The sequence below is a fragment of the Pseudoselenomonas ruminis genome (assembly GCF_008271295.1).
Lineage (GTDB): Bacteria > Bacillota > Negativicutes > Selenomonadales > Selenomonadaceae > Selenomonas_A > Selenomonas_A ruminis.
Genome location: NZ_VTOY01000001.1, coordinates 576,225 through 633,895 on the forward strand (window position 1 = coordinate 576,225; position 57,671 = coordinate 633,895).

54 protein-coding genes (2 of these 54 cut by a window edge) are annotated in these 57,671 nt (G+C 49.6%); 6 read left to right on the forward strand and 48 right to left on the reverse strand.

Annotated elements, in window-relative coordinates; translation table 11 throughout:
* From FZ040_RS02550 to FZ040_RS02700, 33 genes are all read right to left on the reverse strand, one after another.
* A protein-coding gene (locus FZ040_RS02550; RefSeq protein ID WP_149170554.1) for a DUF6273 domain-containing protein crosses the window boundary here: on the reverse strand, positions 1–372 show its beginning. It extends 723 nt beyond the left edge of the window; only the first 372 of its 1,095 coding nucleotides appear in the window; its start codon is at positions 370–372; its stop codon lies off the left edge, out of view.
* 2 nt (positions 373–374) lie between these two features.
* Positions 375–626 carry a crAss001_48 related protein gene (locus tag FZ040_RS02555; protein ID WP_222930931.1) on the reverse strand — a complete coding sequence of 84 codons (252 nt, stop codon included), beginning with the start codon at positions 624–626 and terminating at the stop codon, positions 375–377.
* Between the two features lie 14 nt (positions 627–640).
* The gene (locus tag FZ040_RS02560) at positions 641–1,786 is read right to left on the reverse strand and encodes a hypothetical protein (protein ID WP_149170556.1); all 1,146 of its coding nucleotides are present in this window, start codon (positions 1,784–1,786) and stop codon (positions 641–643) included.
* Positions 1,787–2,192: 406 nt separating this feature from the next.
* Positions 2,193–12,029, reverse strand: coding sequence for an LPD23 domain-containing protein (locus tag FZ040_RS02565; protein WP_149170557.1), 9,837 nt, complete (start codon positions 12,027–12,029; stop codon positions 2,193–2,195).
* A gap of 12 nt (positions 12,030–12,041) precedes the next feature.
* A complete protein-coding gene (locus FZ040_RS14185) occupies positions 12,042–14,231 on the reverse strand; it encodes a lytic transglycosylase domain-containing protein (RefSeq protein ID WP_255448703.1) in 2,190 nt (729 codons plus the stop codon).
* A 12-nt stretch (positions 14,232–14,243) separates the two neighbouring features.
* Positions 14,244–14,906, reverse strand: a complete 663-nt coding sequence (locus FZ040_RS02575) for a virion core protein, T7 gp14 family (protein ID WP_149170558.1) — start codon at positions 14,904–14,906, stop codon at positions 14,244–14,246.
* On the reverse strand, positions 14,899–15,390 hold the full coding sequence (locus tag FZ040_RS02580) for a hypothetical protein (protein ID WP_149170559.1): 492 nt from the start codon (positions 15,388–15,390) through the stop codon (positions 14,899–14,901). Before FZ040_RS02580 ends, FZ040_RS02575 begins: the two co-directional genes overlap by 8 nt.
* Positions 15,380–17,644: a phage tail protein gene (locus tag FZ040_RS02585; protein WP_149170560.1), complete on the reverse strand. Its 2,265-nt coding sequence runs from the start codon at positions 17,642–17,644 to the stop codon at positions 15,380–15,382. Before FZ040_RS02585 ends, FZ040_RS02580 begins: the two co-directional genes overlap by 11 nt.
* Before the next feature lie 10 nt (positions 17,645–17,654).
* Positions 17,655–18,260 (reverse strand): phage connector family protein, encoded by a 606-nt coding sequence (locus tag FZ040_RS02590; protein WP_149170561.1) that lies wholly within the window; start codon positions 18,258–18,260, stop codon positions 17,655–17,657.
* Between the two features lie 120 nt (positions 18,261–18,380).
* Positions 18,381–18,731, reverse strand: coding sequence for a hypothetical protein (locus FZ040_RS02595; protein WP_149170562.1), 351 nt, complete (start codon positions 18,729–18,731; stop codon positions 18,381–18,383).
* A gap of 17 nt (positions 18,732–18,748) precedes the next feature.
* Positions 18,749–19,771, reverse strand: coding sequence for a major capsid protein (locus FZ040_RS02600; protein ID WP_149170563.1), 1,023 nt, complete (start codon positions 19,769–19,771; stop codon positions 18,749–18,751).
* A 13-nt stretch (positions 19,772–19,784) separates the two neighbouring features.
* Positions 19,785–20,489 (reverse strand): hypothetical protein, encoded by a 705-nt coding sequence (locus tag FZ040_RS02605; RefSeq protein ID WP_149170564.1) that lies wholly within the window; start codon positions 20,487–20,489, stop codon positions 19,785–19,787.
* 2 nt (positions 20,490–20,491) lie between these two features.
* Positions 20,492–20,836, reverse strand: a complete 345-nt coding sequence (locus FZ040_RS02610) for a Bbp19 family protein (protein WP_149170565.1) — start codon at positions 20,834–20,836, stop codon at positions 20,492–20,494.
* Between the two features lie 6 nt (positions 20,837–20,842).
* Complete coding sequence (locus FZ040_RS02615; RefSeq protein ID WP_149170566.1) at positions 20,843–22,618, reverse strand: portal protein; 1,776 nt, start codon at positions 22,616–22,618, stop codon at positions 20,843–20,845.
* A gap of 13 nt (positions 22,619–22,631) precedes the next feature.
* A complete protein-coding gene (locus FZ040_RS02620; protein WP_149170567.1) occupies positions 22,632–22,832 on the reverse strand; it encodes a hypothetical protein in 201 nt (66 codons plus the stop codon).
* Between the two features lie 14 nt (positions 22,833–22,846).
* Positions 22,847–24,292, reverse strand: a complete 1,446-nt coding sequence (locus FZ040_RS02625; protein WP_149170568.1) for a terminase — start codon at positions 24,290–24,292, stop codon at positions 22,847–22,849.
* Positions 24,261–24,854, reverse strand: coding sequence for a hypothetical protein (locus tag FZ040_RS02630; protein WP_149170569.1), 594 nt, complete (start codon positions 24,852–24,854; stop codon positions 24,261–24,263). The genes FZ040_RS02625 and FZ040_RS02630 overlap by 32 nt, the downstream gene beginning before the upstream one ends.
* A 78-nt stretch (positions 24,855–24,932) precedes the next feature.
* Positions 24,933–25,433 (reverse strand): hypothetical protein, encoded by a 501-nt coding sequence (locus FZ040_RS02635; RefSeq protein ID WP_149170570.1) that lies wholly within the window; start codon positions 25,431–25,433, stop codon positions 24,933–24,935.
* 144 nt (positions 25,434–25,577) lie between these two features.
* Positions 25,578–25,880, reverse strand: coding sequence for a hypothetical protein (locus FZ040_RS02640; RefSeq protein ID WP_149170571.1), 303 nt, complete (start codon positions 25,878–25,880; stop codon positions 25,578–25,580).
* A 269-nt stretch (positions 25,881–26,149) separates the two neighbouring features.
* On the reverse strand, positions 26,150–26,626 hold the full coding sequence (locus FZ040_RS02645; protein WP_149170572.1) for a coiled-coil domain-containing protein: 477 nt from the start codon (positions 26,624–26,626) through the stop codon (positions 26,150–26,152).
* On the reverse strand, positions 26,619–26,975 hold the full coding sequence (locus FZ040_RS02650; RefSeq protein ID WP_149170573.1) for a hypothetical protein: 357 nt from the start codon (positions 26,973–26,975) through the stop codon (positions 26,619–26,621). Before FZ040_RS02650 ends, FZ040_RS02645 begins: the two co-directional genes overlap by 8 nt.
* A complete protein-coding gene (locus FZ040_RS02655) occupies positions 26,972–27,580 on the reverse strand; it encodes a hypothetical protein (RefSeq protein WP_149170574.1) in 609 nt (202 codons plus the stop codon). Before FZ040_RS02655 ends, FZ040_RS02650 begins: the two co-directional genes overlap by 4 nt.
* The gene (locus tag FZ040_RS02660; RefSeq protein WP_149170575.1) at positions 27,573–28,151 is read right to left on the reverse strand and encodes a Holliday junction resolvase RecU; all 579 of its coding nucleotides are present in this window, start codon (positions 28,149–28,151) and stop codon (positions 27,573–27,575) included. The genes FZ040_RS02655 and FZ040_RS02660 overlap by 8 nt, the downstream gene beginning before the upstream one ends.
* Positions 28,135–28,425: a hypothetical protein gene (locus tag FZ040_RS02665; protein ID WP_149170576.1), complete on the reverse strand. Its 291-nt coding sequence runs from the start codon at positions 28,423–28,425 to the stop codon at positions 28,135–28,137. The genes FZ040_RS02660 and FZ040_RS02665 overlap by 17 nt, the downstream gene beginning before the upstream one ends.
* Positions 28,409–28,900, reverse strand: coding sequence for a hypothetical protein (locus FZ040_RS02670; RefSeq protein ID WP_149170577.1), 492 nt, complete (start codon positions 28,898–28,900; stop codon positions 28,409–28,411). The genes FZ040_RS02665 and FZ040_RS02670 overlap by 17 nt, the downstream gene beginning before the upstream one ends.
* Complete coding sequence (locus FZ040_RS02675) at positions 28,900–29,634, reverse strand: rolling circle replication-associated protein (RefSeq protein ID WP_149170578.1); 735 nt, start codon at positions 29,632–29,634, stop codon at positions 28,900–28,902. Before FZ040_RS02675 ends, FZ040_RS02670 begins: the two co-directional genes overlap by 1 nt.
* Positions 29,635–29,890: 256 nt before the next feature.
* Positions 29,891–30,022: a hypothetical protein gene (locus tag FZ040_RS14190; RefSeq protein WP_255448704.1), complete on the reverse strand. Its 132-nt coding sequence runs from the start codon at positions 30,020–30,022 to the stop codon at positions 29,891–29,893.
* 17 nt (positions 30,023–30,039) lie between these two features.
* Complete coding sequence (locus FZ040_RS13935; protein WP_187620210.1) at positions 30,040–30,201, reverse strand: hypothetical protein; 162 nt, start codon at positions 30,199–30,201, stop codon at positions 30,040–30,042.
* A gap of 192 nt (positions 30,202–30,393) precedes the next feature.
* On the reverse strand, positions 30,394–30,588 hold the full coding sequence (locus tag FZ040_RS02680) for a hypothetical protein (protein WP_149170579.1): 195 nt from the start codon (positions 30,586–30,588) through the stop codon (positions 30,394–30,396).
* Positions 30,585–30,776 carry a hypothetical protein gene (locus tag FZ040_RS02685; RefSeq protein WP_149170580.1) on the reverse strand — a complete coding sequence of 64 codons (192 nt, stop codon included), beginning with the start codon at positions 30,774–30,776 and terminating at the stop codon, positions 30,585–30,587. Before FZ040_RS02685 ends, FZ040_RS02680 begins: the two co-directional genes overlap by 4 nt.
* A 13-nt stretch (positions 30,777–30,789) precedes the next feature.
* Positions 30,790–31,029 (reverse strand): helix-turn-helix transcriptional regulator, encoded by a 240-nt coding sequence (locus FZ040_RS14315; protein ID WP_149170581.1) that lies wholly within the window; start codon positions 31,027–31,029, stop codon positions 30,790–30,792.
* A gap of 37 nt (positions 31,030–31,066) precedes the next feature.
* Positions 31,067–31,252, reverse strand: a complete 186-nt coding sequence (locus FZ040_RS02695) for a transcriptional regulator (RefSeq protein WP_149170582.1) — start codon at positions 31,250–31,252, stop codon at positions 31,067–31,069.
* Positions 31,253–31,304: 52 nt separating this feature from the next.
* Positions 31,305–31,514 (reverse strand): helix-turn-helix domain-containing protein, encoded by a 210-nt coding sequence (locus FZ040_RS02700; RefSeq protein ID WP_187620211.1) that lies wholly within the window; start codon positions 31,512–31,514, stop codon positions 31,305–31,307.
* A 152-nt stretch (positions 31,515–31,666) separates the two neighbouring features.
* On the opposite strand from FZ040_RS02700, the gene FZ040_RS02705 reads away from it, so the two are divergent.
* The gene (locus FZ040_RS02705; protein WP_149170584.1) at positions 31,667–32,098 is read left to right on the forward strand and encodes a helix-turn-helix domain-containing protein; all 432 of its coding nucleotides are present in this window, start codon (positions 31,667–31,669) and stop codon (positions 32,096–32,098) included.
* 4 nt (positions 32,099–32,102) lie between these two features.
* The gene (locus FZ040_RS02710; RefSeq protein ID WP_149170585.1) at positions 32,103–32,531 is read left to right on the forward strand and encodes an ImmA/IrrE family metallo-endopeptidase; all 429 of its coding nucleotides are present in this window, start codon (positions 32,103–32,105) and stop codon (positions 32,529–32,531) included.
* Positions 32,532–32,663: 132 nt separating this feature from the next.
* Here FZ040_RS02710 and FZ040_RS13940 read toward each other — a convergent pair whose 3' ends face one another.
* Entirely contained in the window at positions 32,664–32,825 is a 162-nt protein-coding gene (locus FZ040_RS13940; protein WP_187620212.1) for a hypothetical protein, read from the reverse strand.
* A 19-nt stretch (positions 32,826–32,844) separates the two neighbouring features.
* On the opposite strand from FZ040_RS13940, the gene FZ040_RS02715 reads away from it, so the two are divergent.
* Together FZ040_RS02715 and FZ040_RS02720 are read left to right on the forward strand one after the other, a co-directional pair.
* Positions 32,845–33,369 carry a hypothetical protein gene (locus FZ040_RS02715; protein WP_149170586.1) on the forward strand — a complete coding sequence of 175 codons (525 nt, stop codon included), beginning with the start codon at positions 32,845–32,847 and terminating at the stop codon, positions 33,367–33,369.
* 384 nt (positions 33,370–33,753) lie between these two features.
* On the forward strand, positions 33,754–34,824 hold the full coding sequence (locus tag FZ040_RS02720; protein ID WP_149170587.1) for a site-specific integrase: 1,071 nt from the start codon (positions 33,754–33,756) through the stop codon (positions 34,822–34,824).
* Positions 34,825–34,945: 121 nt separating this feature from the next.
* Here FZ040_RS02720 and FZ040_RS02725 read toward each other — a convergent pair whose 3' ends face one another.
* The 10 genes from FZ040_RS02725 to FZ040_RS02770 form a co-directional block, all read right to left on the reverse strand.
* Positions 34,946–35,542 carry a lysophospholipid acyltransferase family protein gene (locus FZ040_RS02725; protein ID WP_149170588.1) on the reverse strand — a complete coding sequence of 199 codons (597 nt, stop codon included), beginning with the start codon at positions 35,540–35,542 and terminating at the stop codon, positions 34,946–34,948.
* Positions 35,543–35,551: 9 nt separating this feature from the next.
* Positions 35,552–36,208 (reverse strand): (d)CMP kinase, encoded by a 657-nt coding sequence (gene cmk / locus FZ040_RS02730; protein ID WP_149170589.1) that lies wholly within the window; start codon positions 36,206–36,208, stop codon positions 35,552–35,554.
* A gap of 32 nt (positions 36,209–36,240) precedes the next feature.
* Entirely contained in the window at positions 36,241–37,539 is a 1,299-nt protein-coding gene (gene aroA / locus FZ040_RS02735) for a 3-phosphoshikimate 1-carboxyvinyltransferase (protein WP_149170590.1), read from the reverse strand.
* A gap of 26 nt (positions 37,540–37,565) precedes the next feature.
* Positions 37,566–38,810 (reverse strand): BaiN/RdsA family NAD(P)/FAD-dependent oxidoreductase, encoded by a 1,245-nt coding sequence (locus FZ040_RS02740; protein ID WP_149170591.1) that lies wholly within the window; start codon positions 38,808–38,810, stop codon positions 37,566–37,568.
* The gene (locus FZ040_RS02745) at positions 38,807–39,535 is read right to left on the reverse strand and encodes a pseudouridine synthase (RefSeq protein WP_149170768.1); all 729 of its coding nucleotides are present in this window, start codon (positions 39,533–39,535) and stop codon (positions 38,807–38,809) included. Before FZ040_RS02745 ends, FZ040_RS02740 begins: the two co-directional genes overlap by 4 nt.
* Positions 39,535–40,764 carry a D-alanyl-D-alanine carboxypeptidase family protein gene (locus FZ040_RS02750; protein ID WP_255448705.1) on the reverse strand — a complete coding sequence of 410 codons (1,230 nt, stop codon included), beginning with the start codon at positions 40,762–40,764 and terminating at the stop codon, positions 39,535–39,537. Before FZ040_RS02750 ends, FZ040_RS02745 begins: the two co-directional genes overlap by 1 nt.
* Positions 40,765–40,856: 92 nt before the next feature.
* Positions 40,857–44,240 (reverse strand): DNA polymerase III subunit alpha, encoded by a 3,384-nt coding sequence (locus FZ040_RS02755; RefSeq protein WP_149170770.1) that lies wholly within the window; start codon positions 44,238–44,240, stop codon positions 40,857–40,859.
* Positions 44,241–44,388: 148 nt separating this feature from the next.
* The gene (gene nudC, locus FZ040_RS02760; protein WP_149170592.1) at positions 44,389–45,222 is read right to left on the reverse strand and encodes an NAD(+) diphosphatase; all 834 of its coding nucleotides are present in this window, start codon (positions 45,220–45,222) and stop codon (positions 44,389–44,391) included.
* A 123-nt stretch (positions 45,223–45,345) separates the two neighbouring features.
* Positions 45,346–46,854, reverse strand: a complete 1,509-nt coding sequence (locus tag FZ040_RS02765; RefSeq protein ID WP_255448706.1) for a methyl-accepting chemotaxis protein — start codon at positions 46,852–46,854, stop codon at positions 45,346–45,348.
* A gap of 162 nt (positions 46,855–47,016) precedes the next feature.
* Positions 47,017–48,615: a ribonuclease J gene (locus FZ040_RS02770; protein ID WP_296785398.1), complete on the reverse strand. Its 1,599-nt coding sequence runs from the start codon at positions 48,613–48,615 to the stop codon at positions 47,017–47,019.
* A gap of 373 nt (positions 48,616–48,988) precedes the next feature.
* Between FZ040_RS02770 and dcuC the strand changes: the two genes are divergently transcribed.
* Positions 48,989–50,263, forward strand: a complete 1,275-nt coding sequence (gene dcuC, locus FZ040_RS02775) for a C4-dicarboxylate transporter DcuC (protein ID WP_149170593.1) — start codon at positions 48,989–48,991, stop codon at positions 50,261–50,263.
* A 37-nt stretch (positions 50,264–50,300) separates the two neighbouring features.
* Complete coding sequence (locus FZ040_RS02780; RefSeq protein ID WP_149170772.1) at positions 50,301–51,434, forward strand: M20/M25/M40 family metallo-hydrolase; 1,134 nt, start codon at positions 50,301–50,303, stop codon at positions 51,432–51,434.
* Positions 51,435–51,485: 51 nt separating this feature from the next.
* Here FZ040_RS02780 and FZ040_RS02785 read toward each other — a convergent pair whose 3' ends face one another.
* The 4 genes from FZ040_RS02785 to mutS all read right to left on the reverse strand — a co-directional run.
* Positions 51,486–52,868, reverse strand: a complete 1,383-nt coding sequence (locus FZ040_RS02785; RefSeq protein WP_149170594.1) for a cache domain-containing protein — start codon at positions 52,866–52,868, stop codon at positions 51,486–51,488.
* A gap of 224 nt (positions 52,869–53,092) precedes the next feature.
* The gene (locus FZ040_RS02790) at positions 53,093–53,896 is read right to left on the reverse strand and encodes a class I SAM-dependent methyltransferase (RefSeq protein WP_149170595.1); all 804 of its coding nucleotides are present in this window, start codon (positions 53,894–53,896) and stop codon (positions 53,093–53,095) included.
* Between the two features lie 12 nt (positions 53,897–53,908).
* Positions 53,909–55,912 carry a DNA mismatch repair endonuclease MutL gene (gene mutL, locus FZ040_RS02795; RefSeq protein WP_149170596.1) on the reverse strand — a complete coding sequence of 668 codons (2,004 nt, stop codon included), beginning with the start codon at positions 55,910–55,912 and terminating at the stop codon, positions 53,909–53,911.
* A protein-coding gene (gene mutS / locus FZ040_RS02800; protein ID WP_149170597.1) for a DNA mismatch repair protein MutS crosses the window boundary here: on the reverse strand, positions 55,909–57,671 show its 3' portion. It continues 835 nt past the right edge of the window; the window shows 1,763 of its 2,598 coding nt (coding positions 836–2,598); the start codon falls outside the window, past its right edge; the stop codon is at positions 55,909–55,911. The genes mutL and mutS overlap by 4 nt, the downstream gene beginning before the upstream one ends.

Sequence of the window (57,671 nt, forward strand, 5' to 3'; positions counted from 1 at the left end):
GCCGTTATGAGCCGCCGCGTTATCGTAAATTACCCGTGAGTGATACTCGGTGCTTTCCATCTTGCGCACCGTCCATGTAACCGTTCCATCACTCACTATTCCGCCCACTGTCGGTGTGCTAATCGTCAGCGTGCCACTGCCACTGATTCCTGCCGTGGTGCACTCAAGGTACATACCTGTAGGTAGGTCACTGTTGTGCGATGCTACGCCCAATGTATACGATGTGCTAGGCTGACGATAACCAAGGCTTTTGTTGTTTCCCAGGCTCGTTCCCTCGTCAATCTCATATGCAAAGATTTTGCCCCATTTTTTTTCTTTTACGCCAATTGACGATTCGCCATCAGCGCGCGGTACGTATGGTCTTGTTGCCATGACTATTCCTCCAATCCGATATTTTCAATTTTTGCACGTTCTTCGAGTGTACGAAGATACTGTTTCATGTAAACTAACTGCTCGAAAAGTATTTCATACGAGCAGTTAGGGCAGAACTGCAAAACTCCCACTTTATACTTTTCAAGCATTGCTTCCAGTTTTTTAGTACGGATTTTTACTTGAAAATACTCTGCACGAAATCTTTCTTTAAAGTCCTTGCTTTCCATCATTTTGCAAGTGTCTTTGAGTTCCAAGATTATTCCTCCTTTTATCCCCCATTATCTGTCGATGTGACGTTGCCGTCTGCATCAAGTTCCACTGCGGCTGTCGCTGTTGCGGCTGATGCGGCTGCGGCAATTGCCGAGTTGTTAGCGGCACTTGCACTATTTGCCGCCGCCGTCTGGCTGTTCCCTGCGGCCATCGCGCTGTTCGCGGCATTCGTTGCCGAGGTTGCGGCTTGGCTGGCGTACGTTTCGGCGGCAGTATTTGCGATAGCGACGGATTCATCATCCGTTGCACGCGGCATTATGTTGCCATCAGAATCGAGTTCGAACGTCGCGGATATTGTCGGATATTCGCGCGACTGAATGTTGCCGCCCATATCGATTTCGAAAAAATCGTCCCCACCGCGGACCGTCAGCGGGACCCAGGCTGTGGAATGTCTAGGGGCCGTTCCTGCCGGTACATTTCCGCCTATGCATCGATAGGTCTGCCCGTCAGTATACGCCACTACATCCGGATAGCTGTATACAGTGGCAGCGTTCCAGGCTGGCACGTCGTAGGCTGCCAATGTCCCTACAATCCGTTCGCATTCTGCCACGTTTTCGGCCGTCGTGGCCATGGCATTTTCGGCAGTTTGGACAGACGCCTCTGCCGCGCTTGCCGCCGCTTCTGCAATCCCCGCCGCATTTGACGCCGTCACTTGGTTCGACGCCGCCGATGTTGCGCTGTTTGCCGCCGTCGTCTCAGACGCGGCCGCCGCGTTTTGGCTGGATAGTGCTGACGATGCAGACAACGCTGCCGCTGTTGCCGATTCTCTAGCAGCTGCCGCTTTTGTGATTGCATTATTTGCCGCTGATACTGCCTGCGCTAAATATCCAGCCGTTGTATTCTTCGATGTTTCCGCTTGCGCTGCTGATGTAGCGGCCTCTGTTGCTTTGGTAGAGGCTGTTATAGCCGACGCAGCGGCCGCACCAGCACTAGCCGATGATGCTGCGCTATTTGCCGCTGTTTCTGACACATACGTCTGCATTTGCATATAGCGCTCTTCTGGTGTTTCCGGATCACCTACAGCCACTTTGACAGACCGTTTTAACTGTTCTGTCAGCTCCTGCAAGATCATCGTCACCTTATCCAGCGCCATCTCAATTGATGGTAATGGATACTTATCGCCGAGGTCTGTCAACTGATCCACATCTGTTTCTCGATATAACGTAATAGTTTTTGTACTTGGCAATATTTCTGGTTGCTGAGATAGTGCCGGCGCCTGACCTGGTGCATAACCTGGATAATGGACGGTATGAGCATTGGTATCCACATAATAATCTTTAGTCAATTTTGTAGATACTTCCGTTGTTTTGTCGTAGATTGCAACATGCATATCATCCGCATCATTCAGCGGAAAGGTGTACGGAAATACCGTTGTACTACCATTACCGTTATACGTTACCTTGGTTTCGCTATTACTTATCATATCTTTCCCCCTTTCTTCACTCAAAAAGCCTCACAAGTCCAGCTTTTCTGCCGTCTCATGAGGCTTTTCTTTATTTGCTTATGCTATTATCTTATCACTGCCAATCCCTAATATAGTTCGACCTAAATTATTTTTCACTACTCTTTCTTTGCTGTGATTTCTTCGGTTTTGGAGGTGCTGGCGGCCGTTTAGGGATTTCGCGTTCAACTGGCTTTTTATCCCAAATTGCTGACCATATAATATTTCCCCAGGTGGAATCATAACGCATATCCTCATCATTGAGATACTCCATTGTAGACGTTATGGAATCAACCATCGTTGAGGTTATACCGGTATAACCAGCAGTGAGGCTTGACGCACCATTGGCCGCATGACGTGCAACATCGCTATATAATATCCGCTTAGGAGGCTGCCGATATTTTTCATCTTCTTCGTGTTTTTTAATCGCATCCTGTCTCTTTTTCCCTCTTAGTTTTTTCAGGCGCTCCTGCCACTCACGCTCGCGTTTTTCCTGCTGAGCTTGAATCTCAAGGTCCTTTTCGCCTTTCTTGGCCATAAGCTTTCCAGCTTTAACAAATTCATTCATTGAGCGATACGCAACATCAAACGGATTAACTCCGCGACCGTAATCTGTTCCATCAAAGACAAGGTTCGATATCAAGGTGGACAAATCGCGGAGAACGAAAAATCCTCCCGTCATCGTGCCAACCATATTGCTTCCCAAAACTTTCAGGAAACGTTCCGTTGCCGGAATTTCTATTTTCGTTTCCTTCCCTGTCACAGGATCAATAATTGTTCGATATTTATCTTTGTCATCATTACCAGCCTGTCCGAGGGCGAACTTTAACGTCGACCCAATCACACACATTATGACAATTCGATACATCATACTTTTGGCAAACGGAGCCCAGCGCTGAAACGCGCTAAGGTTTTTTTCTCCGTATTTCCCGTGACGATACTGCCTCCAAATCGCATTGAATTGAGTATTAAAGAAACTATAGAATGTCGTAAGCAATCGATATACGCCGCGCTGACGCTGTACCGATGACAGGTCTTTCGTCTCGCCACTGCCGAACGTATCGCGTACCGCTCCATCAGCCTTTGCAATAGCCCGCCGTTCTGCTTCTTCAAGCATGCGGTCCTCCGTGAGTACATCCAGTTCCATGGCCTTATTCAGTTCATGTTCTGCATCATAGAGTTCACGGTCTTTGTTCTTTGCAATTTCTGCATTCTCGGCCGTCATAGCCCGCAGTTCATCGTCTGAGTGGATTGCGAATGGGGATGTTTTCCGTTCGTAGGCAATCTGTTCCGGCGTTCCATGCTTGCGAATCTGCATGTGCTGGTTTATTTCTGCCGTTGTCGTGATTGCTTCCTGCTGTTGGGCACGGATAGAATCCACTTTCGCCTGCGCATCTTCCATGGCTTTGATATTGGCTTCATTTTCTGCCTTTACCTCTTTTACCATGTCGCCGAAACAATCTTTATAGGTCTTGACCCACAAAGGCGCTGACAAGGCCAAGTCAGAAAATAACATCATATCATAGGCGTGGTTGCGGATGGTCTCAAATACTTTAGAGTCTGCATGGAATAATCCTGGCTGTTGACTGATGTCTCGGTCCATATTATTAATACGGTTTTTCATAAAGGTTGACTTATATACCAACTCTTTGTTCTTCTCCATATTCGCATAGAATTCTAAGACAGCCTGAGTTCCGCCAATTGCCCCAAGCTTATCCATGACAGGGCCGATATTCGATACATTTTCCACTACCGGCCATAACCGATAGCCCATGATGGCCATTACGGAATTTCGCTGCATATAATTGAATACTTTATCAACCACATGCTGCGCTTCATTCTGCCCTCCAATTTCCTGGGCCCAAACATCAGCCGCCCAATTTTTCAACACGTTGTGATATGCACGGCCTATCGTTTGGTTCATGTGTTCTTCCAGTCGCTGATCAGTTACCAGCCGATAGACATCACGCGCCGCAACACGGAAGCAGATATTGTGAATGACATCCGTTATATGTTTGTTGATGACATCAAATTTCAACAATAACGGCCGATTAATATCTACTTCAGACCTTGATTTTTTATAGCTTTGATTTACGCCCAAACGCTGCTGCGCAGACATTTGCGATCTGGCGATTGAATCTGCTTCTTGGTCCTGTGAGCGGCTTGATTTTTTTGTATTATACGCAATCGGATAGTAGCCACCCTCAATCTCGACTACACCTCCCGTCAATTCTACCGTTTTACCGTCCGCAGTCTTGATGGAAAACGGCGTAGCTTCAACTTTCTGCAACGACACACCGTTTAGCTGTTCCTCTACCGCTACTGTTGCATCCCAGAATGAATTGATATGGTTCCAAAGATTTTGAACGAGCGTCCAGTCTTTCTCTGTCATATTTTCTTCCATGAATGCAATCAAATCGGTGTACTGTAGATTCATTCCGCCCATGAGACGTTGCAAATTGGTTTTGTTGCCCATGTTCAGCCCCATGCAGATGACTTCTTCTTTTGTTAATAACTGTTCTTCTCCCGTAGAACTTACTAATTTTATCTTTTCTTTTTTCCACTCTCTCCTCTCTTTATGGGAGAACGGCTCCAATATCTTAGTTAGATCAGCCACTTCCTTAGCCTTCATGGTGCCTTCCTTGTTGGCGGCCTGTTCGTATAAGCCGTATATGTATTTATGTGCCTTCTCTCCCAATGCTACCGTTATTTCTTCCGGCCGAATCAAGCTGGCCATATATTCCTGCCCGGTTTCTGCTAGCTTATTTCCAATCCCTGGTACTTTAGCCAGCCAATCGCTATAGGCTAAACCGCCGCGATCATCACGAACCGTGTGCAGTTCCGTATGCATATTGGTATTATCGCCAGTCTTATCGGTCAAGATTTCGTCAATTACATCATCGAAATCCTTACCATGAATCATCTTCAATTTCCCTTTATCACGGCCAACGGTATAGAGTACGGTCAATGTATCCGCCACGTCCCGCAGCTGATCATAGGTCAATTGCTGCCATTTGCGGCCATTAAAAGTTTCCTGTCCCGACTCTTCGTCTCGCCGCATAATCATATTCAAGACTGCCAAATATTCATCCGCATCACCAATCTCTTTTCGCTCCTGCATATCCATCAGCATTTCAGCCAGATAAGACGGATTCATTATTTCTTCCGGCGTGATAGTGTCATAGCCGGCTGGTTTCGGCGCGTCCTTTTGCGTGAATCCTAATTCATACGCCAAATGTTTCAGCCAATATCTTTCCGACTGAGGAATTTTGACGGTTTTCGCCGTAGCCTGCTGCTGTACCTTCTTGACAATTTTTTCCACCTTATCACGCATTTTTTGTGCTTCATACGCCTCTGCCGCAAACATGGCTTTCTGTTGCTGGGCCGACATGGCCATATCAAAGTTCTCCGCCCGGAGCATCTGTTGAACGCGTTTCGCCGCTTTTTTCGCTTCCCTGCGATAGCGTCCAATGTCACAAGCTTCATGGATTGGCTTGTTGCGAATGCTTTCTTTGGCAAGTGCTGCGTACATTTTTAGCTTGCCTTCGTTGGCCTCCATGACAGCTTTTTCGTTAGCCTTATATTCTTTCGCCTGCTCTCGGAAATCCTTTAACGCTTTTTTTACTTCATCTTTATTGACAGCATTAATCATCGCCTCAATTTTGTAATAATCTTTCGGGGCCCATTTATTCGAGAAGCGTAATTTGTTAATTTCCTCCATCAGTGCTTTTACCCCTGCACTGTTTCTGTCCATTTTTATATCGACATCATCCGGCAGCGCCATTATTTTTTCTTCAATTGACCGCATAGCGTTTTCCGATTTGCTGTTGATTTGGCGAATCAAGCTTTGTTTTTTGGCCATCTCGGTTGCTTTCAGCGCTTCCAGCTTTTCATAGTACTCAGAGCCTTCCATAGCCTTTTCTATTTCTTCATCCGTTAGATGTGCATTGATTAATTCTTCATCCAATGCATCCTTATAGTTATTGATGTACTCATCCAACGCTTCTTCCAGTGGCTTGGTTGCTTCCAATTCTTTTTTCCAGTCATCCACCGAGTTGTACCAGATTTTTACGATCTCTTCATCTCCACCAGTTTTCATGACAGCACGTTCTGCCAGATATACCGGCATGTTCTCAAGTTCCGACCGTTTCACTTCTTTTTCTCTTGCTACACGATCCTCGAATTCCTTCTGCCGTTTTTCCTCCAGGTCTTTCATGACGACCTTTCTAAGTTTATCCTTAGCAGTTTCTTCGGCCTCATCGAGCCAACGCTCATACGTCTTTTTGCCGTTTTCATCGAACAGCTTTTCACCGCCAGCTTTTGTTATATCTTTATAGCGGTCATCCAAAGCTGCCTGATTGATTTCTTCCTCCGTAGCTATCATACGGTCCATGATGCGTTTGACCGGTTCCGATGCGCGGGCGCCGTCACTGGTAAATACCATATAAACCTCTTTCAGGAAGGATTTGAATTTGCGGAAGACGGCTTTTAATCCTTTTGCCGGCGCTTGGCCATCACGCAGATACAATTCGAAGGCACGAGCAAACCTTTCTTGCTTCCACTCTCGTTTCAGCCTATCCGCTGCATCATGGTCGCCTGCAGCCTCAGCGTCAATGATAGCCTGTTCCCGCCGGCTAAATTCTTTATACCAGCTTTTCCCTTTGGGATTCGTCGGCCGATATTTTTCCGCATCACCCTTGCGCCACTCCGCCCACTCATTAACAATTGCCAATTCTTTTGCAGAGGTTTCATCAAACTGTGCTAAGGTTTCCAAGTCATCCAAGAACACATGGCCCATTTCATGGACAAACGTCGATGCATTGGCATTTTCCAGAATGGATACGATACGCATTCCGTCCGAGTAGAAGTTTGTAAAACCTAAATTTTCCTGTGCCGGTCGTGGCGGCATGGCCATAGCCATTTCCTGTCCATTGAATACAACGATTGCATTTTCATCATGAGGACGCGGCATAGCAATAGCACTTGCCTCCCTTTCATAGTCCAAAGAGTTCCACTCGTGTTCGTTATATGCATCGATTAACCGTTCTGGCAGACTGTTCCCTAATGTTTCATACCTGCTAAATTCTTCATCCGATAAGTCATCATCGGCCCCATCATCTAGTTTTTTAAAATCATCAAATTGCGTTTTTTGTTCCGGCGTCAGTTTTGTGATTTCATTATTCAGATTCTGTTCTGACTGGGACATTTTTCTTTTAGCGCGTGCTTTTCGGGTCATATCTACTGCACGATCCGTAGTGTTCCTCGCTTCTTGTTCGCCAGCTAAATTATAGTACCTAGAATAATCTAAGTACCGCTGCATGTCGCTTTCCAGTTTTTCCAAATCCGTCGACAGTTCCATGATTTTATCTATCGAATCTGGTGCCATCTGATCCGAATAGTGATTGACTTTATCGGATGCTTTTTCCAATTCTTCATCCATGCCATTTTCAAGCGCTTTTAAAAATTCGTCGTTGGCCTTTACATATTCTCTACTATATGGAATTTGAGCCAGTTCCTGTTTAATCGATTCAATCTGTTTTTCGGTCTTGTCTTTTGCAGATTCGACTACATCATTGACAGGAAGATTATTCTTTAATGCATAATCCAGTTTTCGAATAGCACCTTTTAATTCATCGACATAGCGATTCATGGTCCCAGTCAAATTGTTTTCTTTTTCCAGCCGCTTTATTTCGTTTATCTTTTTGTTGATTGAATCAATTTCATTTTGAATTTCATCCCGGACATGTTCTGGTGAACCGCCCTGGGCAAAACCTTCCCGGACTTGAATAATATGCTGGATTTCATGGACAAGCGTTTTAGCTCTTTCATCATTTGAGAGATTTTTATTGATTTCTATGATTGAGTTTTTCCCTGACCTAATTTGTCCACGCCCGCCAGCCTGCATCTCTACCAGCTGAACCGAATAGTACGACAACCATGGATACGCTTCATACAGCTGTGTATTATCATAGACTTCCCACAGCATACTTGATTTCTTAGTTTTTAAGCTATCCCAATGGATATTGTCGAGATTGTCTGGAATCTCAAATCGCCATTTACCGTCTGCACCCTTCAGCCATCCGGTCTTATCGAAGATTTTATCTGGAGACTGTTTTTTCGCATCCATGCTTTTTGCACGTAACAATGAGCCTTTCGCTGCACCATAGGCATTTACGCCTGCCATCTGGTTATAGCGTTCGGCATCAGCAAAGTTTCCAGAACCATCATCGTTAATATACGGTTTGCCGTTATCATCCTTGACACCTCTAAGCATATCGCGTATACTTAGCTTAGATAGAGCACCGTCTTGGACTGCACTAATAGCTACCCCTTCTTGGGTGTTTGCTACAGCAGCAGGGCGGTGTTCTTTTTTTGCATAATATACTTCATAAAGCTTAGTTTCAGGAATATCTAAAGCTACTTTACCGTTTCTACTTTCTGCCACCAATACCAACGTTTTTATCTGATCCTTTATTTTGACAGGAAGCATTATGCGATAGTATTCATCGACAGAATTTTTTCTATTTTGAGTTTTCCTTTTTGCCCCCTTTAGTCCAGTTAGTTTTTTATCTTTTTTATTTTTTGTAACTTCGATTACTATTGCATGTTCAGCAATTTCTTTCAGGTTAGAGACAACAAGTTTTGCTGCATTCCTGTTTGATTTATTCACTGCAGACTTTCCAAAGAGGATATGTTTCTGACCGTAGGGATCACTATTTTCGGGTATACCGATCGTTGCCTTAAAATCTGCTGTTGGTACCGAGGCCTTATCAGCTACTGTCTTGATATATTCCAATACTTCCTTGTTGCTTTTCCCTAATAACTCTGGGGATAGTTCCTTGATATTTAAAACTTTTACCGTTTTATCAATATCAATACCTGGTGCAAGTTCATTGAATCTTGACGCGGCTTCTCCCGTATATTGTGGATTTCCTGTAAAATCCAAGCCAAAACGCTGTTCATAATAATCCTGGGCCGTATATTTCTTTCCAGTATTCTCTGACATTACCTTGGCATAGAGTCCTGCATGGCGCGCAAAAATCACGGCATCAATCCGCGCGGCCTTTTCCGTGATTCCCCCATGTGCTTTTAGGCGTTCGACCAAATCCCGATATACATGGAACTGCTCTTTGGTGAACCCCTCAATCATGCTCATTTCGGACCCTGTCATGGTTTTCATTTTATCCTTTACGCTATTGAGGGATTCCATATTGTTCTGCAGGCGACGAATCTCCGGCGCCACTTCGGCCATTGCTTTTTTCTCTTCTTCGCTCGTTGGAATCCAGCCCTCGATCTTTGGGGCCGATTCATCACCAATGGTCATAGCTATGGCCATATCTTCTAATTCCTGCTTATTGGGTTTACGTTTATAGGCGGCATAGAAACTTCTATACCACGGCGCGTTTTCTGTGAAACGTACCGTTTTTTTATTGCCTTGCTCGTCGTCAACTTCCATAAGCTTTCCGCCCTGGCCCATTCCTTCATTGAGCGTTGCCATTGCCGGCGCTAAGATTGCATCGAGCTGCTGACGACTTTCTTTGTAGAGGGCAGCCCATCCCTGGGCAGGGTTTGCTGGATTGCGGAAGATAGCCGCTCTAGCCATATCAATCTGATCTGGCGATGCTTTCCCTTTGGGGAAATATTCATTGACCACGGCATCCATCAGCGACATCTGTTTTTCGATGCTTTCTTTTTCGATTTTCTTGACAGTCTCCAGCGTTTCTTTTGCACTCTGGCGCATGCGTGCCATACTGTCCGCATGTTCATCAAAAGATACCGCATCCAAAAGTTCTGAGCTGGATTCGGCCTGCGCGAATTTTTCACCAGGAACCATGATGTGGCCTTTTTCGTCGATTGCTGTCTGCAGTTCTTCGTCGGTATAGCCGCCCGCCTTAGCTGCCGCACGAAGGTCTTCCAAACCATTTTCTTTTTTCAGTGCCATTTCGGTATCGATATAAACGTTTTGAAAGTCTGTTCCTGCCAGCTGAGCTTTCAACACTTTCTGCTGAACGTCTGGTGCCGTCTCACGCATCTTGCCATCTTTGACTGCATTTTGCAGCTGTTCATACATCAAAGTTCCGTTGATTGTCTTTACCGCAGACGTTCCATATTCCGCTTCTACCTTGGCACGTTTGCGCATGGCACGGTTTGCCCGGGCTCCCCCTACGATTGAACCACCACCAGCCGAAAGCAGGCCGAATCCTAATGATGCCGGCAACGATTCAACAAAGTTCCCTGCCGCATTAGTCGCAATGGTCGAGGCATCTTTATATTTCAAGTTTTCATCCTGCGCTTTAAACGCCAGCTTGTTATGGATTAGGTCATCTGATATAGACTGCAACGCCTCTTCTCCGGATTCTGTTGCCGCCACTTTGAAAAAGTCTTTCGCTTTATCCCGTGCCAGTGCTTTGGCCACTTCGTCCGCTTCCATACGAGCCCCTGTATTCTCAATGATATCCGAGAATACTTTTGACGCATGCGGTGCTTTAGTAAAAGATTTCGTGATTAAGCCATAGTTTCCCATCTCCAACGTCGTGTTGGCCAGGCCTGCAAGGATTGCGTTTTTCTTGGCTTCCTCTTTTGTGAACAACGCTATACCATTCTTGCCGCGCAAGTTGCTATATTCATCGTAATAGTCGCCAGTTGTTGGACGATACATTCCTTCGAACATACCGAATTTTGCTCCCAGTGCTCCCATGTGCATAGCCGACGAACCATTAATCATCAGCCGCCCACCATAGGTACGGGCCACATTGGCCACTTTGCCGCCAGATTCAATTGCACGAAGAACATTTGCAACAAATCGGCCAGCGCCAAAGGTCAGACCTACAGCTCCCCCAACGGCAGCGCCACCAGCAGTGCCAACACCCGGGACGACTGAACCAACACCTGCGCCAGCACCGATGGACGCTTCTGTGAATGCTGCCGATTCTCCGGCTGCCTCCATGGCCGACTTATAGAGCAATGGCATAGTCTGGGCCATCATGCCAGCGATAACTTGTCCCGGCGCATCCCAAAACGACGGTAGTTCGATTTTTTCTTTCTGCAGCATTTGTTCCAAATCCTTGGCACGTGCCACGTCATTTTCGGAAGCTTCACCATTCATGATTTTATAGCGAAGGTTTCCCAGTTCCGTCTGCATATTGCCGATCTGCTGGAAATGAGTAAATGCTTCAACGATGGAGTGAGTCGACCGAACAGATTCGATGTTATGTAATGCGATTGCCGCTTCATTTGTATTCATGTTGGCGACGTCGCGAAGTTCCGGGTATTCCTGCCATACATTTTCCATACTGCCGCCCGCTTTCTGGACGTCCTGTGCATAGCGGTATACTTCCATACCTTGTTTCCAGGTCTTCGAATCTGTCAGCAAAGCATCTGCAGAAATCCCCGTCATCTCCTGTACTTTTCGCGCGGTGTTCAATTTATCTTCATCATAAGCAAAGTATTTAAAATTTACTTCGCTATTTTGCAGGCCACGAGCCCAACGCCGAACATAGCCGTCTTCATCGCTGTCTGCATAGGCATTAACAAGTTCACGTGCCGTCTCCCCAAATGGACTTGCTGCCATCCGCCAGTCGCTTTCCTGGTAATTTTGGATTGACTGCTGTAAATCCGTGTCATCATCCTGCGCCGTAATCGACGACACATCTCCCTGTTCGATTGCGTCCTGCTGTTCCATTGCCTCTTCTGGTGAATCAGGAATATACTGCTGCTGCTGACGCAAATATTCCTGTCCTGCCCTCCAGTTATCAGCAATCGCACCAGCAATATCGGATACGGTATTTGCTCCCCAATTCCACACGCGGTCAAGCGTCGACATATTCGCTTGTGCTTCCTGCTCAGCTAATTCTGCACGGTCTTCTGCCAGCTGACTTTCCGTTTCTTCTATCGCCTGACTTGTATAATCTTTTAATGCATCTCTGTTTGGACGTTCGATTGGCATATAATAACCTCCTTAGTCTTCAATACCGCGAGCAACATTCCAATAGTATTCGTCAATATGTTCACGGTACAAATCGATTCCATCTTCATCAATATCCGGAAACGCCCGTTTTAACATTTCTGGGATTCGTACATTGATAGCCAGCTGCATCTGGTACTGATCGCCATCAGCCGCTTCGAGGATATCTGTCATTGCTCCTACCACAGCTTTATTGTTGTAGTCGATGCGATTTTCGCCGCCGCCACGGCTTCCACCGCCGCCACGATAGCCGCCGCCACCACGATAGCCGCCGCCACCGCCGCCCCCCATGGACACGCGGATAGGATACAAGCTGTTGAGCATCCCCTGGGCCGATATATAACCACGAGCAGATAACGTTCCTTTGATATTTTCCAGTAGCTGTTCTGCTCCACTTCGTGAACCTGCTGCTTTCATTTGGTCCCCAAGTTCCTGCACCATCATCTGTTCGTTCTTCATTTGTTCCTGATAACGTTCATCCAACCGTTGCTGCAGCATTTTGTCCAAGCGTGGATTACTGCCATAACGGAATCCACGTTGATAATCCTCTCGACTATCGCCGGTCCCCAGCTGTACGGTTGGTGATATGCTCCCGGGAATGATATCATTGGAGATTGTTTGTGCTGGCGTAGACTGCAAATTATACGGTTTATCCGCAACCATACGATTTCCCGTTTTCTGTTGTCCCGTTTCCAAAGCTGACTGTCCCAATTGTTGACTGCTCTGTTCTGTTTTAATGTCTCCTTGTCCCATTTTGGGAGCAGGCTGTCCCTCCGGTTCAGCTGGCTTTCCTGTTTCTTTCTTCTGAATTGGATTGGTCCCAGCCATGCGTTGTACGCGATCCCATACTTCATTTGCATACTGTTGTGGCTCCGAGTAGTTCTTATACCCTTCCCCGCCGTTATAAGCGGCCAATGCCTGATGGATATCCCCGTTGTTATTGTCAAGGCACTGACGCAAATATTTCACTCCGCCATCGATATTCTGCCGATAATCGAATGGATCCGTTACGCCGAGTTCTGCAGCAGTATCAGGCATAAGTTGCATCAGCCCTTTAGCACCTGCCGAGGATACAGCACTGCCATCATAGCCCGACTCCTGTTCAATCACGGCATGAATCAAAGCCGTTGGTACATTGTACTTTTGCGCGGCTTTTTGAACTTCTGCGTCTAATTCACGGCCCGTATTGATGTACCGAGTATCAGCTTTCCCCTCTGTATTGAATAAATGATTTGGATCTACTGTATCTGTCGTCGCTCCACCATTTTCTCCATTCCCCTGAGAAACAGATGCCGGCGGGGCTGCATTCCTGCCAAAGTATTTTCTCCGCTCTACGTCTACCTTCGCCCAATCGATATGTCCATTCTCATCGGTACAGTTTTTCAAGATTGTGCTGACCAACTCTCCCATATCGCGATTCTCGATGTCGTTCCGAATTGCCGTCCGGGCTTTATTCCAGTCACTCATGGTCATATCTTTCCCAAGCGATTTCAGCAGAAAAAATCCACGGTCCGGATTATCATCTACTAGCGCGGTGCTAACCATTGACAAGACCGAGCCGGATACATACGCCCTGCGCTCATCATTTAACTGTTCCGGGCTCCATCCCAGGCGCTGTCCACGTTTTGCCAAGTCCTGCATTGCATTATTCAAATAGAGCGATACCGTCTCATCGCTTTTATAGCCGTCGGTCATTCGTTCTCGATAACCGTTCAAATTGCTCTGTTCCAACGTATCGGTATACTGCAGATATTCTTTTTGCTCACGGCCAGCAGCAGTCCGCTGAAAGTTGTCCATGTTCTCTTTCATTCCGATTCGCAAGGCATACCGCACACGATTGTTATAGCCTTTTCCTACTTCTTCCATGGTCTTTTTGATGGCATCCGTCGTTCGTGCTGTCATCCCTCTGGCATTTGCCCCGACACCCGTCGTAAAGATTCCATTTTCTCCATAAAGCTGATCCGTAAGGCTGGTCATTACTTTGTTCTTGGCTTCGGTCAAATCCATTTCATCCATATCATCCTGAATCTTCGTCGCCACTTTATTCATTTGCGAATAGGCATTACTCCACGCGTTAGCGGATTCTCCTTTTCCACCAAACGCCATGAGGTCTCGTGTCGTACCAATAGTTGGAGCGTTTCCAGCATTACGTTGTACGCTTTCCTGATATCCTGAAAATTTCACTGCCGCACCTCCTTAGAATATGATTTTCGTGTTTATTCCTGTCGCTCGTGGTGCAAAGCTATTGAAACCGTATTGTCTCGGTGTTACACCATAACCAAGTTTATTTGCCTGTGACCAATTATTGAATACCGCAGAACTGTTTGTTGCCCTTCCTGCTTTTGCCGCACCGCCAGCCGCTTTCCATGGTTGCAGGGCTCCATATACGCTGGCGGCCGTACCAAGGATTGTGGCCAACCCTTGCGACCTGGCATTAGCGGTAACATTCGACGCCGCTGTTCGTGCTGCTGATGCTTGATTTAGCCAGTTCGATTGTGTCAGCCGGCTATTATAGTTGTCATTTCGCTGGTTCGTAAGAAGTGTAATCTGGTCATTCATTGCCTGTTCATTTGCACTAGACAACAAATCTGACATGGATCCGGTGAAATCCAATCCTGCGCTTCCTGCCGCCGCCCGCTGTGCCCCCTCTGCCAGGCGCTGCTGCGCACGCAATCTACGTTGGCTATCTGCATACTGATCTGCGATTTCTTCCTGCCGCCGATTCTCGAGTTTCGCATTTTGTTCCGCAGTTGCCGCCTGCTGTCTATACATTGCTGCCTGCGCACTGGCAGCATCCTGCTGTGCCTTATACTGCATGCCGCCCGCCAGCGCCGTCAAGCCTGCTACTATGCTACACATCTTTTCTTCCTCCTTCTATTCTGAACGGTAGAAATTTTTCTCCGCCGATCATAACTTCCTTATCGAATTCTGCTCCGCACCATTGCAGCCACCGGATAGAATCGGTATTAAACGCCCCAACGGCATTGTATAGGCATCCATAACGTCGTGCCCAGCGTCGAACGATTTTTCGCGATTCGCTGGCGAACGCGACCCAAAAATGTTTAATCTGATATGTCCCCAGGCACCAAATCAACCGCCCACGCCGATTTGGCATCTTGCATATTCCCCACACGGCGATAAGCGCCCGTGTCTTTTTATCAAAGCCCGCCCAGCATTCGTCACTTGTTTCTATGTCATCCACAATCTCTGCGTAGATATCCGACGCGCAGGCCGCAACTTCTCGCCTGTCCTCAGCACGCATAAGCTCAAATAACTCTCTTGCTGTCGCTTTTTGTTCGCCTGAATCGGTCAATTTATGGATAAGGTACTTTTTAGCCACCAAACGTCACCTCCCTAATAATTGCTGACACGCTAAAGGGATACGGCGTGTCATGGACAATGAATGTTCTTCCATTTGCATCAAAGCCGCCACGCCCCAAGGACGCTTTAATATCTCCGCTACAAAGGACGTCTTCGCCTAATTCCAATCGGCTGCTGTCATAGATTATCTCGTTTAGATGATTTGCATCTCGGCCAATCTTCCCGCCAAACGAATTCGATAATCTGAGGATAGCTGTCGTGACCTGCTTTTTGCGTCCTTGAACGGTTCCACTTGGTGTATTGCCAGCGTCCCAATTAGGCTGCTCTAGTATTTCGGTATACGGCAAGCCTATGACAATACGTTTTGCCGCTTGTGGCAGCGTCAAAGCTCCATTTTGTACCGTAAGCGTATCAAATAGATATCCATCACCAATAACGAATACTTCTTTTCCTTCCAAATAGGACAGGCCTGTTACCGTACTCAATGCGGTATTTCCATTTATGATGGTTGCCGCATCCATCATACAGTAGTCCTGCTGGCTGACGCTTTCGCTTTTATCTTTATCGAACTGCTCGATGTAATACTTTGTTGATCCATCTATAGTCCGTTTCACCACGGCATAGATAACATCGTTATTTCCGCTGGCTATTGCACAAACGTCGGTATATTCCCCATCCGTGACAAAATGTGACCAGCCATATACTTTCTGCTCCGGCACATAGGTCAAGCATATCAGTTGCCCGTCGCTGGTCACGAAATAAATCATTGAGTCCGGTTCCTGCGCATAGGCCGCATCTTTTATCGTCCGACCCTTGATCAAATGCTTTGCCAATATGGTTAAATCTTGGCCAACGTAGGAATCAGTATCGTAATGGTATCCAGTATCACGAATAATCGAGCCACGCCGCTGGACATATACGACGCGGCTTCCCACACGTACTGGGATAACATTATTCGTTCCATAATTTTCCTGCTGCCGAGGTGTTATATTCGTGGGAGTTACGGTTTCGCTTCCTGCAATGGTCCATAGGTTCCCTTCCGTCATTACTATCAAATCATTGCCGACATCCAAGTGGTTGATTGTGCATGCTTTCTGGCTCAAGAGGTCTATTGTCACAGCCGAATCATCCGTTATGCTTCCGCTTTCCTTGACCACTTCAAAGTTTTCATAATCACCTGTTTTGCTCATCCATACGCGTTGGGGATATTTTCTGCTGCCCCCAAAAACTAAACGATCTTGGAAGAAGGTCACTGTATTGGGATAGCCATTTGCCGCCGACCATGCGGATAAGTACCAGTTACTTGTTGCTGATGTATCGCCAAGCATTTTCGAAACATTGGCTGTCGCTTCCCTAGCGCCTGATACAGCCGTTATGTCGGCATATCCAGTATGATTGTATGGATATGCCGATAAGTCCGCCTTAATCGTTCCAGACGTGATTGTCACGGACAGTCGCATATCCGCATAATCTTCTACATCACCAGATTCTGTTGGATTGTAGTCTCCATTGCTGGTATAGGAGCGTAACATTTTCCATGTGCTGCCTCCATCGTATGAGACCTGCACCTCCAAGGTTCCCGTCCAGGTTCCGTGTGAAATTACCTTCCATGTTTTCCCAACTTGAATGCTGGTACTGGTCGTTGTCTGACTGGCGTTAATTGCTACACTCTTTCCTGCTACATATTGCTCGATTTTTATACTGTCACCAATATTGTTGTCGGTGAACACGTCATCCGATGCAATCAAGGTAATTGTTCCCGTCGTGGCTGATGGGGTTATTGTGAGATTTTCATTCATATTGATATCGCCATAGGCTGCCCGCGTCCAATCAATATCGGTAAATGTCCAATTCTGTTCCGCATATCGCGATAACTTTTTTACAGGATATTTACCGGAGCATATATACATGACATCAACGGACTGCACGAACCGCAATTTTTCTAGATCATCTATCTGATATGGCGTTTGCAAATCTACGCCAATGTACTGGCCATCACGCCAGATCCGAAGATATCCTGCTCCAAATTCCAGCATGTAATCGAGTTCGGATGAGAATTCAAACCGCTGCAGAATTGCATAACCATTATTTTTCGTGGTGCCGCAGTATATGCTTCCTGGACGTTTCCGAACAGCACCATATGGTCGTATGATTGCATTTTCCGCCTGCAATAGCGACAGCTGATACTTATCCAAATCGACACGGCTTGCTACGTCCTGCGACACTTCGCCGCCCGTGAACGCCGGCTGTATGGCATAATATACATTTGGTTCCATTTCCTCCTCCTTATCTAAAACGGCTCTCTGCATATTTCCGTGGGAACTTCGTTCTGCGTTCCCGCTCGATTGCTGACTGATATTCTGCCGCCTCTAGTGCCATTTGTGCCAGCTGCAGCTGGGTCTGTTGGATGTTCGCGCTGCCTGTCAATGGAAACGCAATGGAAGCTGCCAGCATGTGGGCCAGCGCATCTATGAATTCTTCTGAGAAGATATCCGGTTCCTTTACGTCATGGATACACTCTGCATAGGCATTCTCGACATTTGTTGCAATGACTCGATCAAATTCACCATTCATGATGATTTCATATTCCATGCGACAATCTTCTTTGTTTCCTGCATGTTCCTCATCATAGACATAATGAACTGTCAAGGTGCTTTCCGGGTATGCATATAAGTGACTCCACCCAGGGATTTTGTAGCGTTCCGGTTCCAGTTCTGCCAGCTTGTGAATACTCTTGGCAAAGCCAAAGGAATAGGCCAGCAGGAGCCGCCGGCGGCAATGGTCATAGTGGATTTTACATTCCTTCGCTTCCTCAGAATTATCATTCAAGCTGTTAATCCGCTCTTTTGAGATATACGACAAGGCTAAATTACAAATATCGGTTACATTCATGGTTATTCCTCCCTTCAAAAAAGACCGAAGCATTATTCACTTCGGCCTTTTTTGAAGGGCAGGACGGGGGATTATCGTCCTGCTCTCCAAGATTATTGTACGGGGATTATTTATAGGGTTTTATCCTCTTACCGGGATGTCGTCGTCAAGTACGAGACCGGCCGTCATTTTACCAGTTGCATACGTCGACGTAACCACCAATCGCAGATAACCAAGGTTTCCACGCGGAACAGGTGTCGAAAGTGGCACCTGCGTATACGTTCCCAGCGTCTTGGGCGTCGTGAAGGCGGCATCTGCAGCTGTCTGCAGGACGGTGGATGCCGTGCCTTCGCCAGCATCTTTATCCACGCCCAGAAAAAGTTTCATGGGTTCATAGGATTCCCCTACGCCAACTTTAACGACGTCCGATGTAATATCTGCCGCCGACAATGCCTGTTTGTTGAAAAACATGTTTTCGCCATCAAAAATCATTTTTCTTCCTCCTTTCTTTACGCCTGCGAACGTGGCATTTCCGCGTTCGAGATTGCATCACATTTTTTGATTTCAATGCCCGAGAAGTAGATGCGTGGAACATCGTTCATGAGTTCCTGACGGGTGACATGAACGTTGTTCTTGTCCAGCAGATACGACTCGAACCAGTCATACATATCATCCGATACGTAAAGAACGACCTTCTTGTCACGTGCCTGCAAGTTGCGGATACGGTTCTTCGCCTTAACGAACTTCTCGATGAGTGCCAGCTTTGCTGCTGCCGTGGAAGGCAATGCCGTCGTATCGATATTGGTGACGACTGCGTTAGCACGGATATCCTGCACGGCCAGACCAACTTTCCAGTTGAACAAAGTAACGAGTGCCTGATAATCCAGGCCGTCTGCATCCTTTACCGTCATTTCGCCTAAATCGCGCTGTTTAAGACCTGCTACCGTGTTCTTAGGATAAATGCCTGTCGTCGCATGCGTACCCCAGCCCACGAAGTAGCACGACGTGTTATGAGCGCCTACGTTGGCTGTACCGCCGGCAACAACCTGATACGACGGTTTCGTTTTGTCCGTACCGCCATATTTGTCATAGCGTACAGCAAGTCCGTTGAACGTGTCCGGATCTGCAGCCGTATCGCCGTAGAACATGTTGTCAGCGACCGAATCCGTGAAGCCTGCCACAAATGCCGCGTCTTCACTGCGACGGAAAGCCTCCTTATCCGACGCCAAGGCGATTGCCTCGATATCTACCTGGGAGCGGTCTTCCAGGATGATGCAGGTATCCGTTACCTGCTCCGTCGTGCTCTTGCTGTGTTTTACGCCTCGGTTGATTCGACGGATGGATGGCGTCGGACGGCTCGTGCGGACCGTGGTTTTGTTGCCGGTCAGCAAATTACCTTCCTTCCAGGTGATGTCATCCATAATCGGATTGCTGTTGATGAGCGCCTCGATAATGTAATCGATTCGATCATCCGGCCCTACTCGTTTTCTGAAATCACTAAGTGTCAATGCATCTGCGCCTACAAGAGACATGTTTCATTCCTCCTTATTTGTACAAATCAAAATTCGTATTCGGATATGCGGTCTTATGGCCTGCTGCCGTACCACCAGATACGCCGCGATCTTCTCCGACGAGCTCGCCCACGGCCGCCATCATTCGAATCATTTCAATGCGGTTTCCTGCACCGGTTTCATTCAGTACCGCCCGCAAGCCAGGCACTTTCGTTTCCAGCGCATCAATTCCAATAGCTGCTTTAGCTACGGTTGCGTCAAACTGTGCTCCCAGTTCTTTTTTTGCCGCTTCGCCCCACTGCTGCTGTGTGGCGGTAATCTGCTGCATGGCCATATCAACACCATGCTGTAAATACTGCATACCATAGCTGGCGATGCTTGCCGCCTGTTCCTGAGAGAGTCCCGCTTTACGGGCTACTTCGCCAAAGGCTTTAGCCGATTCTTCGTCGTATTCCATTCCTTCCGGAATTTCAATCGATTTAAAATCATAGGCATCCGGCACGTTTGGCTGATTGGCATTTGGCGTACCCGTTTCTTTTCCTTCTTCGCCGTCTTTGCTCTGCTGGATCCCAGCACCACCCAAGATTGTTGTTCCCGCCGGCGCCTGATTGTTGTTTTCTGCACCAGTTTCCGGCGATTCACTGCCAGTCTCATTTTCGGTTTCTGTGCTGTTTTCTGCACCAGCTACGTCCTCGGCGAAAATCTGCAGGTCAAATTTCCAGTTCAATTCTTTCATCATCATCATTCCTTTCGTTCGGTTTCTGCCGCATCAATGAGATTCTGCTGGCTTTTCATCCATTCATAATATTCTTTCTCGGCTTTTTGTTTGAGTGATAGTCCACCAATATCGATTATGGATTGCTCCACCTGCAACGCCACGCGACGCTCACCTTCATGCAGTATCATTCGATTGGTGTGATCTGCATCTGGCCACGTACTGGCTAACAGATGACATCGTTCGAATAGCCGCATCAGGAACCAACGTCCTTTTTCATCAGACAGGATGTATTCCAGTCCTTCACGATCCTTCTGCATCATTTTACGTTCTGCTCGTTCCGCAGCTTTTTCTGCCGGTGTCATGTACATTGGCTTTTATCCTCCATAGCCTAAATCATCCATTCCCATCATTGCCGTTAACGCAGGGTTCCCATCACGTGCTGCCTCAGTAGCATTTTTAGCGGCTTGTGCCGCTGGTGCTGCTGTCTGTGCTAGTTGCTGTGCCTGCATTAACTGCTGTTGTTCTTGCGCTTGCTGTTGTTTGCGTGCCTGAATTTCGTTGAATTCGTCATCCGAAAGTTTGATTGCCGCCGGAGCTCCAACGAGTTCGAAGTATCTGTTAACCGCTTCGTTCCAATTGACTTTATCCAATATGCCTGGATTGAATTGTGCGGACTGGGCAATAAAGCCTATCGCCTGCTCAATATTGACAAGGCCCGACATTTTTTGTGCCTGCGCAAGTGGGCTGATGTATTCGATTTTGATTTCCTGATTTGCCAGTGTTTCCATAAGTTCTGGATCATCTGGTTCGGGGAATACCCGTGACCGGTCCAGAATGTTATAGACTCGCTCGATAATCCGCCCCAGAAATTCAAACTGCATCCGCTGGACAACCGGGCCCAGCTGCGTCATCTTTTCTTGATTGCGTTCGAGCACCTCACGTGCCGTCATGGTTTTGTCTTCCATTTGGTCAAGCATCATAAATAAATCGGCAGAATAGCTTCGCTTGATTCTTGCCTGTATATTCACGATTGCTTCCTGCAAGTGCTGCAGGTTGCCTCCCACCTGGAATAGTGGTTTGACCGAATCTGGCGACTGCATGAATGTTTTCCCGCCTGGGACTAGATTAATCCCTTTGACGCCTTGGTTGGCGGCCGCTCCCATTGGCGGCTTAACGGATAATTCAACCATCGTCAGCAAGTCTTTCTGCATAAGTTGCAGGGATTTGCTGTCACCTTCGGCAAACCATCCCGGGCCCTTGCCATAAGAATCGGAACCGCAGACAAGGTATCTTGCTACCGGAACCGGCCACTCATAGAAGCCGCCCACATAGAGGAATTCCTCTTTGTCTGAGCCTTCCACGTAGTAGACCGATAGATATGGCAGGTTGTAGCTTCCCAGCTGTCCCGGGATTCCATGACGGTTTGGTTCGACGTACCAGATAACTTTATGGTCCTGTTTGAATCCAGGACCGTTTTCAAGTTCCTGTCGAATATTGAACGGTACGTTTTGCTCGCCGAACTTGTCAACGAGTTGCCGTGCACTCATTCGGTACCGGCGTGCAAAGGTCTGTATGCTTCCGTCTGGGCCGTTTTCCATCATATACGAGCCTACTGTGTACGGAACGAAATGCACACCATATCTTGAATCCGGGAATATCCCCAGCGGTGCTTGACCAAATGCCAATTCCAAATAGCAGCTATGCACGGCCGTGTAGAAGTTCGATTTCTCCAGAACGTCGTTGACAATGTCGATACGCTGGTCCAGCAGCTTACCAAGGTCGCTGTTATCTGATAGTTCCTCGTCTGAAAAGTTCAGACGGAACCATTTGCGGCTTGGTGGAGTAAGTCCGGACATTACGCCGGATGCGAATATCTGATTGGATTCCCAGGCACATCCTTCGTAAATCTTTATGTCTTTTCTATCCGCTGCATTGGATTCATCATCGAGATTGTCGAATTGACCGATATATGGCAATTGATAGTCCCTGATGGCTTTCCAGCGCTTTTGGTAAGGTTCGCGCTTATTTTCCAGCGCTTTAACCTTTCGTTCGATTTCTGCTCGATCTATTTTTATCCGTGCCGCTATGTCGCTGGCACTGACAAGCGATAATTTCGGCGGCTGTCGTGCCCCCTGCTGTGCTTTTTCCATGATATGCTCCTTATCATCCCAATGTTGTTCTATTGCCGCCCATGAGACCTCCGAGAATCGTCTGACGATCCGTACTCAGTTCTGTGCTGGCATGGCCACGCCGCCGTTTCTGAGTGGGCATCCCCGTATCTGTCCCAACATCAGCCGCTTGCACTGCCGTCGGTGCCGGGTCTACTTTGGGCGCCGTATAGTTTGCTGATTTTTTTGTACACATGCTTACACCCCCTTTCAAAATGGGCTGTATTCTGTGTTGCATAGCGTTTCGTTTTCATACGGCGTTATAACGGCAACAGGATAGGCGAATGTCAGCGCTAAGGCGTCAGCTTTATTTGGCGACTGCAATCCGCGCTTTTTCATGTCGTCTTTCGATTCCAGTTGTAATTTCCCGCTATGGTTCATGTATGCTTCCGGTCCCGTGAGGTCGTCTTTCATTTGCTGGTCATCTTCGATACAACCTTCTTTTTGCAGCCATTTTTTCATGTCACCCCACATCTCCGCACGCTTATTCGCGTAATACGAATCTATCGGCTTTTCGGCGAAGGATACCAGCTGCCATTCTCTCCCCAGGACTTTTCCCATGGAGTAAATTCCTGTCCCGTATCCTTGGTCGATGAATACTGCCGCCGCGTGATATTCGTCTTCGAATCTGGCAATAATGCCGGCGATTCGTGCATCGTCATCGTTTTTAGGTTCCGTCAGCAGGTGCTTGTAATAAAATCCCTTGCGCATGACGATTTCCAACGCGTCATTTCCTGTCCACGCTGGATCAACGCCGATTATCACTGGTGCCGGATTGTGTGCTAATGGGCTTACCGCCCGCGCGGCAGCAGCTTCTACAATTGCACTGCTGATGAACTGCGATTCGGACGCTGAAGGGAATTCCCCTTTGACGCGCACTTTGAAGAAGTCGCTGTCTTCTCCCCAGGCATCCGCCCACTTAGCGATTTCTTTCTTGTCACTGATGACAACCGAACGGCTGTCTATCTGACGTGTCTTCCACATGTTACGCGATTTATGGAAGCAGTCGAAGAATCTGCCACTTGTTCGCGTAGGGTTTCCAAAAGCAATCCAGATCTTCTCCGTGTCATTATCCGTCATGGCGCCGTCGGTTACTTCCCAGATTTTGTCAATGATAGCCGAGGCCTCGTCAAAGATGACGAGTATCCGTTTGCCGTGATTGTGGAGACCTGCGAATGCTTCGGTGTTGCGTTCTGACCAAGGGATGGCGTCGATTCGCCACATACGTTCATGGCCAGGCTGTGCACTGAAAAGACTTGTTGCGGTATAAACAAACATGTCCTTGGCCACGAATCGGTCATACCATGTCGCCAATTCCGCCCACGTTTTGGATCTCAACTGTCCGTCGGTATTTGCCGTTACGACTCCGCGTGTATCTTCAAACGTGCTCATGGCCCATAGGATTATCCAGCATACACACGCACTTTTTCCAATGCCATGTCCTGATGCTACCGCTTCACGGATGGCTTCATACGGTGTTTTTAATCCATCTCGGATTTCACCTAGGATATCCAGCTGCCATTCTTGCGGCTGCATGTTTTTCAGCGTTCCTTCTCCCCATGGAAAAGCCGCCCACACCCAGCTGACGGGATCACGAGTGAATGAGGCCAGATATTCTACCAGTTCAAGATTTATCTCCGGTTGTTTCTTTGGCATTTGCTACCCGCTCCCTTGCGGCCGCTACTGCGTCCGATAAGTTGATGTTGACGTTGGCGTTGACTTCGGTTTTGTTATCCCGATATACTTCGGGTTTTGCACCACGCAGCAGTTCTGCTAGCAGGTAATCCGAATATACTTTTCTACTGCCGACTTTTTCGCCTTTGTAGTAGATTGGCTGGCTGTATCCTTCTACTGCCCGCCGATATGCTTCCTCTTCCAGCAAGTCGCCAGCATGCTGTCGAGCTTTTTCAAACGCCCGAGCATATTTTTCGTTCTTCATCCACTGGTAGTGCGTGGTTCGGTCAATCTTACATTTTCGCGCGGCTTTTGATATGCTCCCGCAGCGGATGTATGTCATTAGAAAGTCGTTCTTTTTCTTGTCGTTGATTAACCTGTAGATTTTTTCGGCCATGGTGGAGCCCCTCCTTTCCTTGTTCTTACTGGGCAATGCGTGTTTTTTTGAGGCTGTCAAAAATGTGTGCTCCATACCTGTTGAATTTTTGCACATCGCTTCCGCCACGATAAAAGCCTCACGAGTCCAGCTTTTCTGCCGTCTCATGAGGCTTCTCTTATGCTTTGCTTATGTTATTATCTTAGCACTGTAATCAGGGAATATAGTTCGACCTAAATTATTTTTTCACTCTTTCAGCCTTACTGCTATGTCTGCCGTACACGAGACAATCCTTTTCCACCAGCGCTTTACCTGCTGTTCGGATAGCCATGATTCATTTGGCTTTAATGTCATTTTTTCCAGCCGTGAAAAATATTCCTGCTGTGTTTTGACCACCCAGCCGGGACGCCCGCTTCGGATGTTTCGTCCTTTGCTATTGGCAGCCGCCCGCCGCGCCTCCAAGAAGGCCCGCTCATCGTCCTTCATTGACCGTTCGATGATTTTCACCGCTCTCAGCCAGCGGAATTTTTCGGACCGTCTGTCAAATTCGGCGCCTCGTATGGCCATCCGCTCCGTTGGATTATGGGATTCCAATTCGTTGTGCCGCCCATTGTAACTGACATAGGCATGCCTTGCCAGCTTGTATTTGTTCCATTCTGCTTTGAAGTTCAGCAGGTAATGTTCCGCCTGTAAATGATCTTCGTCAATCCACGCGAATATCCGTCTCGCTTCCTCGTCCAGCTGCATATCGTGTCCCCTTCCAATTCTGAATCTTGATTGCATCATCACTTTGTCTTGCGATATTGCATAGGCTCCACGCTAATACCAACGATAGCAAGGCTAATATCCAGCCTATAAGGCCTCCAACTAAGATTCCCAGTTCATAATCTGTCATTTCGGTTCCCCCTCCCAAGTTATCAAATCCATAGCTCGATACTGATAGGGCGACCCTTCCCGGTAATCATAGTTCAAATGAACCACATCGATGTAATAGCCGTTTTTCAGGAACATGTCATTTAGCTCGTCTACGCGGAATCCTTTATCCAGCCAATCTTTTATGCCCACATCCATTTTTTTGCGAAATGTATCCACATCAAACCCGATTTCATCCGTTATGTCTAGATATTTCACAACATCCATTTCGTTATCTGCAGCTAAACATAATTCGTCATCTTTGAATACGATATACACCATTAGAACTGCACCCCCATATATTTTTTCTTACGGCTTTTTTTATTCATAGTGGATTATCCCTGTTATTTCTCTGATTTTTAACGTCCCGTTTTTCATCCGATGAACGTTTCTATGTTTTCTCTGGCTTATGTCACACATTAAACCATCTGACCGGAATACCGTACTCTTTTTCCTCGGTTCATGGTTTACCGGGCCAATTTTGTCGCCATATTTTTTCTTGAGATAATGCTCCAGCTCCGCTTTATTCATCGTGTATGTCTTGCATTGGCTCATTCGGATTCTACCTCCTCTGCTGTTTTATACGTCAAGGGAACACTGACTTTGCTTTGAATCTGCTGGATGGACCCTTCCACGGGCCACCATTCCCCACGATCTGAGTTCCAATACCAACGGATCGCCTGCTTTGATTCCAGCTCATCAATTTTGTTCTGCAATGCTTCAATGGTTTTTTCTTTCTCAATCAGATTCCTCTCGGCATCTGCCGCCCGCGTGACATGGTCATTCGCTTTTTTCTTCTGCTTTTCAATTTCTTCCAGCAATTCGCTATTTCTTGCTGTCATTTTCCGATAGGCTTTATTTAATTTATCGATTTCCAATTTTTGATTCACTGCTATTTCCGCATAGTATTTTTGGATTTCCGACACCCGCTTTTTGAAGTCCTCACATAGGATTTCATGTTTTTTATCCAATGTCTCGTATTTATCTAGCAGCTTATCGTATTCAAACAGCCCTTTGATGTTAATCATTTGCCTTTTCCTCCGCTTCTTTTTGTTCGTCTGTATGATATCCTCGAATTTCGTTTTTTAGAAATACTTTTGCTTTTTCAAGCTTTATTTCTTTTTCTGTCGCTAAAATCTGCATGAGGGTTTCGACCACTGTTTGCAGGTCTACCGCTTCTTCTAGCAGATGCTCAAGTGTTTTACCTTTTTGTGGGACATTATCCGGCGTATCCTGATAATCTCTAACAGCTATGTATAACTCGCTGTATTCCTCGTTGATTTTCTCCATCATTCTTTCTATCTGTGAATCAATGGGCTGTGTATCATCGACCAACCCTAAACAGGGAACTACGCCTTTATCTTTTAGTACGATCATGCTGTTGCCTCCTCTTTGTGACTGAAATCTTTGTCGAATGTTATGTGTGCTTTTTTGTCCAGCACTTTTTCTAGATCTGCTACCGTTATTTTTCCTTTGGCCATAGCTGAGGTTTCGGCCGCCATGCAGGCTCCTATTTTTTTCAGGCGTTTTGCCTGGAAGTTGTAGACCTCGAACATGGCAAAATACATAATCACGCTGACTTCCTCGATGGTCTTTAGTCGGATTCGATTTTCACGGCTATAGTTTTCTTTGCTGTAGTCGACGTGGTCATAAGTATATTTTGCTTCCTCCTGTAGGATTTTCTCCAGCTCCGCGAATGTAACGTAATTAAGCCGGACACATTGACTTATGCTGGCGGTCTTTTCATAGAACCGGTTAACCCTTGTCTTCCCAAAACCGTATTCTTTATTCAGCGCGTAGCAGAATATGATCAGCATATCGATAATCGTATCCTGCCATAGCCGCGTATCATTCACGTTCTGCTTGTAATATTCGTGAAGCACTTCATTCCTCGATTTCTGGCCAAGGCCAGCGCTATAGTTTACGACTTTCTTGAAATGCTTTAAGTTCTTTCGGTTCGACTTGCGTCTGAATCTACTCATGCTTTTCCTTCCTCTCTGCCGCCCGCAGGGCAAACGCTGCCGGTTCATGGATATAGTCCAGAAATTTTACGACGGAATCATTTTTCACACGCCATTCTTCCAAATCTTCGGCGCTGGCGTATTTATGGCCATAGCATTCTTTCATGTTGGAGAACACGGACCACGGAACCATGAACGTCTTATCCTGTATCCCTGCACACACAAAGCAAATTGCTCCCAGTTCGCATTGATGGTCCATAGATTCTGCCTGCGCTTTACTGATTACATCCTGCCGTATCCGCGCGGTATCTGTGTATTTTGCTTCGAACACGATAGACTGCCCGCCACGCAGCGTTCCATGAAAATCAGGCTGGGCATGCGATATGAATTGCACTTTGGCCATGTTCCTGGCATGGTCCTTGCGGATCACTCGGAATGGTTCCGGTTCCTTTACGATGTAAGCTCGTCCTTTGGATTTATAGTATCTGCAGGCTCCCTCAATCAGCATTTCATGCTGGCGTCCTCGCCCATTGCTCATTGCCGCCCGATAGGAGCGTTTCGCTGACTCGTTATACTCATTCCAGTTTTCCACGCGTTATTGCCTCCTTGTGCCGCAGTCCTATCGGGCATACGATATTCGATTTTGCCATTTCGTCCGGGCTGGTAAATCCATGCTTTGCCGCATGTTCATGCGTGATGAAACTGTAGGCTTCACGACATAGTTTGCAATAACCTGGGACCCAACGGCTTTTCTTCTTGGAATAAGGGAGTATGCTTGCCCGCTTTTGCTTTTTCGCGTTGTAGTTATCTCGTTCTACCATATCCGCCACAATCAGCCCTATGTCACGTCTATTCTTCCGATGCATGCTTGGTAGCCTCCTCATTGCTAAACAACTTTTGCTGGGCACGGTCTCCATCGATGAAACGCCAGCATTCTTCGGTAACGGCATTCAATGCTTGTTCTACTGTGCCTTCACATTCTGCTTCCTCATTGTCGAACGGCCACCACGGGAGATTAAGCTTTAAGGCATTATACGAATTCTTCAGGAATACAGTCCCTTTGATGGTAAAGCTGGTGTCCCCCTCCTCCTTGGGATATTTGAACTGGATTTCATGAACACGAGAATGCATGGAAATCCAATCGCTGTCCATAGCCAGTTCACACATTCTGACCAGATGGAACCGCAGTTCATCCAAACTCGCATCCAGTTCGGGGCGTGCATAGTCTGTGCTGTGCAAGGTCTGTTTTTCTAGTCCCTTTTCCCCAACCTCTTCCCAGACAAAGTCATGAGCGATGCCCTTGTCCGTGGTAACCGTCTTGAATTTCAAAAGTCTCCGCATTAACTACCATCCCTTTCAAAAATTGCAATCTGAAAAGGATATCCGTCGTGTGTCACGCTGTTGTAACTGACCGGTTTAACGACGTGATATCCTTTTGGCGGTTTTATCTCATCCCGGAAAGTTTCCCGGTGAATGATTCGTTTTTTCGGTGCACGACGAACAAGATTTCGACTGGTATCTATCCGTGCGCCATTTTCTTTTTTTGACTGCTTGCTGTAGTAGTTGGCCACCTGCCAGCAATCTATCGCCTGTCCGCCGAACACCTTTAGTTGAACATGGCCATGTGGCCATATCTTTCGGAGTATATCCAGCATTTCTGCATCCGTGCAGAATCTTCCAACCAGCATGTGCGCATGTGGCCTTCCTCGGCCTACCAGATTTTCCAGCACTCGGAAATACTTTAATTTTTCTCCTGACATTTTTTCACAACGCCGCCGCAGCTTGTCCATCATATTCTTGACCGCATGTTTTAGTTCTTCGGCGGTCATCCGTGTTTCCGTCGTGAACGTCAGGAAGAAATCCCCTGCCTGAAAGTTATCGGCGATTAGTCGCATGTTTCTTTCCTGCCGGTGCCGTTCGTTAATCTTCTCCTGCGTCTCTGTCGTCGGCCCCGTCCTTGGTGCTCTCTTCTGTTTTATCTTTGGGTCCTTCGGCATCACATGTACACTGTGATACTTTTTACTGACGATCAACCGCCCATCTTTGGACTTCCATTTTTCTTCGGTATATGCCATTAGCATTGCTCCTCAAAAAAATCTTGTTATCTTGCCTCAGCCCTTTGTGGGACTGCATAAAAATTTAAAAATGCCTCTAAAATTAATCCCTTTATCGAGCTTCAAAGGGGCGCGGCCCCCTGCGAAAAATTTCTATATTATATAGAAGATATATTGATTTGTTGGGCGATATCTGCTATTCTACAAATAGAACAAACACTAACCACTAATTCTCTACTTATGGCGCTGCCCCGCATGGCAGCGCTATTTTTTTGTCTCATGCCAGGAGCCCGAGCAGAATGAAGCATACCGCCAGCAAAAACACTGTCGCGGCAATCCTTGCTGGTCCTTCCCACCGCGCATAGCTTTCCGCCCGCGCCGCCCGAAACCGCCTCTCAAAATCCGACATCCGCTTTTCCTCCTTTATTAAGACTCGCATCCGTTAACAGGAATAACAATCGTATCGGCTACAATCTTGAACTGCTCATCCGTAATGACGATAGTCTCATGCGGGGAGCAGTTCTTTTTCATATACTCAACAACCGGCTTGCAAACCCGCTCCAGCTCCTCAATGTTCACCTGTTTCATGCTCTCAGTTCCTTCCTTTCTGTGATATAATCTCCCCAAAAGGAGGTGTTTATATGCCAGAAAAACTTACTGGTCCTTTCTGCCCATTATTCAGCGCCGCATACGGAAGGAATACCAGATGTATTCAAACTGAATGTGCCTGGTATATCCCCTATGGCGAACTATCCCTAGGCAGTGAAGGACAATGTTCTATCACTCGTTTGACTCGTCAAATCCTGCCCGTGAAAAATCATACTTCACATTTTCGCGGCTAATCGGGAAATTGTACGCGTTGACTGCGTCCGCAAGATTTGACAATATCCATGCTCCTTCATAACGGCAGACGTTATTTTTGATCAGCACATCAATAATTTCGTCTGCTATTTTTTTTGCCTCTGACTCCTTCATGCTCTCAGCTCCTTTTTCTCCAGATCGTGCTGACGCTCTTTGATAAGCTCGCGGATTTCATCGAACTTCCGAACCATCTTCATGCTGTCAATGATACCGAAGTTCCGACGTGCCAATTCTTCATGCAAGAATCGAGACATTCCAATATAGAGGTCGTCCAGCTCGTCATAATTCATGTCGTTAAGCATTTTGTTCTCCTCCTTATCGCGCCAGCCAATAGGCTATCAATCTTCCTTTGCATCCGAACACCGTATCCATAGTTCGGATCAGGTGCTTCCCCGGGTCCCGGCGGCCTGCCTCAATGTCGACGATTGCATGCTTGTTGGTATGGAACACCTCAGCCGCTTTCTCCTGAGACCATCCCCGAAGCTTCCGTAATCTTGCATATGGTGTGACTATCTGAACTACTGTCACATCCCGGAACAAATCACTATCCAACATTGTGTACACCTCCGTATTCCGTTATTCTTTGAGTAGGTCAACCATAGAACCTCTCATTAAAGTATTTCCTGCTCACTCGCCCTCCAATCGTCATATAGCCCTTCTCCTGCAGTTCCTTATTCAGCTGCACGATAATTTCATAGGCCTTTGATTCCTTTACGTCCATCATGGCCATAACGTCTCGAACGTTATACCAGGTTGCCGCTTTTGGCGTCGCTTCCATGTAATCACCTCCTAGATATTCTTGGCTGTCATTACTTTCATGGTTAAGCCCCTTACAACACTTCTAAAGTGTTAAAAACATCAAAAAAAATACACTCCATAGGTTTTCCAATATCCATTTCTAATTTTTTCATGGTTTCAACTTTAGGTTTAGCATCCCCATTCTCCCAACGCGACCAAACCTGTTGTGACACATTGTACTTACGAGCCATCTCCTCTTGCGAGCGTTTGCCTCGATAGGAAATTAAAATTTCTCTCTTCACTTTTGTCCCTCCCTTCATAACACCTTTTAAGTGTTTCTTTCGACACTTATATAATAACACTTAGTAAGTGTGTTGTAAAGTCCCCAAATAAACTTTTTACGTGTTTTTATTTAACAACTATAAGGTGTAAAATAATAATAGGAGGTGTTGATATGTTTTCAACCAAGCTAAAAGAGCTCCGCTCACTAAAAGGAATCACACAGGAAGAGCTTGCAAATATACTGGGGGTACGTCAACAAACCATTGGAAAGTGGGAATCAGCAATTACAGTACCTCGTTTACCCATGCTTCAAAAAATAGGAGCTTTCTTCAACGTCTCAGTAGACTACCTCCTGGGCCGCACCGAGGAGCCCCACACCAATGTAAAGGTCACCCCCTCTACAGACCTCACCCCAAAAGAGGAACGTGAAATAGAGTATGACCTGGAGGATATGATAAATAGCATGGCCTCGGCCGCCTATGAATCGGACAATGGTGAACAGGAGGACATCGAGGCGCTACAAGCCACACTACGAGCCGCCATGATACAAGCCAAGCGTATCGCCAAGAAAAAATACACCCCAAGAAAATACCGGAAGGACTGATTGCATGGATGTAAAGGCAAAGGTAAACCAGCTCATCAAACGATGCGGTACGGATAATCCTGTGGCCATAGCCAAGGAATTAGGCATAAAGGTAATGTATGCACCACTTGGCGGCAGAAAATACGGCAATTACATCAAGTACAAACGGGTAAAGACCATCATCATCGACAGAGATATTCTCCCACCACACCTATTCCGTTTTGTGTTTGCTCACGAGCTAGGACATGCCGTCTGCACGCCAAACGAAAATACCCAATGGCTCGATCAGAACACGCTGGGCGTAAATAGCAGCCGCGTGGAATACATAGCCAACCACTTCGCGACAGAACTACTGCTCAACGACCGCTACCTGCAAGATCACGCCACTTCCAGTATATATGCCCTGGCCAATCAGCAAGGAGTTCCTGAGAGTTTTGTGGGATTTAAACAATAAAAAAATCCGCCCGAGGATGAACGGATACAAAGAAAGGATATGTTTGTATTGAATAATAAAAAAGCCGTCCGATCTGGACGGCTCGTGTCATATGAAAAAGGCCCCCGCGCAATCGCGGAGGCGGGAAGGAGCTTAGTAAGAGGTTAATTTTTTTCGAACACGGGCTTTTAGTACATCATATACCGTCATAAACAAATCCACAATACATAATGTTGCTGCACAGGCCAAGCCAAACGCTATAGTAACCAAGAAAAGCACTGGCAACCATGGTAATACTTCTAGCACTTGTTCCAAAATAATACCTCCCTCGCTTATGGAAAATCTTGATATTTATTTAATTTCAGGTCTTATATCTTTGCTTGTAGCCGTTGTCTCTAAGCTAATCGAGAATCATTTTTCGCTACGTTCTAGACGTAAAAGTTTAATCCAGTCTTTGCGAACAGAATTAGAAACACTTCTTACAATCTATGAACCCCTTCGAATTGGTGAAGTTTTCAACTGGGGCGAAATAAACATTGCTTCTATCACACGTAATTATACCACAGTTTATGCAAACAATGCGGATAAATTAGGATTATTGTCCCCTGCTACTGCCCAAGCTGTTGTCGATGCTTACACCCGTATTTCCGCATTGCTGGACACCTGGGTTTGTTATTCCAAGATATACGATAATGCCATCCAGTATCAACGGGCTAACTACCAATCCAAAACCTTTAATCCAGAATTACATGACCTTTATGTTAATGATGTGATGACTAATCACGATATAACTTATTATATGCAAGAAACCACCATCCAAGCGGTCCGAACAGCAATCGAATGCCTTGATAATGAATAAGCCATGTTTAATCCAGTCCGACATACGGACGATGATAAATATTGATATTTATAAATTCGTATGCTATACTTATGGCAATGAGAAGATTAATTCGCTTTTAGGCATTTAATCACCGGCAAAAGCCCCTTAGCATACGATTCGCGGTCGTTGCTAAGGGGCTTTTGCTTTGCCATCTAGTGTTTCGCGGACACCTTCAGGCTACTGCCGTGACTTGAAGTAACGGTCGTAAATATACGCGGCAATAACGCCACTGACTATATTTACTGCAAATGAGAAGACTAAATCAGACATTTAAGCACCTCCCTTCCAAGAGGTGTCTGCACAGCAGCATGAGTAGTATATCACAAGCTATACATATTAATCAACGAATAGAGGTGATTTATCATGGCCGTTTATTACGACGCAGACCACAAAACCTACTACTGCAAATTCAACTACACCGACTGGACAGGCAAGAAACGCTATACTACAAAGCGCGGCTTTTCTGGGAAACGTGCTGCGGAGAAATTCGAGCGTGAATTTAAGGCGGCCGCCCTGGAATCGACTGACATAACCGTATCCACCCTCATCGAGAAATATCTCAACGACGAGAAACAACACATCCGGAAGTCAACATTTTTAAACAAAAGCCGTGCGCTCAACAAATATGTTGCTACCTATCTTGGGAATAAATCGATTACCAGTCTAACGCCCGCCACCGTCCGCCACTGGCAAAATCAGATATTATCCTGCACAAAAAAAGACGGCACACCGCTTGCCCGGTCTTATGCCGCCTATATCAATATCCAATTTTCGTCAATGCTTAATTTCGCCGTAAGGTATTGTGGCCTCAAGAAGAATCCTTTCCAGTCTACCGGCGCCATCAAAAAAAGGACAGCCGAAATGTCTATATGGGAAGAATCCCAGTTCCTAAGCGCCCTCCAGCATGTTTCCTCTCCTTTTTATCGACTCGAGTTCCTTATCCTTTTTTACTCAGGCATGCGGATTGGTGAATTTAAAGCGCTGGAGATAAGCGACTTCGATTTTACCCATGATACAATAAGCATTTCGAAATCTTATTCCAGCATTTCGCGAACCATCACACCGCCAAAGACAGATAGCTCCGTTCGTATAATCTCCATGCCACATTTGATTATGGACCGTCTGCAGCAGTATCTGGCCAAGTTATCCTATGAACCATCCCCACTTTTCCCACAAGATGGCCGAACGATAGCCTACCAACTAAAGAAAATGGCCAAAGCCGCCCAATTGCCACCCATCCGCGTTCATGATCTGCGTCACTCCCACGCATCCTACCTAATCCATAAACATATCCCCATCACATCCATAGCCAAACGCCTTGGCCATAAGAACCCGTCAATCACTCTATCTGTTTATTCCCACATCTACAAAGACTCTGACAGCCAAATAGCGGACATGATGGACGAATCTCTTAAAAAGTTGGTCAATGGTTAGTCAAACGTAAAAATATAAGCCTGTGACTCCTTAGTTTATAAGGTGTCACAGGCTTTTTTGCTAAAATTTAACATCTAGTTTAGCATAGATTACCATGACAAGCAAATTATTTTTCACAAATTCAACGATTTTTTTCTTTCATTTCGGCAATCTTATCCATAATTGCCTGCGAAAAAGCTTCGAGCTGTTCTTTATCCTTGTGGTCACCAGAAAAAACCATCGGCTCTCCGTAAATAACCTTGAGCTTCGGGAAATACCCGCCATTGGCAAAGATTTTATCGGTGCCGATAATCGCAGCCGGCACCACCGGCGCCCCAGTCATGGACGCGATAAGGCCCACGCCGGCTTCTGCCTTGCGCATCTTTCCCGTGCGGCTGCGGGTGCCTTCCGGGAAGAGTCCCAGGCAGCGCCCCTGCTTTAAAACCTGTATGGCGGCCTTAATCGCACCGCGGTCTGCCGCTCCGCGCTTTACCGGGAACGCATGGCAGGAAGTAATGGCACGGCCAAAAATCGGATTTTTAAAGAGTTCAATCTTGGCCATATAACTCACCGGCCGGGAGAGGAACGTTGCGACAAACGGCGGGTCCCAATTGCTCATATGGTTCGCCGCCAGAATGACCGCCCCCTCTTTCGGCATGTTTTCACGGCCGATAATCTCCGCGCGGAAAACGAGTTTAAACAAGAGGCCAAAGATAATCTGAAGCAATCCGTAAAGCATCGAATCACCTCACTGACACATGGAAAGGATACGGGCAACAACCTCATCGATGGAAAGTCCTGTCGTATCGAGCAGGGTTGCATCCTCAGCCTGAACGAGTGGCGAAATCTCACGCTCGCTGTCGGCCTTGTCGCGGGCAGCGATATCCTGCTGCAGTTTCTCCAGCGTGATGTCGTAGCCTTTTTCCTTCATTTCCTTCCAGCGGCGCATTGCCCGCTCCTCAATGGAAGCCGTCAGGAAAATCTTCACATCGGCATTTGGCAGTACATTGGTGGCAATATCCCGGCCATCCATGAGAACCGAACCGCGCTCTGCCATCTTGCGCTGGAGATCAACCATCTTCGTGCGGACAGGGCCCAGTGCTGCTACCTGCGATACGATGCCGCTGACCTCTGGCGTGCGGATAGCCGTGCTGACATCCGTACCATCGACCGTAACCTTCGTCTTGCCATCGGCATACGCAAGATTCACATCGATATCCTTGACCACCTCAAGAATCAGTTCATCGGTAATCTCCTTGCCCTGCTGAAGCGTTTTCCAGGCCACAGCACGGTACATAGCCCCGGTATCGATATAGGTGTAGCCGAGTTTCTTAGCCGCCAGCTGGGCAACCGTACTCTTGCCGGCGCCTGCCGGTCCATCAATGGCAACAACTAATTTCTTCAAAATCTTTTCCTCCTAAATGGATAATATGTTGATCAGCGTAAGCTGTCCAATGTCTGATAAAACGCCGGATAGGAAATGTTGACACATTCCGGGTTCTCAATCGTGACGCCATCACCAGCCGCACCGAGAATGGCCAGCGACATAGCGATGCGATGGTCGTCATAGGAAAAGGCCTGCGCATGCTGAATCGGCTTTCCGCCATGAATAACAAGGCCATCTTCCGTACCATCCACTGCCCCTGGGGCCAGTTTGTTGAACTGGTCGGTGATTGCCTGCAGGCGGTCCGTTTCCTTGACGCGAAGCTCGCCAGCTCCCGTAATGACCGTATCCCCTTCGGCAAACAGAGCAGCAACCGCAATAATGGGAATCTCGTCGATGAGGCGCGGCATGATTTCGGCACCAAATTTCGTGCCATGCAGCTTGCTGTAACGGACGCGGATATCGGCGGCCGCTTCGCCGCCGCTCGTGCGCTCGTTTACAAGCGTAATATCTGCCCCCATATCCTTGAGCACATCGAGGATACCCGTGCGCGTCACATTGACGCCGACGTTGCGAAGCAGCAAATCGCTGCCCGGAATGATGCAGCCAGCTACGAGCCAGTAGGCCGCCGAGCTGATGTCGCCGGGAACTTCGATTTCCTGCGGTGCGTTAAATTCTTTGACCGGATGAATCGTCACCGCCGTGCCATTTTTCTCCGTATGCACGCCGAATGCTTCGAGCATGCGCTCCGTATGGTCACGAGACGTGAACGGCTCCACCACCGTCGTATCGCCTTCGGCATACATGCCTGCCAAAAGGATTGCCGATTTGACCTGGGCACTGGCCACTGGGCTGTTGTAGGTCATGCCCTTGAGTTTCTGCGCCTGCGGAACAATCGTAATCGGCAGTTTCTGATTGTCCTGACGGCCATAGATTTTAGCTCCCATCTGGGATAACGGGGCAATAACACGGCCCATCGGGCGCTTATGAAGCGACGCATCACCGGTAAACGTCGTGAGGAATGGCTGTGGTGCCAAAATTCCCATCATCAGCCGCAGGGTTGTCCCGGAATTTCCCGCGTCGATAATCGTCTGCGGTTCCTTCAGTCCACGAAGGCCATTACCCGTAACGACGAGCTCCGTATCGCTTTTAAATTCCACGCTTGCCCCCAGCGCCTTCATGCAGGCCGCCGTTGACAGGCAATCCTGTGCATGCAGGAAATTCGTAATGTGGACTGGCGTGCTGCCAAGTGCCGAAAACATGACACTGCGATGCGAAATTGACTTATCGCCTGGGATTTGTACTTCGCCCTTCAGACCGGCTGCTGCTTTTGCTATCGTTTTGGTATCCATAAAGCCACTCCTCTAATTGTCATTAATCAATCATTCCATACGCACCAGTTGCCTGCCGCTGCGCCCATGGAAAAAGCTGCCTGAAGGTTGTAGCCGCCAGTATAGCCATCCACGTCAACGACTTCCCCGGCAAAGTACAAACCAGGAACGAGTTTTGATTCCATCGTCTTCGGGTTGATTTCCTTTACCGATACACCGCCCACAGTGACAATCGCCTCAGCCAGCGGACGGGTACCGGTAATCACCAGCGTCAAATCCTGCAGTGCCTCCACCAGCCGATGGCGTTCTTCCACCGTGATTTGATGGACCGGCTTATCCGGTGCCAAAAAAGCACTGTCGAGCACCGGGCCGATGAGCTTATGCGGCAGCAAGTCCACCAGGGCATTGCCGAGCTGCTTGCGCTGATATTTCTCAAAATCGCGCTGAATGCGGGCATCGAGTTTTTCCTCACTGAGCGCCGGTTTCAGATTGATGGATAATTCGACAAACCGGTCCTGTTCGGCCAGATATTCCGAAGCCGTCCGGCTCATCGATAAGATGATGGGCCCGGTCACACCGTAATGCGTAAACATCATCTCGCCAAACATCTCGGCGACTTTTTCGCCATCTACCCGCAGCGTGCCACGGACATTGCGCAGGGAAAGCCCCTGGACGTCCTTAACCCACTCATCTTCGGCCACCAGCGGCACCAGCGACGGCCGGACCGCCGCAATGGAATGGCCCAGGGCCTTGGCCATTTCATAGCCGTCCCCCGTCGAGCCGGTCCCCGGATACGAGGCCCCGCCAACGCAGAGAATCACGGCATCGGCTTTGTAAATCGCGCCCGTCTTCGTGCGGACGCCAGCAGCTTTCCCCTCCTGCGTGAGGATATCCTTTACCGCCGTATCCGTTTCAATGGCCACGCCTAATTCGTGGAGGCGTTCCACCATGGCATCGACTACATCCTGGGCCTTATCGCTGACAGGGAAAACGCGGTTGCCGCGTTCCACCTTCGTCGGCACGCCGAGGCCCTCGAAGAAATAAATGACGTCCTGATTGTCAAAGGCCCGCATCGAGCTGTTGAGGAACCGTCCATTGCCGTGGATATTGCGGATGATTTCGGGCACATCGGCAGCATTGGTAATGTTGCAACGGCCCTTGCCTGTAATCATCATCTTGCGGCCTGGCTTCTTCATTTTTTCGAGGATTGTCACTTCAGCACCGTTTTCGGCCGCCTTGATGGCCGCCATCATCCCGGCCGGGCCGGCACCTACTACCACGATTTGTTTCATTCTTTTATTCCTGCCAATCTAAATAATGCGGAAAGCTCTTTTGCCGTAAGCTCCCGATGTTTCCCGCGGCCTACGCCCTCAAGCGTAAGGCCGGCAAACTTGACACGCTTTAACGCCTTGACATCTGATCCGATGGCGGCAAACATGCGGCGGACCTGGCGGTTACGCCCTTCGTGGATGGTTATTTCCACGCGGCTCTGCCCGCCGCCCTGCGCTAACAGGTGCACTTTAGCCGGAGCGGTCATGCCGTCTTCGAGCCGGATTCCCTGCCGCAGGCGGTCCAGCGTCATTTCGTCCGGCTCACCGGCAATGCGGGCCACATAGGTCTTTTCCACTTCATATTTTGGATGCAGCAGACCGTTCATCAGCGCGCCATCATTCGTCAGGATAAGCAGTCCTTCCGTATTGTTATCGAGACGGCCCACCGGATAAATGCGTTCCTTCACCTCTGGCAAAAGGTCAAGGACCGTAGAACGTCCCCGCTCATCCTTAGCCGTCGAAATATAACCTTTGGGCTTGTTGAGCAGAAAGTAGACCTGGCGCTGCCGCGCGGAAATTTTCCTGCCATCCACGCGAATATCGTCAGCCTGCGGGTCAACTTTTACGCCAAGTTCCGTTACGAGCTTGCCATTTACCTTGACCCTGCCCTCTTGTATCATTTTTTCCGCCGCCCGCCGGGAAGCTATGCCGGCCTGGCTGATAACCTTCTGCAAGCGTTCCTGCATCAGAACAATCCTTTCATCAACTTCGTAATCCATGCCGTGAAATCCGACCAAAAAGTATGATAGGCAGCATCCTGTGCGGCCAGCAAATCCACGCGGTCGACCACATTGCCATCGACATAGCAAATCGCTTTGCCAACGACATCGCCTTTTTTGACTGGCGCGCTGATTTTATCCGGCACCTCGATTTTCTTCTCGAGCTTAGGATTTTCATCGTTTAGCGTTCCAATTACCGACTCACGGGCAGCGACCAGCGGCATCTCATTGATACGGGCATCGGCCACCTTTATCTTTGCCAGTTCTTCGCCCGCTTTGCAAAAAGCGCTGGGGCGCGTATGCGCAAAGCCGTAGTCCAGCATCGCATAAGCATCCGTCCACATCACGGGGTCGTCTAAGACGACAGCAATCAGCTGAACGCCATCGCGTTTTGCCGCCGAGACCACGCAGCGCCCAGCCCGCTCAGTATAACCGGTCTTGACGCCATTGCCGCCCCGATACTGCCAAAGCAGTTTATTTTCGCTCGTGATGTGTTTTGACGCGTCATGGAGCCAATTAAAATCGGCATCCTGGACACTAACGATGGACTCAAATTCCGGCAGCGAATAGCCATAAGCCGTAATCCGAGCCAAATCGTGGGCCGTCGTGTAGTGATTGTCATCCGGCAAACCATGCGCATTGACAAAATTCGTCCCGACAGCGCCAATCTCCCGGGCTTTATCCGTCATCATTTTGGCAAACGCCGGCACGGAACCGGCGATATGCTCCGCTACCGCCACCGTCGCATCATTTCCCGACTGCATCATCATACCCGTAAGCAGTTCCCGCAGCGGCATCTTATCGCCCTTTTCCAAATAGAGCGACGAACCTTCAATCCCCACGGCATTGGGGCCAACCGTTACCATATCATCAAGGTTGCCCTTTTCGAGGGCCAGAATCAACGTCATGATTTTGGTGGTGCTGGCCGGATACCGGCGCTCATCCTTGTTGCGCTCGTAGAGAATATTGCCGGTCTTGGCCTCAATCAAAATGGCCGAGCGGGCCATCAGATTGGGCATGGCATCATTTGGTGCTATCCGGATGCCAGCAGCCGCCGCATTAGGTTTTACGGCTTTGGCTGCCGGATGAATCACCGGATTTGCTGGCTGGGCAATCGCCACCAGCGCAGGCATTCCCACAAACAGCCCGGTTCCCACCAAACACGCTGCAACTCTCCGCTGAATTGCCTTGTTCAAAAAAATACACTCCTATCCCCAGGGGACTCTCTTCCCCTATATACATACATCCTATTGTATCATCTGCCTTATCCCTTGGCAAATCAAAGGCCTCAGCGTTTCTTGACGGCCTTATCGCCTAAAAGCTTTTTCAATTCCGCCTGGACTTCCTCACTGTCGTCCACCCAGAACGAATCCCCGAGTTTCTGCCAGCGTCCCTGATGGATATAGACGGGCAGTTCCCCATGATGCGCGGCCAAAATCGCTTTGAGTTTTTCCTTCGTATCCTCAGCCGTCTCGCCTTCGGGAAGCAGTAAATAATATTCGGGCTGATAGTCGCGCAGGGACCAGATTTTATCGGCCAAAATCTTGACCCCATCGTCAGCGATATCGGCCTTGCCCTGAATGACTACGGCCATATCGGGCACAAGCAGATTGACATTTTCGTAAAACGTCCGCGGGAATACGGTAACTTCGATGCGCTCGGTATAATCTTCGAGCGTCGCAAAGCACATGGTATCCCCTTTCTTAGTCGTGATGCGCTTGAGTTCCGTCAGCATACCGCCAATGCGGACGACCTGCTTATCCTTCACGACGCCAGTCGAAAGCGTGGCAATTTCTGGCAGATTGTCGAGTTTCCGCCGGAACTGGTCGAGCGGATGACCGGTGATGTAGAACCCCGTCGTATCCTTCTCCCATTCGAGGCGTTCTGCCTCGGAAACCTCATCAATATCCGGCAGCTTGAGTTCGCCGGCTTCCCCCATTGTCTCTTCGCTAAAGAGTCCCAGCTGGCCATTCATGGCATCTTTTTGCTGGCGCTGCGCCTCGCCCACGGCCTTTTCGAGCACGGCTAAGAGCTGGCTGCGCTTCGCCCCGGAGGTATCAAAAGCACCGCATTTTATAAGGCTTTCGATGACGCGCTTATTTACCTTACCCATATCCACGCGGCTGCAAAAATCTACGAGCGACTTAAACGGGCCATCCTCGCGGCGGGCCTGCGTGATATCCTGGATCGCCGCCTCGCCGACATTGCGCACGGCGGCCAGGCCAAAGCGGACGGCCTCACCATCGACACTGAAATTCGCCGAGCTGGCGTTGATGTCCGGTGGCAGGATCTTAATGCCCATCCGGCGGCAAAGTTCGATGTACGTTGGCACCTTCTGCGTATCCATGATGCTCGTAAGCATGGCCGCCATAAACTCCGACGGATAATGGGCCTTGAGGTACGCCGTCTGCCACGCCACCAACGCATAAGCAGCACTATGGGATTTGTTGAACCCATAATCGGCAAAATGCGTCAGCAAATCAAAAATCCGGTTGGCAAGGCCAGGTTCAATGTTGTTCTTGGCACAGCCCGACAGGAAGTTCGTCTTCTGCGCCATCAGGATTTCGTGTTTTTTCTTACCCATGGCACGGCGCAGCAAATCAGCCTGCCCCAGCGTGAAACCTGCCAATACCTGCACAATCTGCATGACCTGCTCCTGATAGAGCACGACGCCAAACGTTTCCTTTAAAATCGGCTCGAGCAGCGGGTGCATATACTGGACTTCCTTGCGGCCATGACGCCCGCCGATAAAGTCCTCAACCATGCCACTACCCAACGGTCCCGGGCGGTATAAGGCCACCGTCGGAATTAGGTCCGTAAACCCGCGGGGAGCCAAATCCTTCACGAGCTGCGTCATGCCGGAGGACTCCATCTGGAACACCGCGCCCGTGCGCCCTTCACAGAGCATTTTCGCCGTAAGCTCGTCTTCCAGCGGAATCTTGTTGATGTCAACGACTTCGCCGCGGGTCTTTTTGATATTTTCCAGCGTATCACTGATAACCGTCAGCGTGCGCAGGCCTAAGAAGTCCATTTTTAAAAGGCCCAGTTCCTCGACATGGTCCTTGTCAAATTCCGTTACGAGCGTCCCATCCGAAACCGAAACCGGCAGATAATCCGTCAGCGGATTCCGCGCGATAACGACACCGGCCGCATGGGTCGACGAATGACGTGGCAGCCCCTCGACCTTGCGGGCCAGGTCGATAAGGCGCTTAACCTCGGGGCTCGACTCATACATCGTCTTGAACTCTTTGGACTCTTTTAACGCCTTATCCAGCGTCATCTTGAGTTCATTCGGAATGAGCTTGGCTATGTCAGCCACCTGCGCATAGGGCATATTGAGTACCCGGCCCACATCGCGGACCGCGCCCTTGGCCGCCATCGTACCGAAGGTGACAATCTGGGCCACGTGGTCATAGCCATACCGCTCCTTGACATAATCGATGACTTCTTCGCGGCGGATATAACAAAAGTCAATATCAATATCCGGCATGGTTACGCGTTCCGGATTCAGGAAGCGCTCAAACAGCAAATCGTACTTGAGCGGGTCGAGATTGGTAATTCCCAACAGATACGCAACAATACTTCCGGCCGCCGAACCGCGGCCCGGGCCTACAGAAATGCCGACTTCGCGCGAATGATTGATAAAATCCCAGACAATCAGGAAGTAACTGTCATACCCCATCCGATGGATGATGCCCAGTTCATACTCCAGGCGCTCTTTGACTTCTGGCGATGCATCGGGATAATGCGACGGCATGGCCTGCTCGCAAAGTGCCCGCAGATAGGCTTCGTCATCCGCATACGGAGCCGGAATCGGATAATACGGCAGCTGGATATGACCAAACTCGAAATCCACCTGACAGCGCTCGGCAATCTTTTGCGTATTGGCAAGTGCCTCGGGATAATCGGGAAAAAGATTTGCCATTTCGGTCGGCGATTTTAAATAGTAGTCATCACTGTTAAACCGCATGCGGTCCGGGTCATCGATGGTCTTGCCCATCTGAATGCAAAGCAGCACATCGTGAAACTCGCTGTCTTCGCGTTTGACGTAATGGCAGTCATTGGTTGCCACCAGACCGACATCGTACTTTTGGGCCAGTTCAATCAGGCCAGCATTGGCCTTGCGTTCCTCGGGCAGGCCGTGATTCTGGATTTCGAGGAAGAAATTGTCCTTGCCAAAAATATCCAGATATTCCTGAACCAGTGCCTCAGCCTTCTCCTTATTGTCCTGAATAAGTGCGCGGGGAATTTCTCCGGCAATGCAGGCCGACAGGCAGATAATCCCCTCATGGTACTCGCGCAGCAGTTCCTTATCAATGCGCGGCTTATAGTACATGCCCTCAATGTTTGCCAGCGATACCAATTTCACCAGATTTTTATAGCCGGTCTGATTTTCCGCCAGCAATATCTGATGATAGTATTTGACGCCGCCGACTTCCTGCCGCTCCTTGCGGCCGGTTGGCGCGACATAGACCTCGCAGCCAATAATCGGCTTTATGCCCTGTTTTTTGCACTCTTTATAAAAATCAATAACACCGAACATGACGCCATGGTCGGTGATAGCCAGCGAATCCATGCCAAGCTCTTTCGTCGTGGCCACAAGCTCCTTAATGCGGCTCGCGCCATCGAGCAGGCTGAATTCAGTATGTACATGCAGGTGGCAAAAAGGAATCTTGCTGACCATTTCTATCACTACTTTCAACGCTATCTCATAAACAATCTCAAATCAGTATCTTTTAGTATACCATAGATACCCCACGCAAAAAAGCCTTCCCCGCCTGGAGAAGGCTTAAGCCTCAACTTCATGCACCCACCAACGCTTAGTGGATTTTTCCTTCTTTGAATGCCATCATCATCGCATGGGTAAGACTGAAATCATCGGCCTGCCCTTCGATGTCTTCACGCTTCATCCAGATGCCTTCTTTGAGCTCATCTTCTTCGAGCCGGATCGTCGTATCGCCATCAACCTCACAGAAAAAGCCCGTGAGAATATCGAGCGCACTGCCCCATGGCTGGGATTTGTAATAGCGGATATTTTTGACCTTGAGGCCAACCTCTTCCATGACTTCACGGGCCACACATTCCTCAAGCGTTTCGCCGATTTCGGTAAAGCCAGCCACCAAGGCATAGAACGACATCTTGCGGTTGGCGTACTTCGTCATCAGGATGCGGTCGCCGTCGATGACACCGACAATCACAGCCGGAATCAGCCGCGGATAAATCACGTTGCCGCAATCCGGACACACGAGTGCCCGCTCGACCTCCGAGTGCTGCGTCTCATGACCACAGCGGCCGCAAAAGCGGTTATCCCGATACCACATGGCAAGATGATAGGCCGTATACGCCGCATACATCAAATGACGCGGCCCCTTGTACCCATAGCGGATGTCGCGCAATGACTCATAGCGGTAGCCCTCAGCCGCCACATCCTCTTTGGCAAACACCAGATAATAATCCTGCTCATCAAGCGAAAAAAGATACTGACAGTCAAAATCGCCCGCCAACTCCTGCCGCTTCGGAAACATCAGCTGATGCTCCTCTCCGCCGACCAGAATCGCCTTGTCCTTGAGGCAAATAATCATATCCTCCGGCTGGCATTCCTTGTCTGCCTGATACTGATTGTGTAACTTATGCGGTCCTATATCCTGAATCATGACAACGCCCTCCACGAAAACTGTTAACCCAGCCTCATTGTATCACAAATTAAAACCGTTGGCACGAGCCTCAGCCTGTACCAACGGTTATCTTTCTTAACAATATGCCTCTTTACGCGCCACTCATATTTTAAATTTCCGTACTTCATTGCTGAGCAGTTCCGCCTGGCGGCTTAGTTCTTCGCTGGCCGAAGCACTTTGTTCGCTGGTAGCCGAGTTAGCCTGTACCACCTGCGATACCTGCAGCACGCCCTGATTAATCTGTTCAATCGCCAAGCTCTGTTCCTTCGAGGCCTTGGCAATGGATTCCACTAAGTCTGCCACCTCCGATACATTTTCCACGATGGTCTTAAGTTTTTCCGCCGCCTGCTTAGCCGATGCCTGTCCATTATCGACCTTGGCAATCGAATTTTCAATCATCTCCGTCGTCTCTTTGGCCGCCTTGGCACTGCGTGCCGCCAGATTGCGAACCTCTTCGGCCACTACCGCAAAGCCCTTGCCATGCTGGCCTGCCCGGGCAGCCTCTACCGCCGCATTGAGTGCCAAAATATTTGTCTGGAAAGCGATTTCATCAATGACTTTGATTATCTTTGAAATATCGTCCGAAGAAGCATTGATTTCTTCCATTGCCCGCAGCATGCGCAGCATGTCCTCATTGCCTGCTTCCGCATTTTCACGGGTAATGACAGTGATACCATTGGCCCGCTCCGCATTATTGGCATTGCTTTTCGTCTGGGAAGAAATCTCCGCAATTGAGGCAGACAATTCCTCGACCGAAGATGCCTGCTGCGCCGCGCCTTGCGACAGGACCATGCTCGAATCGGAAATATTCTTGGCGCCGCCGGCAACCTGTTCAGCGGACGATGCAATTTTTTCCATAATGGCCTTCATCGCTTTCTTCATCGTGTTGGTATTATGGCCAAGCTCCGCAATCTCATCCTGTCCACTAAGTACAATATCCTTGCCGCTCAAATCGCCGCCAGCAATAGCTGCTAATGTCTTTTGCACTTCGAGAATCCGCTTCATTTGCTTGGTGATGATCCCGGTTGCCAATACCCCCATAATCAGCACCAGCAGGAGAATCGTAACAATCATATTGCGGACGAAACGATGCTGGACTTCGATTACCGGCGCGCTCGGTGCACCGACAAAGAACATCCCCAGTCGTTCTCCACTCGTTGAAACAATGGGCAAATAGCAGGTAAAATACGGCACCCCAAGCACATCGGTCTCAACGGACAAGGATTCGCCGCGGCCGATTACTGCCTCGACCACCTTTTCTCCCGCCTGAGTTCCCACGGCGCGGCGGCCCTCCTGTTTTATGGTTGTCGAAACCCGCGTATTGCCACGGAAAATGGTTATCGCATCATCACCAGCAATGCCATCAATTCCGTCAGTCAGGTCTTCCATGAGCCTGTCGCCCTTGTACAGCCTGCCATCTTTAATCTGCCAATCCCCCGGATACTGCTTGTCCAGCAGCATGCTAAGGTGCTTCGCATCATCAGATACCTTGCCAATATAGACAGCGGAAAAGGCATCATCGGCATTCTTATAGGCCAGGATACCAACGCAGAGGCATGCGAACGCAATACATACGTTCAGGAATAATACTGTTTTCTTTTTCAGATCCATCTTATACCTCCCTGTCTCAGTCCGTCGGGCATAATTCATCCAATATTTTCCGAGCAATCTATTATGTTGCAATATTCGTCATCGAACGATTCGTTTCCTGCATAGAAAAATCCCTCTGGCGAAAAACCAGAGGGATAACATGCAATATATTTTGTTCGTCAATCAGATTTCCATGATGATTGGCAGAATCATCGGACGGCGGCGCGTCTTCTCGAAGAGATAACGGCCAAGTGCATCGCGGACATTGGACTTGATAGCTGCCCATTCCTTGACGCCTTCATCCTCACAGCGGTCAAGGGCCTGCTCGACGCGGGCCTTGGCCTCATCCATCAAAGCTTCGGATTCACGGACATAAACGAAGCCGCGCGATACGATATCCGGGCCGGCAACGACTGTGTTGCTGGCCTTATCCATCGTGACGACGACAATCAGGATGCCATCCTGCGACAGCTGACGGCGGTCGCGCAGGACGATGTTGCCGACGTCACCGACGCCGAGACCATCGACCATGACCATGCCAGCCGTAACCTTGCCAGCAACCGTGCCTTTATCGCGGGTAAACTCAAACACCGTGCCATTCTCGCCCATGAAGATATGGTCTTTCGGCATGCCGAGGCTCTGCGCCAGTTTGGCATGCTGTACCAAATGATGGTACTCACCATGAACCGGAATGAAGAACTTCGGACGAACGAGGTTGTGCATGAGCTTGAGCTCTTCCTGGCTCGCATGGCCCGATACGTGAACGCCCTTATCGCGTCCATATACGACATTGGCGCCAAGGCGCATGAGGTTGTCAATCGTCTTGGAAACGAGCTTTTCATTGCCTGGAATCGGCGTTGCCGAAATGATGACCGTATCATCCGGTACAATCGTAACCTTGCGATGGTCCGAAGCCGACATACGCGTCAGCGCCGACATCGGCTCGCCCTGACTGCCCGTCGTGACGATGACCACCTGCTCCGAACGGAAGTTGTTGATTTCATCGATATCGATAAAGGTGCCTTCCGGGCAAGTGATATAGCCAAGCTCGAGCGAAATGTTTACGACATTTACCATGCTGCGGCCCAGGACGGCAACACGGCGCTTATAGCGCACCGCCGTGTCAACGACCTGCTGGATGCGGTGAACGTTCGAGGAGAACGTCGCAACGATGATGCGGCCGCGGGCATTGTGGAATGCCTTGTCAAACGATGCACCAACCGTGCTCTCACTCGGCGTGTGACCAGCGCGCTCGGCATTCGTAGAATCTGCCATCATGAGCAGAACGCCTTTGTTGCCGAGATCCGAGAAACGGCGGAAATCCGTCATCTTGCCATCAATCGGCGTATAGTCGAGCTTAAAGTCACCCGTATGGACAATCATGCCAACCGGCGTCTTGATGGACAGGCCGACAGCATCTGGAATTGAATGATTGACACGGATGAACCCGACGCTGAAGCAGCCGACGTTAATGATGTCGCCCTGCATGACCGAATGCAGGTTGCTTGAATCGACGCCGTTTTCCTTAAGACGCCCCTCAAGGATGCCCAGCGTCAGGCGCGTACCATAAACCGGTACGTTGATTTGTTTGAGGACATACGGCAGCGCGCCGATATGGTCCTCATGTCCATGGGTCAGGACAATCGCCTTGATTTTATCGCGATTCTCCAAGAGATAACTGATATCCGGAATAACGAGGTCAATGCCCAGCATATCTTCTTCCGGGAACATCAAGCCCGAATCAATCACGAGAATCTCATCATCCACGCGGACAACGGTCATGTTTTTACCAATTTCCCCCAGACCGCCTAAGGGAATAATCTGTAGTTTTTGTGCTCCTTTAGCCAAAAATTACACCTCCAAAATATTTATTTTATATCTATTTGCGTAGCGCAATTATAGTCCGAACAAACGTAAAAAATGAAAATACTTCGTGTCCGAAAACACGTATCCGATCAAATCATTCTTTTCTATTTTAGCATTCCGTCCTTGATTATGCAACCGGAAAAGCGCCGTCCTTATTACAAGGTTACAATTTTCCTAAAGGCAATATCCATCACAAACCGCCATTTATATTATTATATAGTATTGTTAGATAAATATTATTAATGTATAATTGACATGTCAAAATACTATCATTATAGGAGGTTTTATCATGTTAATTGCAGGAGCAATACTGGTAATTCTCACCTTCGTACTCATCGTCAAAAAGTACGAAGCCCGGCTGGTGCTGTTTAGCGCCGGCCTTATCATGTGCCTTATCGGCGGCCTTCCGGGAGACGTTATGAAGGCCTTCACCAAAGCCATGGTAAACAACTCGCTGGTGCCGACAATCTGTACGGTCATGGGTTTCTCGTATGTCATGAAACTCACCCATTGCGACCAGCACCTCGTTCAATCCATTTCGGGTATCCTGCATAAGGGGCGCGCCCTGCTCGTGCCGCTCTCCTTTCTGCTGACCTGGTGGATTAGTCTGGCGATTCCTTCGGCCTCGGGCTGCTCGGCTGCGGTCGGCAGTATCCTGATTCCGACGCTGATTGCCGCTGGCGTTCATCCGGCCATGGCTGCCGCCACCGTTCTTGCGGGAACCTGGGGCAGTGCCATCAGCCCGGGCAATGCGCACAATCCATTTGTCGCTGACCTTGCCGGCACCGACATGATGACCGTCATCATCAACGAAACGCCGGCATCCATCATCGCCTCGGTTGCCTGCGTCATCGTACTGACGATTTATGCCGCCCTGCGCAACGAAGGCGCTTCGGATAAACGCAGCCAGATTTATCTGGCTAAGATGCAGGCCGATGAAAAACTCAGTTTTGAAGATTTCAAAGTGAATCCGATTTATGCACTCGTTCCCCTGGTTCCGCTGTTCCTCTTGATTTTGGGTTCCAAACAGATTGGCATCCTGCCGGAAATCAGCGTACCGCTTTCGATGCTCATCGGTGTCATCCTCGGCCTGCTGGTCACCTGGAGCAATGCCCAGGAAATCTGCCGCAACTTCTTCAAAGGCATGGGCGATGCCTACTGCGACGTCATCGGTCTTATCGTCTGCGCCAGCGTATTCACGACGGGTATGACGGCCGTCGGCCTCACGGGCGCTCTTACGGACCTCATGAAGGGATCCTCTTCGATTGCGGCCGCAGCTGGCACTTTTGGCCCGTTCTTCATCGCCGTCATCTCCGGTTCGGGCGACGCGGCAGCCTTTGCCTTTAACGGTGCCGTCACGCCCTTTGCCGAACACTTCGGCATGAGCATCATGGACCTCGGCTCCCTTGCCCAGATTGCCGGTGCTATGGGGCGCTCGATGTCGCCGGTTGCCGGTGCGGCCATTATCTGCGCCGGTCTTGCCAAGGTCAACCCAATTGAAGTATCCAAGCGCAATGCGCTTCCCTGCCTTACCGCAGCCATCGTTTTGATGATCCTGCTCTAAGACAGGTTCCGAGAAAGGAAGTCTTTTCATGTCTGATATAATCAACGAGCAGCGCGTGCTCGACGAATTCCTTGAACTCGTTAAAATCCGCTGCTCAACCCATGACGAGCGCGAAATAGGCGATCTTCTGACCATGCGCCTGACGGAGCTTGGCGGCACGGTCCACGAGGACACGGCCGGCGAAAAGCTCGGCGGCAACTGCGGCAATCTCATCGCCGATTTCCCTGCGTCCGACGAAGCCCACAAGGATTTACCCACCATCATGCTGACCGCCCATATGGACTGCGTCGAGCCGTGCGGCAACGTGCAGCCGATTCGCGAAAACGGCATCATCCGCTCCGACGGCACGACGATTCTCGGCGGCGACGATAAGGCAGGTGTCACAGCTATCCTCGAAACGCTGCGGCAGCTGCGCGAGCAAAAGCTCCCGCATGGCCCGCTGCAAATCGTCTTTACGATTGCCGAGGAAAACGGCGTCCACGGTTCGCAAAATCTTGACACGAGCCTTTTGCATGCTGATTTTGGCTACACGCTCGACACGCATAACCATCCGGGATGCATGACGTTCATGGCCCCGGGCAAGAATCAGCTGCACATCCACATCCAGGGCAAGGCCGCACATGCAGGCGTTGCGCCCGAGACTGGCAACAATGCCATCATCGCAGCTGGAAAACTGCTCGCTAGTGCCCCGCAGGGCCGCATCGACGAGGAAACGACCTGCAACGCCGGCAAGATTATCGGCGGCAGTGCCACCAACGTCGTTGCCGATACCTGTGACATCTACTACGAGAGCCGCAGCCGCAACAAGGCAAAGCTCGACCAGATTACGCAGGCTATCGTCGACCACTTCACGGAAGGCGCAAAAGCCACCGGCTGCCAGATTACGGCCGATGTAAGCCCGGATTACGGCCCCTACGAACTTGCCAAAGACTGCCCGGCCATAAAGCTTGCGAGTAAGGCCGCACAAAAACTCGGCTTTCCGATAAAGCTTGAAGAATCGGGCGGCGGCTCCGATGCCAACCACTTCAACACCTATGGGGTACCAACGGTCGTCCTTGCCGTCGGCATGGAAAACTGCCACACGAAGGAAGAATACATCGAAGAGAAAGACCTCTACGATGCTGCCCGCTGGGCTCTGCAGATTGTCGTTGAGGGTGCCAAATTAAAATAAACAAATTTGATACCAAAATCCCCGTTGACGTTTTGTCAACGGGGATTCGTATTATAAAGCATTTTCCTCCTGATAGACGCGGTAGCAGCAGCGGCCGCAGGCCTTTGCCTCATAGAGCGCCTCATCGCTGTGGCTCATAAGCACTTCGATTGGTACGGGCTGTTCCTTTGCATAGGCAATGCCGGCACTGACCGTCAGGCATTTGAGGCCTTCATCCTGCCGGTAAACGGCGACCAGCTGGCGCATAAACGCCTGCAGCCGCGCCTCCGTCTCCGCATGGTCGACATTTCCCGTGAGCACCACGAGAAATTCATCGCCGCCCATGCGGACATTGAGCGCATCAGTAAACTGGCTTTTCAATACTTCTGCAAAAATCAACAGCGCCGCATCGCCCGTCTGATGGCCATAGTTGTCATTAACCAACTTAAAGTGGTCGAGGTCAAGCGATATCAGCGTGAACAGCGTATCCTCCGAGCACTTCTGGATATATTCCGTAAAATAGCGTCGATTGGCCAGCCCGGTCAGCGCGTCGTTCCGCGCCATGCGCAGGATAATGCGCTGGTTGTCGTATAGCTTCTGGTTCATTTCATTCATCGCCCGGCTCATGGCACCGAGTTCATCGTCGCGCTTGGATAGATCCTGCATCTCGGCTTCGGTCTGGTCATCCATCTTGAGTCTGCCATTGCCAAGCTCGCGCATTCTTTTGGTCGCCACTTGAATCGGATAGGCCAGACGGCGTCCGATAACAATCGCCATCAGCACAAATAAGATTTCGAGCAGGAACAGGCCCGTAAGCGTGCGAATGACCTGTTCTTTCATATTCTGAACAAAGGCTTTTTCGCGCATAGCCACGCGGCGGTCAATCTGGTCCAGCCAGATGCCCGTGCCAATAACCCAATGGTAAGGCGCAAACTCCATCGTATAATAGCGCTTGGGCAGCGGCTCGGTAAGTCCCGGCTTTGGGAACAAGAAATCGGAATAACCGCCGCCCTGCTTAGCCTGCGCAATCATCTCACGGATGAAATACCGGCCCTGGGGGTCCTTGGCATCAATGCGCAGCTTGCCCTCGGCAGCCGTCCCGAGCAAAACGACATTGACGCCCTGGTCAGTATCGATCGTGAAATATCCCTGCCCGTTGTCATAGCGCATATTGCGGACAAGGTCAGCGGCGCGCTGCATGGCCTCCTCCTGGGTGAGCTCGCCGCGCAGCTGCGCCTGATAGCAGCTGTCCACGACACTTAGCGCCGAATGTGTCTGCCATTCAAGCTGAAGTTTGGCATTATCCTCCATATCCCTGCGGTATTCGGTAATCAGGCGGTCATTTTCCTGCACAGCACCGTAAATGCCACAGCCCCCCAAAGCCAGCATGGTCAGAATCGATATCCCTATAAATATTGTTGTCAATCGTGATTGTATGGATTTAAACTGCATCATAAAAATCCTCCTGGCAAGCGAAACCACGCCAACACATACCGAAAGACACGAAAAAGATTTACAATAACGTTAGGCTAATTATACTCTTATTGAATTGTCAAAGTCAAAAAATCCCAATCTGTAGTATAGCAAAACTAAAAGTTACGTCATAATCACCATGTAAAGCCAAAAACGACCGGCTGCGGCAAATCTCTGCCAGCAGCCGGTCGTTTTTCTATGCTCATTTATTCTTCGTCAAGCGCCATAACGCCGTAATGCACTTTGCTGTATTTGCCGCCCTCGATGCGCGAAAAACCAAGCCGCGCAAATTCGCCGCTGCGCGCGTTTTCCTTGAACACGACGCGATGACGGGCCACGCGGCGCGCCTCTTCGATATGCTCTTGGCTAAGCGCCGCATGATTGGCCACCGTGCGCAGTGGCGTAAGGCTCGCGCTGTCCATCAGCGGATGGCGGAACATCGGGTCAAAGTAGACGACATCGACCGATTTATCGGGCTGGCTCTTAAGATAAGCAAGCGAATCCGTGCAAACCGTCTTGACGCGGCGCATGGCCTCGATAATGCGCCAGGTGTCGCCAGCAAAATGCGACAGCCCGCGGCTCACGACCGCCTCGATGAGCGGCTGCGATTCAAGCCCCGTGACACTGCCCTCAGGGCCAACGACAAAGCTGGCGACGATCGAGTCAGCGCCAAAGCCTAACGTGCAGTCAAGCACCGACATGCCGGGCTTTAAATCCATGGCCTCAGACATGCGGTCGCCATCGCCCTTGCGAATGTTCTTGAGCCGCAGATGCGCCATGTTCGGATGGAAGAAGAGCTCGCCCTGCGGCGTGTCGAGCACGAGCAGGTCCTGCTTGGCCACGAGCACGAAATCCACCTGATAGCGCTCGCGCACCTCATCCACCGACAAACGCTCGCGCGGCGCATAGACGATGCCGAGTTTTTCCGCCGTCGCCTTGGCCAGCGCAATCGTCTCGTCATTCCATTTCCGCGCCGTCGTAACAGCCGCCGAAAGCTGGTTTTCTGTCATAGTACCTCCCTATCAAAAGCCAAAGCCTGTCCGCTTGAACATCTTGGCTAAATCCTCACTGGAAAATTTCAAGATTGTCGGCCGTCCATGCGGGCAGGTATACGGGAACGGCGTATGCGAAAGCTCCTCTAAGAGAATCTGCATCTGCCGCAGGTTGAGCTCCTCGCCCGCTTTGATGGCTGCGCGGCAGGCCGTCGTCGCCAGGCAGTGCTGGCGGATTTCCTTGGCCGTCGTCTCATGCATCTCGTTAAGGCCCGTGAGGATTTCACGGATGATATCCTCAGCCTCGCTGACCGGCACATCGGCCGGCACTTCCATAAGGCGGTAATCCAAATCCCCCGCCGACTCCATGTGGAAACCGAGCCTTCCAAACAGCTCTTTATTTTCCTCAACGAGCGCGGCTTCCTTGCGGTCAAAGGTCAAAAGCTGATGCACCAAGAGCTGCTGCGACGGAATGCCATCGGCCATCGCCGAGAGCTTATCAAACAAGATGCGCTCATGGGCCGCATGCTGGTCGATAAGATAAAGTCCCTTGGCGTCCTGCGCGATGATATAGGTAAGGTCAACCTGACCAATCGGGATAATCGTGCCATCGGCATCGAGCAGAGTCTGCCCATCGCAGTCGGACTGCGGTGCCAGATCCCCTTCCTGCCCCAAATCTGACAAGTCAGTTTGACCGGTCAGATTTGACTTGTCAACTTGACTTGTCAATTTTGACTTGTCAATTTGGCCAAAATCCCCAGTGTGCTCTGCCACAGCCTCATGGGCTTCAGCCGAAGGATAGTGCACCTGCCGCGCCTGCTGGAGCTCTTCCTGCGCGTCGGCAAAGCTCATGGACGGCTGGCTGACCGGCCGGTGAACGGCCTCATAAATCGTGCGCGGCGCGCTGTCAAAGCTGTGCTTAGCTGGCGATGCCGATGCACTTTGCCCCATTGGCTCCGTTGCCGGTACGAAATGCATCGGCTCCATCGTATAGCTTGGCCGCGGCTTTTCGACGACAGCAGCAACTTCACCGAGCGCCCGGTCCGAGGCTGGACGGATGGCATCGAGCACTGATTTGTAGACGGCTTTAAAGATAAGCCCTTCGTCTTCAAACTTCATTTCGCTCTTCTGCGGATGAACGTTGACATCAATCGTGCGCTGCGGCACCTCAATCTTTAGTACGGCCAGCGGGAAACCGCTCTTGGGAATCAGCGATTTATAGGCATTATCGATCGCTTTGGCAATCGCGCGGTTCTGGATGATGCGGCCGTTGACAATATAAGTCTGCCAGCCGCGGCTGCTCTTTAGCATCGACGGTTTGGTGATATAGCCGCTGATTTTCACCTCTTCGCTCTCGAAATTCAGAGCGAGCAACGAATCGGCGACATTGGCGCCATAGATAGCCTGTATCGTGTCGAACAGATTGTCATTACCCGGCGTCACGACCGACACCTTATTGTTATTGATGAAGTGGAACTCGATATCAGGCCGCGACAGGGCGAGCTTTACGATAAAGTCGTTGATTTTCGAGCCCTCGGTATGATTCGTCTTGAGGAATTTCTTACGCGCGGGCGTGTTGAAAAAGAGGTCCTCGACCTTTATCGTCGTGCCAAGTCCACAGCCCGTCTCGATGATATCGGGCGTCTTGCCGCCGCTGATATCGACGCGCGTGCCGAGGTCATCGCCCTTTTGCCGCGTGAGCATCGTAAAGCGCGAAACCGAGGCAATCGTCGGCAAAGCCTCGCCGCGAAAGCCCAGCGTGCCGATGGTGTTAAGGTCGCCGACCTCGCGGATCTTGCTCGTCGCATGGCGCAAGATAGCAAGCTTGGCATCCTCCATGCTCATGCCCTTGCCGTTATCGGTAACGCGCATGAAGCTGGTGCCGCCGGCCATGATCTCGACTTCGATACGGTTTGCGCCAGCATCCATTGCATTTTCTATCAGCTCTTTGATGACCGACGCCGGCCGTTCTACCACCTCACCGGCAGCAATCTTGTTGATGGTGTTATCGTCCAAAACATGGATAAGACTCATGCCTGTCCAGCCTCCCTCTTTGCCTGCTCCTGCAGTTTGTAAAGTTCATTCATCGCCTCAAGCGGCGTCATTGTCATAACGTCAAGCGCTAATAATGTGTCGCTTAAGCTGCTCGCAAACAGCGAGCCCATCATAGCGTCAGATTCTGCCGCCTTTGGCGCAGGTTTTGCGACCTGTGCCACGGCGGCAGCTGCTTCAGCGCCCTGCTCCGACTCCAACGCGGCGAGGATATCTTCTGCCCGTTTTGTCACGGCCTTCGGCAGGCCTGCGAGCCGCGCGACATGGATGCCGTATGACTTATCGGCCGAGCCTGCGACAATGCGGCGCAGGAACGCCACCTGCGTACCGCGTTCCTTGACTGCCACGCAGAAGTTCTTGACCTTATCGTCCTCGAGGTCCGTAAGTTCATGGTAATGGGTGGCAAACAGGGTCTTAGCATGGACCTTGCTTTCGATATGCTCGATGACGGCACGCGCGATGCTCATGCCGTCAAACGTACTCGTGCCGCGGCCAATCTCATCGAGAATCACGAGGCTGTCCTTCGTCGCATATTTCAGGATCTGCGCCACCTCATTCATCTCGACCATAAACGTACTCTGGCCGCTCACGAGGTCATCGCTGGCACCGATGCGCGTAAAGATGCGGTCAACCGGGCTGATGGCGGCCTCGCGCGCCGGGATAAAGCTGCCGATCTGCGCCATAAGCGTTAAAAGCGCCACCTGCCGCATATAAGTCGACTTACCGGCCATATTCGGCCCCGTAATCAGCATGATTTCGCAGTCGTTATGGTTGAGCCGCGTATCGTTCGGCACGAAGAGATCCCGCGTCAAGATGCGCTCCACCAGCGGATGACGGCCATCCTTGATGTCGATGACGCCGTCATTTGTCATGCGGGGACGCACGTAGTTATAGGTGCTGGCCGCCTCCGCCAGGCTTGTGAGCACATCGACAATCGCAATCTCATGGGCCGTGGCCTGGATTTCCGTCAGCTGGCTCTTGATGGTCTCCCGGACTTCGGTGAACAGATTGTACTCGATCTGCACGATCTTTTCCTGGGCGCCGAGGATTTTCGTCTCAAATTCCTTGAGCTCCTCGGTGATATAGCGCTCGGCATTGGCCAGCGTCTGCTTGCGGATATAGCGGTCCGGCACCAGATCCGTGCCGCTGTGGCGCACCTCGATATAGTAGCCGAAGACCTTGTTGTAGCCAATCTTCAGCGACTTGATGCCCGTCGCTTCCTTTTCGCGCTCCTCGATTTCCTGCAGCATGGCCTTGCTGTCATGGGCAATGCGGCGGTATTCGTCAAGCTCGGCATTGTAGCCGGATTTGATGATGCCACCCTCGCGCAGCGAAATGCCCGGCTCCTCGACAATGGAGCGCTGCAAAAGGTCCACGAGGGCATCAAAGGACTGAATGCCCGCCTTGCACTCCGTAAGCACCTGCGACTTGACATTTGCCATATGCTGCTGGATGCCCGGCAGGCACATGAGTGAAATCTTCAGCGCGATAAGGTCGCGGGCATTGGCCGTGCCGACCTCAATGCGCGTGAGCAGCCGCTCGAAATCGTGGATTTCCTTGCAATCTGCCCGCAGGCCGCCGCGCAGGGAAAAGTCCTGGGTGAGCTCCTCCACCGCATCGAGACGGCGGTTTATCGGCAGCACATTGAGCAGCGGATACTCCAGCCATTTTTTGAGCAGACGGCTGCCCATGGCCGTCTCAGTGAAGTCGAGCACATCAAGGAGCGTATCCTTCTTGCCGC

Coding starts and splice junctions, on each gene's coding strand:
- FZ040_RS02565 (WP_149170557.1), bottom strand. CDS start 12,029: ATGCCAATCGAACGTCCAAACAGAGATGCATTAAAAGATTATACAAGT.
- FZ040_RS02575 (WP_149170558.1), bottom strand. CDS start 14,906: ATGTGTAGCATAGTAGCAGGCTTGACGGCGCTGGCGGGCGGCATGCAG.
- FZ040_RS02585 (WP_149170560.1), bottom strand. CDS start 17,644: ATGGAACCAAATGTATATTATGCCATACAGCCGGCGTTCACGGGCGGC.
- FZ040_RS02590 (WP_149170561.1), bottom strand. CDS start 18,260: ATGAATGTAACCGATATTTGTAATTTAGCCTTGTCGTATATCTCAAAA.
- FZ040_RS02595 (WP_149170562.1), bottom strand. CDS start 18,731: ATGATTTTTGATGGCGAAAACATGTTTTTCAACAAACAGGCATTGTCG.
- FZ040_RS02600 (WP_149170563.1), bottom strand. CDS start 19,771: ATGTCTCTTGTAGGCGCAGATGCATTGACACTTAGTGATTTCAGAAAA.
- FZ040_RS02605 (WP_149170564.1), bottom strand. CDS start 20,489: ATGATGAAAGAATTGAACTGGAAATTTGACCTGCAGATTTTCGCCGAG.
- FZ040_RS02610 (WP_149170565.1), bottom strand. CDS start 20,836: ATGTACATGACACCGGCAGAAAAAGCTGCGGAACGAGCAGAACGTAAA.
- FZ040_RS02615 (WP_149170566.1), bottom strand. CDS start 22,618: ATGGAAAAAGCACAGCAGGGGGCACGACAGCCGCCGAAATTATCGCTT.
- FZ040_RS02620 (WP_149170567.1), bottom strand. CDS start 22,832: ATGTGTACAAAAAAATCAGCAAACTATACGGCGCCCAAAGTAGACCCG.
- FZ040_RS02625 (WP_149170568.1), bottom strand. CDS start 24,292: ATGCCAAAGAAACAACCGGAGATAAATCTTGAACTGGTAGAATATCTG.
- FZ040_RS02630 (WP_149170569.1), bottom strand. CDS start 24,854: ATGAGACGGCAGAAAAGCTGGACTCGTGAGGCTTTTATCGTGGCGGAA.
- FZ040_RS02635 (WP_149170570.1), bottom strand. CDS start 25,433: ATGCAGCTGGACGAGGAAGCGAGACGGATATTCGCGTGGATTGACGAA.
- FZ040_RS02640 (WP_149170571.1), bottom strand. CDS start 25,880: ATGGTGTATATCGTATTCAAAGATGACGAATTATGTTTAGCTGCAGAT.
- FZ040_RS02645 (WP_149170572.1), bottom strand. CDS start 26,626: ATGATTAACATCAAAGGGCTGTTTGAATACGATAAGCTGCTAGATAAA.
- FZ040_RS02650 (WP_149170573.1), bottom strand. CDS start 26,975: ATGATCGTACTAAAAGATAAAGGCGTAGTTCCCTGTTTAGGGTTGGTC.
- FZ040_RS02655 (WP_149170574.1), bottom strand. CDS start 27,580: ATGAGTAGATTCAGACGCAAGTCGAACCGAAAGAACTTAAAGCATTTC.
- FZ040_RS02665 (WP_149170576.1), bottom strand. CDS start 28,425: ATGCATCGGAAGAATAGACGTGACATAGGGCTGATTGTGGCGGATATG.
- FZ040_RS02670 (WP_149170577.1), bottom strand. CDS start 28,900: ATGCGGAGACTTTTGAAATTCAAGACGGTTACCACGGACAAGGGCATC.
- FZ040_RS02675 (WP_149170578.1), bottom strand. CDS start 29,634: ATGGCATATACCGAAGAAAAATGGAAGTCCAAAGATGGGCGGTTGATC.
- FZ040_RS14190 (WP_255448704.1), bottom strand. CDS start 30,022: ATGTCGGATTTTGAGAGGCGGTTTCGGGCGGCGCGGGCGGAAAGCTAT.
- FZ040_RS13935 (WP_187620210.1), bottom strand. CDS start 30,201: ATGAAACAGGTGAACATTGAGGAGCTGGAGCGGGTTTGCAAGCCGGTT.
- FZ040_RS02680 (WP_149170579.1), bottom strand. CDS start 30,588: ATGAAGGAGTCAGAGGCAAAAAAAATAGCAGACGAAATTATTGATGTG.
- FZ040_RS02685 (WP_149170580.1), bottom strand. CDS start 30,776: ATGCTTAACGACATGAATTATGACGAGCTGGACGACCTCTATATTGGA.
- FZ040_RS14315 (WP_149170581.1), bottom strand. CDS start 31,029: ATGTTGGATAGTGATTTGTTCCGGGATGTGACAGTAGTTCAGATAGTC.
- FZ040_RS02695 (WP_149170582.1), bottom strand. CDS start 31,252: ATGGAAGCGACGCCAAAAGCGGCAACCTGGTATAACGTTCGAGACGTT.
- FZ040_RS02705 (WP_149170584.1), top strand. CDS start 31,667: ATGTTTTCAACCAAGCTAAAAGAGCTCCGCTCACTAAAAGGAATCACA.
- FZ040_RS02710 (WP_149170585.1), top strand. CDS start 32,103: ATGGATGTAAAGGCAAAGGTAAACCAGCTCATCAAACGATGCGGTACG.
- FZ040_RS02715 (WP_149170586.1), top strand. CDS start 32,845: ATGGAAAATCTTGATATTTATTTAATTTCAGGTCTTATATCTTTGCTT.
- FZ040_RS02720 (WP_149170587.1), top strand. CDS start 33,754: ATGGCCGTTTATTACGACGCAGACCACAAAACCTACTACTGCAAATTC.
- FZ040_RS02725 (WP_149170588.1), bottom strand. CDS start 35,542: ATGCTTTACGGATTGCTTCAGATTATCTTTGGCCTCTTGTTTAAACTC.
- aroA (WP_149170590.1), bottom strand. CDS start 37,539: ATGGATACCAAAACGATAGCAAAAGCAGCAGCCGGTCTGAAGGGCGAA.
- FZ040_RS02740 (WP_149170591.1), bottom strand. CDS start 38,810: ATGAAACAAATCGTGGTAGTAGGTGCCGGCCCGGCCGGGATGATGGCG.
- FZ040_RS02745 (WP_149170768.1), bottom strand. CDS start 39,535: ATGCAGGAACGCTTGCAGAAGGTTATCAGCCAGGCCGGCATAGCTTCC.
- nudC (WP_149170592.1), bottom strand. CDS start 45,222: ATGATTCAGGATATAGGACCGCATAAGTTACACAATCAGTATCAGGCA.
- FZ040_RS02765 (WP_255448706.1), bottom strand. CDS start 46,854: ATGGATCTGAAAAAGAAAACAGTATTATTCCTGAACGTATGTATTGCG.
- FZ040_RS02770 (WP_296785398.1), bottom strand. CDS start 48,615: ATGACCGTTGTCCGCGTGGATGATGAGATTCTCGTGATTGATTCGGGC.
- dcuC (WP_149170593.1), top strand. CDS start 48,989: ATGTTAATTGCAGGAGCAATACTGGTAATTCTCACCTTCGTACTCATC.
- FZ040_RS02785 (WP_149170594.1), bottom strand. CDS start 52,868: ATGATGCAGTTTAAATCCATACAATCACGATTGACAACAATATTTATA.
- FZ040_RS02790 (WP_149170595.1), bottom strand. CDS start 53,896: ATGACAGAAAACCAGCTTTCGGCGGCTGTTACGACGGCGCGGAAATGG.
- mutL (WP_149170596.1), bottom strand. CDS start 55,912: ATGAGTCTTATCCATGTTTTGGACGATAACACCATCAACAAGATTGCT.